The following is a 56,891-nucleotide window of genomic DNA, read 5'->3' as shown; positions in this document are numbered from 1 at the left end:
CACCCGGATCGAGTGGATCATCACCGACCTCGGCGTGATGTGCGCCGGTGGCGCCACCACCACCATCTACCCGACCACCGAGCCGCAGGACGCCGTCTTCATCCTCGCCGACTCGGGCTCCCGGGTGCTGGTCGCGGAGAACCCCACCCAGGCCGGGAAGATCGCCGACGCCGAGCTGCCCGCGCTCACCCACGTCGTGCTCATCGACGGCCCGGTCGACCCGGACGCGGCCGTACCTCAGCTCACCCTCGCCGAGCTGGAGGAGCGCGGTACGCGGGCGCTGGCGGCCGATCCGGAGCTGGTCGACCGGATCGCGGCCGAGGTACGCCCCGACCAGCTCGCCACGCTGATCTACACCTCCGGCACCACCGGCCGGCCCAAGGGCGTCGAGCTGCTGCACGCCGGCTGGTGCTGGGAGGGGGTGGCCCAGGAGGACCTCGACATCCTGCGCCCCGACGACCTCCAGTACCTCTGGCTGCCCCTGTCGCACTCGTTCGGCAAGTCGCTGCTCTGCGGTGTCCTCCACGTCGGGCTCCCCACCTACGTCGACGGGCGCCTGGACCGGCTGGTGGACCTGCTGGGCGTGGTCCGGCCGACGCTGATGTGCGGCGCGCCCCGGATCTACGAGAAGGTCTACAACCGCGCCGTCACCACGGCCCAGTCCGGCGGCGGGGCGAAGGCGAAGATCTTCGCCTGGGCGGTGCGTACCGGCAAGGCGAAGGTCGCTCTGGAGCAGGCCGGCCAGCCCGTGCCGGGCGGGCTCGCGCTGCGGTACCGGCTGGCCGAGAAGCTGGTCTTCGCCAAGTTGCAGGCCCGGCTGGGCGGGCGCATCCGGATCCTGGTCTCCGGCTCGGCGCCGCTCAGCGAGGAGATCAGCGCCTTCTTCGCCGCGGCCAACCTGCCGATCCTGGAGGGCTACGGCCTGACCGAGTCGAGCGCCGCCAACTTCTGCAACCGCCCGGAGCGGCTCCGGATCGGTACCGTCGGCCAAGCCCTCGGCGACCTCGAATGCCGGATCGACACCGACGGCGAGGTGCTGCTCCGCGGCGCGCCGATCATGCGCGGCTACCACAACCTGCCCGAGGAGACCGCCGCCGCGCTCACCCCGGACGGCTACCTGCGCACCGGCGACATCGGCGAGCTCGACGCCGACGGGTTCCTGCGCATCACCGACCGGAAGAAGGACCTGGTCAAGACCTCCGGCGGCAAGTACATCGCGCCGTCGATGATCGAGGGCATGTTCAAGGCGATCTGCCCGTACACCTCGCAGGCCGTGGTGGTGGGCCAGTCCCGCAACTACTGCACGATGCTGGTCACCCTGGACGCCGAGGCGATCGGCGCGTGGGCCGCGAACGGCCCGCTCGCCGGCCGCGACTACGCCTCGATCGTCACGGCGCCGGAGACCCGCGCGCTGGTCGACGGGTACGTGAAGGAGCTGAACGCCCGGCTCAACCGCTGGGAGACCATCAAGAAGGTGACCATCCTGCCGCGCGACCTGACGATCGCCGACGGCGAGATGACGCCGTCGCTGAAGATCAAGCGTCGGGTGGTGGAGGCCAACTTCGCCGCCGAGATCGAGAAGATGTACGAGGGGACGCTCGCCTCGATCTGACCGCCCGCCCGTCGGCGCCCGCCGGCGTACCGCCACCGGTACGCCGGCTCAGGCGCCGCCGCGCAGGTCGGTGAGGCGCTCCGGTACGAAGGCGACGTCGTCGAACGAGACCCGGCAGCCCTCGCCCGTCGGGGACTGCGCCTCGAAGCCGACCCGGACCGGCGCGGCCGGATCGCCGAGGCGGAAGTAGCGCACCAGCGACCAGCGCGAGCCGTCGACACCCGCGTGGAACGCCCACGCCGGGCCGAGCCGGGAGACGCGCAGGCGGATCGGCTCTCCGTCCGGAACCTCGACACCATTGGCGTCGTCGGAGACGTCCCGCGTCACCACCGACACCACCATCGGCACCCCCTGCGGCGAGCGCTCGTAACAGAGCTTCGCCCAGCTGCGCTCGCCGGCCCAGACCAGCAGCGTGCCGGCGTCGTAGGCGGCCGCGAAGCGGACGCCGATCCGGGCCCGCAGCTGGAAGTCGCCGTCGGGCGGGGTGCCGAGCAGGCGCGGGGCGCCGAGCGAGGGCTCGCCGCCGGCCGGGTCGACGAAGAGATCGGTACGGGCCGGCGCGTCGACGAGGAGCGAGCCGGCCCCGTCGGAGCGGCAACCGGCGGGCGGGACGTCCCAGCTCAGTGACATGGGCAGCGCGGAGAGTGGGATCTGCATCCCGGTCACTGTGCCACAGCCCGCCAACCGGTGGGGTACCCGAACCGGGGCGCCGGCTGCCGGCCGGCGGGCTTCAAAGCGGGAACGACCGGGTAAACGATGGGCAGGGCGCGGCTGGCCGGCGGCGCCAGCGGGACGAGGGGGCGAGCGACGATGGTGGCCTGGGTGGCAGCCCATGTGGAGACCGGCGCCCTGGTGATCGCGCTGACCGGCCGATGGGGCATCGGGCGGGCGAGGGCGCTGCGTCGGGCGGTGCTCCGCTACACCGCGAACCGCCCGTCGTCCGTCGTCGTGGTCGACCGCGCGGGACCCGGGCGCGGCGCGTCGGGGCGTACGGTCTCGGCGCTGCTCCCCGCCGTGGTGGTGCGCCGGGGCGACCGCTGGCCCGGCGTCCCGGTCCTGATCTCGGCCCCCGCCGGCGTCCTGACCGGCCTGCTGCGCCGGCTGCCGGGCGGTTCGGCGGCGCTGCGCGCGAGCCTCGGCGAGACCCTGGGACGTATCCGCCCGCACCACCCCTTCCCCGGCGTGCGCCGGGCGCACCTGCGGCTCGCGCCCACGCCCGGGGCGGCTGCCTCGGCCCGCCGGCTGGTCCGGGAGTCCTGCGACCGCTGGCGGCTGCCCGCGGCGGTGGAGGCGGGCCAGCTGATCGTCTCCGAGCTGGTGGCGAACGCGGTGGAGCACGCCGGTACCGAGATCGACGTGACGGTCTGCCGGCACCGCCGCCAGCTGCGGATCGCGGTGGCCGACCGCTCGCCCGTGCTGCCGGATCTCGGCCAGCGGCGCACCGCCGGAGACGCGCTCGCCGGGCGGAACGACGGCCCGGACGGGGTCGGCCCGAACGGGGTCGGCTCCGTCGGCGAGCACACCGGACTGGCGGTACGCGGGCGCGGGTTGGCGCTGGTCGCCCGGTACATGGTTCGCGGCGGAGTGCTGCGCGGACCGGACGGCAAGGTCGTCTGGGCCGCCGTGGCGCTGCCCCGGGTGCGCCGGGCACCCCGGCCGGACCGCGCGCTCCGCCCGTTGCGGGGCCGGCTGCGGCTGCCGGACCTGCCCGTCGATCTAGGGCAAATCCTCGTGAGTTAACCTCCAATCACCACGATTTGCCCTAGATCGACGAGTGCGGCGGGTGCCCGAACATCTCCCGGCAGGCGGCCAGGCCCTCGACCCGCACCGCCGGGCGCTCCCGCCGCGCCCACGCCACGCGGGTCAGTCGCAGCCGGTCCGAGACGACGGCCTCGCCGTCGCGCACGTCGACCGAGATGCCGTCGGGTTCGTAGCCGAGCCTGCGGGACACCCCCTGCGAGGCGTGGTTGTCGCGGAAGACGTCGGTGCGCGCGGACTCGGCGCCGAGGTGGTCGAAGGCCAGGGTGAGCAGGCCGATCCGGGCTTCCGTCCCGACTCCCCTGCCGTGGTGCGCGATTCCCAGCCACGAGAATGTCGTGACCTCGCGCGCGACCAGGAAGTCTCGGGCGCGCAGCGTGACCATCCCGAGCGGCTCGCCGCGGTGGAACACCCCCAGCCCGAGCCGCCAGTCGGCGACGCTCCACGCGCCGAGCTGCGCCCAGTGGGCGCGCAACACGTACCGCGCGCGGTCCATCGGGCCGCCATCCGTCCACGGCGTCAGGAACGGCCGTTCGTCCGGGGGATGTACGCCCCGGCCCGCGAGGCGGGCCAGGTCGGCCAACTCCTCCTCGCGGGGCAGGCGCAGCTCCAGTCGCGGAGTGACGATGGTGAGGCCGTACTGGGGCCACAGCTCGGCAAGCACGGGTGCGATCATGACGACCGGCACGACGCCCGCGCCATCGACTTATCGCGCGGTCGGCGGAGCCCTCCGGTCGCCGGTCCGGGCCGACTCAGGGAATCTCTGCCGGCTCGGGCCACCTCGCCTGCCGGGTCGGGCCTCCCCCGCGCCCGGCTCGGGTCGCCTCGGCTGTCGGCTCAGGCCACCTCGTCGAGTTCGACGGTGAAGGCCCAGAGCAGCACGCCCGGCACCGGCGAGAAGTCCCGCTCGGGCGCCCGGACGAAACCGAGCCGGGCGTAGAGCCGCTGCGCCGTCAGCATGTTCTGCTGGGTCACCAGCGCCACGCGGTGCAGGCCCAGTTCACGGGTCCGGTCCAGGCAGGCGCGGACCAGGGCCTCGGCGACGCCGCGGCGCTGCGCGGCGGGGGCGACGGCGAGCATCCGGAACTCGGCCTCCCCCGGGCCGGTGATCTGCGCGTACGGGTTGCCGAACGGCGCGAAGGCGACGGCGCCGACGACGTTCCCGCTCCCGGTGTCGGCCGCGACCAGCAGCTCCGCGTGCTCGGCCCGGGCCGGCACGTCGCCGAGCGTACGCAGGTAGTCCTCGCCTCCGGGCGGCAGCAGCTCGCGGTAGACCTCGACGGTGATCTCCGCGATGGCCGGGTGGTCCGCCGGTACCGCGCGCCGAATCAGGATGTCCACGCCGGGAGCGTACGCCCGCCGGAAGCGGGCCGGCGCGCGTGAGTGCGCCGGAGGCACCGGCCCCCTGCCTCGCGCGCCGGTACCGCCCGGACGACGGCCGCCGCCGCGGGGACGGGTCGCGGGCCGGGTCAGGCGATGACCGGTTCGCGCCAGCGGGGTCGCTCCGCCCGGTCGAGGTCGTAGCGGACCGCGGCGATCCGCTGCACCGCCTCGGTCAACTCGGGTGCGGGCAGGGTGAAGGGCAGCCGCAGGAAGCGTTCGAGCGTACCGTCGGCGCCGAACCGGGGGCCGGCGGCGAGGCGTACCCCGACCTCTCCGGCGGCCCGGGTGAGGGCGCTGGAGATCGGGCCGTCCAGCTCCGCCCAGAGCCCGACCCCGCCGCGCGGAACGGTGACCCGCCACTCGGGCAGCGTCCGGCGCAGCGCGTCGAGCAGCGCGTCCCGCTGCGCCGCCAGCAGGGCCCGGCGGGCCGGGACGATGGTGGCGGCGTCCGCGAGCAGGTGGACGGCGACGAGCTGGTCGAGCACGGGGCTGGCCATGTCCACCCCGACCCGGGCGGCGGCGAGACGCTGCACCTGCGGTACGGAGGCACGCACCCAGCCGATGCGCAGGCCACCCCAGTAGGGCTTGCTCATGCCGCCGATGCTGATGACCCGGGAGTGCCGGTCGAAGGCCGCGACGGGCGGCGGCACGACCGTGCCGTCCAGCGGCACGTCGACGAAGGACTCGTCGACGATGAGGTCGGTGCCGGTGGCGTGCGCGGTGGCGACGAGGCGCTCGCGCAGCTCGACCGGCATCAGGTGACCGGTCGGGTTCTGGAACTCGGGGATCAGGTAGGCCAGTTGCGGGCGGGTCTGCCGCAGGCTGCCGAGCAGCAGCTCGGCGTCCCAGCCGACGCCGTCGGCGGCGAGTCCGTGGGTGCCGATCCGGGCCCGGCGCGCGGTGAGGGCGGCCAGCGCGTTGGGATAGGTCGGGGACTCGACCAGCACGCTCGCGCCGGGCGGCAGGGCCGCGCGCAGCGCCAGGTCCAGCGCGTGCTGCGTACCGTTGGTGATCATGATCTGGTCGGGGCTGGTGGGCAGCCCTCGCGCCTCGTAGCCGCGGGCCACCGCCTCGCGCAGCTCGATGATCCCGGTGTGGTGGTACCCGGCGTCGCCGAGGTAGCAGGCGAGGTCGTTGGCGGCGGCCCGGGCCGCGCCGAGCAGCTCGACCGGGGCCGCCAGCGCCGCGCAGGCCAGGTCGATCATGTCGAGGTCGTCCGACGGGCCCCACACGCCGGAGCTGACGAAGCGGTGTCCGGTCGGCAGGGTGGTCCAGCTGCCGGCGCCGCGGCGGCTGGTCAGGTGCCCACTCTCGCGCAGTTCGCGGTACGCGGCGGTGACCGTGGTACGGCTGACCCGCAGCGCCTCGGCCAGCTCCCGCTCGGCCGGCAGCCGTACGCCCAGCGGCAGCCGGCCGTCGGAGAGCAGGCCGCGTACCGAACCGGCCAGGGCCAGATAGTCGGGGCTGCGGCGGCGACCCGGCAGGGGGTGCCACTGTCCGAGCAAGCGGGCCAATTGGGGCCCACGTACCGACCCGGTCATGGCCACCTCCGGCAGATTGGCTCTTCAACGGCTCCTTATTGGCCCTCAGAGTGGCACGCATGACCAAGATAGGCAACCGGCGGGATCACCTGGTCCGGCGTCTCGTCCAGCTCTACGTCGGATTGGCGCTCTACGGCTTCAGCATGGCGCTGATGATCGAAGCCACCCTCGGCCTCGATCCGTGGGACGTCTTCCACCAGGGACTCACCAGGCTGACCGGGCTCTCCATGGGGACGGTCACCATCGTGGTCGGCGCGCTCGTCCTGCTGCTCTGGATCCCGCTGCGGCAGCGCCCGGGGCTCGGTACGGTCAGCAACGTCGTGGTCATCGGCCTCGTCGTCGACGCCGCGCTCGCGCTCCTGCCCACCCCGCAGCCGCTGCCCGTCCGGGTCGGCTTCCTCGCCGCCGGCATCGTGCTCAACGGCATGGCCACCGGGCTCTACCTCGGCGCCCGACTCGGCCCCGGTCCCCGGGACGGGTTGATGACCGGCTTCGTGGCACGGCGTCCGGGCCGCTCCATCCGGCTGACCCGTACCGTCATCGAGGTCACCGTACTGGCGGTGGGCTGGCTGCTCGGCGGCACCGTCGGGGTCGGCACCGTGGCGTACGCGCTGCTCATCGGCCCGCTCGCGCACGTGTTCATCCCGTTGTTCCGGGTACCGCCGCCCGCCGCGCTACCGCCCGCCGCGACCCCGGACGCCCACCCGGCCTGACCACCGCCGCACCGCGCCACCACCGCACCGCGCCACCACCGCACCGCGCCGCCGCCCGCCTGACCGCGCCGTTCTCCGCTCGTCCATCCTCAGTGGACGGAAGGCGGCCGGTCTGGCAGGAAATCCCTTGCCTCAACGGTTCCCTCGGCGCCGCCGGCACGGCATCATCTTTGCCATGGGGGAAGAGGGATGGCGGTGGGCGGACGCGTGGATCTTCGTATCGCTGGTGATCGCCGGCGGCGCCGGTCGGCACCGGCGGGCGGCGACCACCAGACGTCCGGAGGGGGTACGCCTCGCCGACGTGCTCTCCACCGCTGACCACCTGAACCGGTCCCTGCCCGCCCGGCACGAGGTCGAGGCCGCCGTTCGCCGGCTGGCCGGCGCGGGACTGATCACCGTCTCGGACGGCTGGTTCCGGGTGACCCCGGCCGGCGAGCACCTGTGGCGCACCCGGCCGAACGGCGGCTTCGGCACGACCGTGGAGGCCGTGCACGGCGTGCTCAGCCGCCGGCACACCCCGGGCACCTCGGACTGGACGCTCGGCGACGACGAGCATGCCGCCGCCGTGCAGGAGTTCGCGGTACGGACGGGGCAGCCGGTCCGCCGCCGTCCGGCCCAGGAGTCCTCGTCCGGCTGACCCGGTCCCGGCGCGCCCGTGGTCGGGGCGGCGTCAGCGCACCACGTGCCCGGCGCCGCGCAGCTCGTCCTTGACCTCGCCGATGGTCAGCTCGCCGAAGTGGAAGACGCTGGCCGCGAGCACCGCGTCCGCGCCCGCCGCCACGGCGGGCGGGAAGTCGGCCACCGCGCCGGCCCCGCCGCTGGCGATCACCGGTACGTCCACGGCCCGGCGGACCGCCCCGATCAGCTCCAGGTCGAAGCCGGACTTCGTGCCGTCGGCGTCCATCGAGTTGAGCAGGATCTCCCCCGCCCCCAGCTCGGCGCCGCGGCGGGCCCAGGCCACCGCGTCCAGCCCGGTGCCGCGCCGCCCACCGTGGGTGGTGACCTCGAAGCCGCTCTCCGTGACCGTGCCCGCCGGTGCCCGCCGTACGTCCAGCGAGAGCACCAGCACCTGCCGGCCGAACCGCTCGGCGATCTCGGCGATCAGCTCCGGGCGGGCGATGGCGGCGGTGTTCACGCCCACCTTGTCGGCCCCGGCCCGCAGCAACGTGTCGACGTCGGCGACCCGGCGCACGCCGCCGCCCACGGTCAACGGGATGAAGACGGACTCGGCGGTGCGGCGCACCACGTCCAGCATCGTGCCCCGGTCGTCGGACGAGGCCGTGACGTCGAGGAAGGTCAGCTCGTCCGCCCCGGCCGCGTCGTACGCCGCCGCCAGCTCGACCGGGTCGCCCGCGTCCCGCAGGTCGAGGAAGTTGACCCCCTTGACCACCCGCCCGGCGTCCACGTCCAGACAGGGGATCACCCGTACCGCCACCGTCATGCCCCCGAGCCTAGCCGCCCCCGTCGATCATGGATTTGTGGTCGGCATTACGTGGACCTATGCGGCTTTTGCGAGCGCCACGACTCCATGATCGGCGGGGACGGGGGCCGGGCGGGGACGGGGGCAGGGCGGGGGCAGGGCCGGGCGGGGGCGGGTCAGACGCGGACCAGCATCTTGCCGAGGTTCTCGCCGCGCAGGACGCCGAGGAAGGCGTCGGGCGTGTTCTCCAGCCCGTCGACGAAGGTCTCGTCGTACCGCAGCTCGCCCGCGCGCAGCCAGCCGGACATCTCGCGCAGGAACTGGCCGCTCAGCGCGGCGTGGTCGGTGACGATGAATCCGCGCAGGGTGAGCCGCTTGGTGATCACCGCGGCCAGGTTGCGCGGCGCCGGGGTGGGCTCGGTCGCGTTGTACTGGGCGATCGCGCCGCAGAGCGCGGCCCGGCCGAACGTCCGGAGGGCGCCGATCGCGGCCTCCAGGTGGTCGCCGCCCACGTTGTCGAAGTAGACGTCGATCCCGTCCGGCGCGGCCGTCCGCAGCGACTCGCGGATCGGCCCGTCGTGGTAGTCGAACGCGGCGTCGAAACCGAGCGCCAGCAGCCGCTCGACCTTGGCGGCGGAGCCGGCGCTGCCGACCACCCGGGCCGCGCCCTTGAGCTTGGCGATCTGGCCGGCGAGGCTCCCCACCGAGCCGGCCGCGGCGGAGACGAAGACCGTCTCGCCGGGCTTCATCGCGGCCACCTCCAGCAGCCCGGCGTACGCGGTGAGCCCGTTGCCGCCCAGCGGACCGAGGTACGCCGAGACGGGCGCCAGCTCCGGGTCGAGCACCCGGGCCGAGGCGGCGTCGACGACGGCGTACTCCCGCCAGCCCTTGCCGTGCAGGACCAGGTCGCCCGGGGCGATCCCGTCGGCCTCGGAGGCGACGACCGCACCGATCGCCCCGCCCTCCAGCACCGCGCCGACCTCGAACGGCGGCACGTACGACTTCGCGTCGTTCATCCGGCCGCGCATGTACGGGTCGACGGAGATCAGCTGGTTGCGGACCAGCACCTGCCCCGGTCCGGGGGTCGGCACCGGCACCCGGACCAGCGCGAAGTTCTCCGCCGTCGGCCAGCCGACGGGACGGCTGGCCAGGTGGATCTCCAGGCTCTCCGCCGTCACCGCGCCTCCCGTACGGTGAGCGTCACCTCGACGTTGCCCCGGACCGCGTTCGAGTACGGGCAGACCTGGTGCGCCTGCTCCAGCAGCTGCCGGGCGGTCTCCTGGTCGACCCCGGGCAGCTCGACGGCGAGCGCCACGGTCAGGCCGAAGCCGCCGTTGTCGAGCTTGCCGATGCCGACCGATGCCTCGATCGCCGCTTCGGAGACCTCGACCTTGGCGCGCCGGGCCACGCCGCGCAGCGCGGAGTGGAAGCAGGCCGCGTAGCCGGCGGCGAAGAGCTGCTCCGGGTTGGCGGCACCGCCGGGGCCACCCATCTCCTTCGGTAGGGCCAGGTCGAGGTCGACGGTGCCGTCGGAGGTGGCCACGTGGCCCGAGCGTCCCTCGCCGGTGGACCGGGCGTGTGCGGTGTAGAGGACCTGCATGGTTCCGCGCTCCTTCAACTGTCGTGCCGGGTCGGTCGGTGCGGCTGTCCGCACCACCGGTCCGGCTGTCGGGCTTTCACCGCCGGTGCGGCCGTGGGACTTCCATCACCGGTGCGGCTATCGTGCTCTCACCGCCGGTGCGGCTGTCGGGTCGACTCGATGAGCCGGTCCAGCGTGCGGCGGAGCGCGACCAGCTCCGCCTCGGAGAGGCCGGTGCCCCGCTGGATCCGTCCGGGCACGTCCTCGACCCGGTCGCGCAGCGCGCGCCCGGCCTCGGTGAGCCCGACCTCCACCGAACGCTCGTCCCGGGGCGACCGGCTGCGGGTGACCAGTCCGCCCCGCTCCAGCCGCTTGAGCAGCGGCGAGAGGGTGCCCGAGTCGAGGTGGAGGCACTCGCCGATCCGCTTGACGGTCTGCGGCTCGTCGGGGTGCTCCCAGAGGACGAGCAGCACCAGGTACTGCGGGTAGGTCAGCCCGAACTCGTCCAGGATCGGCCGGTAGAGGTCGGTGACGGCCCGGGACGCCGCGTAGAGCGGAAAGCACACCTGCCGGCGCAGCGTCAGAACGTCGACCACGCCCGAACGCTAGTCCGCGATTGAATTGCGCGCAACAGATACGACCCGGAGGAGACCCACGCGACGTCCACACGCGGGCCCGGTCGGGGGTGGTCCGGCCGGACCCGGGCGGGACGCGAACCGTCAGGCCGCCGCCAGCACCTCCAGCGCCTCGGCGACCGTGAACGCCTCGGCGTAGAGCGCCTTCCCGGCGATGACGCCCTCGACGCCGAGCGGCTCCAGTGTGGCGAGCGCCCGCAGGTCGTCGAGGGTCGAGACGCCGCCGGAGGCGATCACCGGGGCGTCGGTACGGGCGCAGACCTCGCGCAGCAGCTCCAGGTTCGGCCCGCGCATCGTGCCGTCCTTGGTGATGTCGGTCACCACGTACCGCGCGGCGCCCGCCTTGTCCAGGCGTTCGAGCACCTCGAAGAGGTCGCCGCCGTCACGGGTCCAGCCCCGGGCGGAGAGGGTACGACCCCGCACGTCCAGCCCGATCGCCACCCGGTCGCCGTACTCGCCGACGACCCGGTCGCACCAGCTCGGGTTCTCCAGCGCGGCGGTACCGATGTTGACCCGGGCCGCGCCGGTGCCGAGCGCCGCCCGCAGCGACTCGTCGTCGCGGATGCCGCCCGACAGCTCCACCGCCACGTCGAGCTGCCGCACCACCTCCGCGAGCAGGTGCGCGTTCGAGCCCCGCCCGAAGGCGGCGTCGAGGTCGACCAGGTGGATCCAGGTGGCGCCGTCGCGCTGCCAGGCCAGCGCCGCCTCCAGCGGGTCGCCGTAGCTCGTCTCGCTGCCGGCGGCCCCCTGGACGAGGCGTACCGCCCGGCCGTCGGCCACGTCGACGGCGGGAAGCAGGGTGAGGCTCAACTCGATCTCCTGTCTGTGGTCCAGCGGATCAATCCTCGCGGGCCGGTCCGACCGGTCAGGTACGGCGACCCAGCGCGATCACCACGAACGCCGGCAGCCCCAGCACCAGCAGGGCCGTCAGCGCCAGCCGCAGCGCCAGGCTCGGCACGAGCAGCCAGATCACGGCCAGCAGTGCCAGCGAGACTACCGCGATGGCCGCCCGCTCGCCCCGGCTCCGGCGGGCGAGCCGGCCGGTGCGCCGGTTCGGCAGCCGCGGCGTGAGCCGGCGTACCAGGGCCCGGCGACGCTGGCGGCGGGCCACCCGGCGGGCCCGGACGCGGCGCTCCCGCTCCGCGACGGCGAGCCGCTCGGCCCGGCGCCGCGCCCGCTCCTTACTCAAAGGCCGGCCAGCCAGTTGCGCAGCAGCGTCGCGCCGGCGTCGCCGGACTTCTCCGGGTGGAACTGCGCCGCCGAGAGCACGCCCCGCTCCACCCCCGCGACGAAGCTCGCCTCGTGGGTGGCCGTGGTGGCCAGTGCGCCCGCGGCGCTCAGCCCGGCCGCGTCGGTCGCGGCGTACGAGTGGACGAAGTAGAAGCGTGCGCCGTCGGTCAGGCCCGCGAAGAGCCGGGTGCCGGCCGGCGTGGTGACCGTGTTCCAGCCCATGTGCGGCAGCCGCCGGGCGGCCAGCCGGGTCACCCCGCCGGGCAGCAGGCCCAGGCCCTTGGTGACCACACCGTGCTCCTCGCCGTACTCGAAGAGCACCTGCATGCCGACGCAGATGCCGAGCACCGGGCGGCCGGCGGCGACCCGCTCGGCGATGACCGGCCCCGCGCCGAGCGCGTCGATCCCGGCCATGCAGGCCGCGAACGCGCCGACCCCGGGCACCACCAGCCCGTCGGCCTCCGCGGCCGCGGCGAGATCGGCCGTGACGGTCACCCGGGCACCGGCCCGGGCGACGGCCCGCTCCGCCGAGCGCAGGTTGCCGGAGCCGTAGTCGAGCACCACCACGTCGGGCATCAGCCGTCTCCCGGTACGAGCCAGAGGACCCCGCCGGCCGTGGCGAGCAGGGCGAGCAGGGCGACGAAGCCGACCACTCCCCGCGCCGCGCCCTGGCGGTACATCGAGAAGGCGCCGCCGACCAGCACCCCGGCCAGGGCGAAGAGCAGGATCGGCAGCAGCGTCCCCATCAGAGGGTCCCCTTCGTGCTGGGGATCGCGCCGGCCGCGCGGGGGTCGATCGAGACCGCCTCGCGCAGCGCCCGGGAAACCGCCTTGAACTGGCACTCCACCACGTGGTGCGCGTCGGGGTGGCCACCCGGGCGGGCCGCCCGCAGCACCGAGACGTGCAGGGTCATCCGGGCGGCCTGCCCGAACGACTCCCAGATGTGCCGGGTCATGCTGGTCGGGTAGACCGGCCCGATGTACGGGGCCAGCAGCGGCTCGTCGTGCACCACGTACGGCCGGCCGGAGAGGTCGACGGCGGCCTGCACCAGCACCTCGTCCATCGGTACCGTGGCCGAGCCGTACCGCCGGATGCCGGCCTTGTCCCCCAGCGCCTGGGCGAACGCGGCGCCGAGCGCCAGCGCCGTGTCCTCCATCGTGTGATGCGCGTCGATCTCCAGGTCGCCGACGGTCTGCACGGTGAGGTCGAAGCCGCCGTGCCGGGCGATCTGGTTGAGCATGTGATCGTAGAAGCCGACGCCGGTGCTGATCTCGCCCCGGCCGCCGCCGTCGAGATCCAGCTCCACCAGCACCTTCGTCTCGGCCGTGGTCCGCTCGATCCGGGCCGTACGGCTCATCGCCCCGCCTTCCTCTCCACCGGTACCGCGTCCAGCGCGGCCAGGAACGAATCGGTCTCGGCCGGGGTACCCGCGGTGACCCGCAGCCAGCCGGGCAGCCCGACGTCGCGGACCAGCACGCCGCGGTCGAGCAGCGCGCGCCAGGCCACCGTCTGGTCCCCGCCGACCTCGAAGAGTACGAAGTTCGCGTCGCTGTCGGCCACGGTCAGTCCCCGGCCGCGCAGCTCGGCCACGATCCGGTCCCGCTGCTCCTTGATCGCCTCGACGGTGGCGAGCAGCGCGTCCCGGTGGGCCAGCGCCGCCCGGGCCGCCGCCTGGGTCAGCGCGGAGAGGTGGTACGGCAGCCGGACCAGCTGCACCGCGTCCACCACCGCGGGGTCGGCGGCCAGGTAGCCGAGCCGCCCGCCGGCGAAGCCGAACGCCTTGCTCATGGTGCGGGTGACCACCAGCCGGGGGTGGCCGGGCAGCGCCTCCAGCGCGCTCGGCGTGCCCGGGCGGGCGAACTCGGCGTACGCCTCGTCGACCACCACCATGCCCGGCGCCTCGGCGAGCACGGCCGCCACCACCTCGGGCGCCAGCGCCGTGCCGGTCGGGTTGTTCGGCGAACAGAGGAAGACCAGGTCCGGCCGGTGCGCGCGGACCTGCTCCACGGCCTGGATCGCGGTCAGCGCGAAGCCCGGCCCGCGCCGCCCGTCCACCCAGGAGGTACCGGTGCCGAGCGCCAGCAGCGGGTGCATCGAGTACGCCGGGGTGAAGCCCAGGGCGGTGCGCCCCGGACCGCCGAACGCCTGCAGCAGTTGCTGCTGGACCTCGTTCGAGCCGTTGGCGGCCCAGACGTTGGCCGCGGCGAGCCCGTGTCCCAGGTAGTCGGCGAGGTCGGCGCGCAGCGCCACCGCGTCCCGGTCCGGGTAGCGGTTCAGGTCGCGCAGCTCGGCCGCGAGCGCCTTGCCGATGGCCTCCGCCACCGCCTCCGGCACCGGGTACGAGTTCTCGTTCGTGTTCAGCCGCACCGCCACGTCCAGCTGCGGCGCCCCGTACGGGCTGCGGCCGCGCAGGTCGTCGCGGAGCGGCAGGTCGTCCATCGTGGTCATGCCGGACCCGCCGTCGCGTCCCGGTCGGCGCGGGCGGCGAAGCGCGCCTGCACGGCCTGCCCGTGCGCGGGCAGGTCCTCCACGTTGGCCAGGGTCACCACGTGCGGGGCCACGGCGCGCAGCGCCGCCTCGTCGTACTCGACGATGTGGATGCCGCGCAGGAACGACTGGACCGAGAGCCCCGAGGAGTGGCGCGCGCAGCCGCCGGTGGGGAGCACGTGGTTGGAGCCGGCGCAGTAGTCGCCGAGCGACACCGGCGCGTACGGCCCCACGAAGATCGCCCCGGCGTTGCGTACCCGAAGCGCCCACGCCCGGGCGTCCCGGGTCTGGATCTCCAGGTGCTCCGCGGCGTACGCGTCGACCACCCGCAGCCCGGCCTCCAGGTCCGCGACCAGCACCGCCCCGCTCTGGTCGCCGCCGAGCGCCGTGCTCACCCGCTCGCTGTGCTTGGTGGCCGCCACCTGCCGGGTCAGCTCCCGCTCGACCGCGTCGAGCAGCGCGACCGAGGGGGTGACCAGGACGCTCGCGGCGAGCGGGTCGTGCTCGGCCTGGCTGATCAGGTCGGCGGCGACGTGTGCCGGGTCGGCGGTCTCGTCGGCGAGGATCGCGATCTCGGTCGGGCCCGCCTCGGCGTCGATGCCGACCACGCCGCGCAACAGCCGCTTGGCGGCGGTCACCCAGATGTTCCCCGGTCCGGTGATCATGTCGACCGGCGCGCAGTGGTCGCCGCCCTCGGCGTCGGTCGCGGCGCCGTAGGCCAGCATCGCGACGGCCTGGGCACCGCCCACCGCGTAGACCTCGTCCACGCCGAGCAGCGCGCAGGCCGCGAGCACCCGGGCGTCGGGCAGGCCGTCGTTGTCGCGCTGCGGCGGGCTCGCCACCACCAGCGAGCGGACCCCGGCCACCTGGGCGGGGACCACGTTCATCACCACGGTCGACGGGTACATGGCCAGGCCGCCCGGGACGTAGAGGCCGACCCGGTCGACCGGGACCCACCGCTCGGTGACCGTGCCGCCCGGCACCACGTCGGTGGTGACGTCGGCCCGCCGCTGGTCGGCGTGGACCCGGCGGGCGCGCGCGATCGACTCGTGCAGCGCGGCCCGTACGTCGGGGTCGAGCGTGCGCTCGGCCGCCTCGATCGCCTCGGCCGGCACCCGCAGCCGGTTCAGCGTGACGCCGTCGAACTCCTGGGTGGCGGTACGGATCGCCGGGAAACCATGCTCGCGCACCGCCTCGACGATCGGGCGGATCCGGTCCACCGCCACGGAGACGTCGAGCTGGGCCCGGGGCAGTAGCCCTCGCGGGTCCCGGGTGCTATCGCGCAGGTCGATCCGTTTCAACACCCGTACGAGTTTAGGCGTCCGGCCGCCCGGGGCCGGCCACCGCCCAACGACCGGGACGGTGAACCCGGCCACGCCCACGCCGTGGACAACGACGGCCACGGCGGGGCTAGGCTCGACCGGTGCGCGCGCGGCTACCGATCTTTCCGCTCGGGACGGTGCTCTTCCCGGGACTCGTGTTACCGCTGCACATCTTCGAGGAGCGGTACCGGGAACTCGTCCGGCACCTGGTCGGGCTCCCCGACGGCAGCGGCCCCCGGGAGTTCGGCGTGGTCGCGATTCGCAGCGGTTGGTCGGGCCCGACGGCGCCGGCCGGGCCGACCGGCCCGGTGACGGAGATCGACCTGTCCAGGCCGCCGGCCGCCGCCGACCTGGAGCTGCGTCCGGCCTCGACGTCGCCGGGCGGCGTACCGGCCGGGCAGGAGGTCACCCTCTACGAGGTGGGCTGCACGGCCGAGCTGCGGCAGGTGACCGAGCTGGAGGACGGGCGGTTCGACCTGGTCACGGTCGGGCGGCGGCGGTTCCGGCTGCTCGACGTCGACCAGAGCTCCGCGCCGTACCTGACCGCCGAGGTCGAGTGGCTGCCGGAGCCGGCCGGCCAGGAGGAGGTCGCCGACCTGCTCGCCCCCCGGGTGCTCGCGGTCTTCCGGCAGTACCTCGGCCTGATCCGGGACGATCCGGACGAACTCTCCGAACAGCTGCCGGACGACCCGACCGTGATCTCGCACCTGGTGGCCGCCACGGCGGCGCTCACCCTCGCCGACCGGCAGCGCCTGCTGGCCATGCCCGACACCGCCGAGCGGCTCCGGGCCGAGCTGCGGCTGCTCAGTCGCGAGGCGACGCTGCTGCGTCAGGTCCGGGCGGTGCCGGTGCCGCTGACGGAGCTGGCCGTTCCGCCGAGCCCGAACTAGCCGGGCCCGAACTAGCCGGGCCCGAACCAGCCGGGCCCGAACCAGCCGGGCCCGAACCGGCCGGGCCGGGTGTGGCCGGCTCTCCCGCGCCCGCCCCGGCGTCGCCGCCGTCGGCCGTCGCCGGCCCGTCCGGCCCCGCGGTCCCCGCGACCGGCCTCGCCGTCGCCGGCCCGTCCGGGTCTGCCGCCCGCCCGTCCGGTTCTGCCGCCGGCCCGTCCGGTCCCGCGGCCTCCACGGCAGGACCCGCCGGCGCCGGCCCGTCCGGTCCCGCCGTGGGCGGGCCGGGATCCGCCTGCACCGGGCCGGAATCCGTCGTCACCGGGCCGGGATTCGTCGTCACCGGGCCGGAATCCGTCGTCACCGCGGCGGGGGCCGCCGTCGCGGGGCCGGCGGCTCCGACCGGGAGGCCGCCGCCCGGTGTCGGCAGCGCCATCACCCAGTCGGCGTCCGGCGCGGGCTCCGGACGCAGCGACGGCCAGCGGGACCAGCCGGCCAGCAGCGTGTACGTCACGATCGCGCCGAACGCGGGCAGCAGCAGATCGCCCTGGAGCGTGGGGATGAAGCCGTACAGCCACTCGAAGCGGCCGGCGCGCAGGTCCGGCGGCTTGGTGAAGGCGGTGTCGACCGGCGCGGAGGCCAGCAGGTGCCGGTAGGTGTCGAGGCCGACCAACCGGCCGACCCGCCACGCCACGACGGCCGCGCCGAGCCCACCGAGACCGACCGCGATCAGCCCGATCGGGCCACGGTACCGGCGCACCACCAGCCAGACCACGATCGCGGCGAGCACCCCGAACCCGAGGCCGAGCAGGCTGAACCAGCCGTCGGCCGCGATCAGCTCCTCGGGCTGCGGCTGGACGGGCTGCACCCCGCCATCGACCTTGATCACCGGTACCGCCGGCGCGAGCGCGGTCCAGAGCAGCCCGAGCGGCGCCCCGAGCACGACGAGCGCGAGCACCACGGCGGCCCCGGTGAGCAGGGCGCGGCCGGGCCGTCGCCGCGCGGCCGGGGTGGCCGGGTACCCGGGATAGGGCGGCGGCCACGTCTGTGCGGGGTACTGCGGCTGCGGCTCGGGGCGGGACGGGGCGGAGGCCGCCGGCCGACCGGCGTCGCCGTCGCCGGTCTCGCCCTCGTCGCCGTGCGGCTGGGAATCGGGGTTTGCCGGACTCACCCGCTGATCCTCTCAGGCGCGGCGGTCGCCGTGAGCGCCGGATCGGTCGAACCGCTCCCTGCCTCCGGTGGCCACGCGGCGGGGCCGGCAACCGACGGACGGGGCCGCGCCGGCGCCCACAGCGCGTCCGGCCCCGAGTCCGCAGCACGCCCGACCCCGCCGCGCCAGTGCTGCCCAGAGTCGCCTATACGACGCTCTTCGTGGCGCCATGCCGACACCGGAACCTCCAGAATTGGCAGGGGCGGGAGCCGGGCGGCGCCGGGGCCTCCTGCTGCGCCGCGCCCGGCCGCCCGGTCGCGCCCAGCCGCGGGCCGACCGGATGTCCACGAGAAAGGGAAGGGAGGGACGGGAGGTATGAGCGTTCCACCGCCCGACGTGCCGGCCGGCACGATCGTGCAACTGTCGAAGGAGCAGTGGCGCAACGGCGTCTGCGCCCTCTTCGTCCGGGTCGAGTCCGTCCTTCCCGACCACACCGAGCCGTGCGACGGCGAGTGGGTGTGGGTCCGGGGGCAGCAGCTCGGCCGCGACGGCATGCCGCTCGGCCGGATCGAGACCCTGGTACGGGCCGCCGCCCTGCGCGCACCGTAAGCCCGGGCCGCCCGCCGAGGGTCACCTCGACCGACCACCCGCGTTAACCGCCGACCGTCCGCAGCCCCGGCCCGACGCGGCCCGGACCGACCGCAGCCCCGGCCCGACGCGGCCCGGACCGACCGCCGCCGGTTGCGCGGCGGGTCAGTCGAGTGGGATCACCGGCCGCAGCAGCAGGCCCGACGCGTCACCGTCGCGCTCGTGCGCCCAGCGCCCGTGCTCGACGTCCCGGTAGGCCGTGGCCAGGGTGAGCCAGCTCAGGAAGCCGCCGGCACCGCCGCAGAGCATGCCGCCGCCGTCGCCACCGCAGACCACCTCGGGGTCGGCGGTCCGTTCGTCCCGGTACGGATCCTGGCCGATCTCCAGCCCGAACGCGTTGGGCAGCCGGTGCGGGCCGGTGGCGGACGAGTACGGGTCGTCCGGCGGCGAGTCGTCGCCCCAGCGGAAGAGCGTGGCGGCGCCCGCACCGCAGGCGTACTCCCACTCGTCCGGGGTGAGCAGCCGCTGGCCGGCCGCCGCGAGGCGCTCCACCGCCGCCCCGTACGTGGGCACCTCGATCAGCCAGGCGGCGCGTACCGTCCAGTCGTGGCCGAGCACCACCCGGGCCTGCTGGTACCAGGTGATCTCCGGCGGCTGCGGATGGTCGCGCAGGGTGCCGCGCATCTTCGCGAGCAGCTCGGTGATGTGCGGGTGGTCCGGCGGCACCGGCGTCTCGGCGGCGTCCACCGCCTCCACCGAGACGAGCATCGGCGGGACCTCGGCGGTGCGCGGCGGCGAGGTCATCGAGTCGACGAACTCCTGGAGACCGGACTGGAGGCCGTACTCGTCGGCGGCGACGGCGAAGCTCTCCCGCTGTTCCGGCGTGGGGACGAACCGGGTCCCGTCGTAGCCGAGGCCGGCCTCGGCGCCCGGCACGAACGCGTACCGCCGTCCCCGCAGCTCGAAGAGCGCCGTGCGGCCGGGCCGGCCCGCGTACTCGTGCGGCGCGACGCCGACCAGGGTCGCGCCCACGCGCTCGGCGATCGAGGCGGCCAGGGCTCCGGCCTCGACGTCGTCCAGCGTCCACCACCGTCGCAGCTGTACCGTCACCCCGGCAGTATGCGAGACCCGGACATCCACCCGCGTCCCCGCCCCCGCCGCGGCCACCCCACCCATGGCGAAAGTTTCCCCAATAGACATAGATATTGAAGGAAGTTGACATGCTCGGTTAACGTGCTCCATACCGCGCCCACCAGCGGGGACGGGCGCACCACGGGGAGGCCACGTGAAGCTGAGAAGATTCGTCCACGCCGCCACGGCCGGGGTACTGGCCCTCGCCGCCACCGCCGTCGCGCCGGCCGGCCCGGCGCTCGCCGCCTACGCCGACCCGCTCACCGCCCTCGACGCCTCGCGGTACGGGCTGGTCTGGCACCCGACCCCGAGCGCCGCCATCAGCGCGCTCGACGCCGCGCTGCCGAACGTGGGGGTGGCGACGATCCTCGGCGACGCCAACCACACGATGAAGACCTGCGACGCCACCGAGAACGCGGCGCTGCCGATCGCGCCGGCCGCCACCACCAAGCTCTGCTGGGACGACAGCGACACCGCCGTCGCGAGCTGGAACCCGCAGGGCATCACCAGCTCGGGCGACGCCGACGACGACGGCGCCTGGGGCGCGAACCAGCTGCTCATCTCCGGGTGGCAGTACACGGTGGACGACGGCCGGCACAACGACGCCCGAATCGCCTTCATCGACTACAACAACCCGTCCGCCGCCCGCTACCGGTGGGCGTACCTGGTGGCGCCGAACTCGACCGGCAGCACCTTCTCGGCCGCGAAGGCGCACCTCGGCGGCATGATCTGGTACGGCGACAAGCTGCTGGTCACCGCCGTCGGCAACACGAGCACGGCGATCCGGGTCTTCAGCATGTCCCACATCCTCGAAACCACCGACAACGCGGCGACGATCGGCCGGACGAGCAAGGGCTGGGCCGCCTACGGCTACCAGTACGTGCTGCCGCAGATCGGTTACTACAGCTACGCCGCCGGTACGTGCAGCATGGCGACCAACACCGGCACGCCCTGCTTCTCCTCGATCTCGCTGGACCGCAGCACCAGCCCGGACAGCCTCGTCGCGTCCGAGTACTTCGCCGACGGGCAGGGCAGCCGGCTGTTCCGGTACCCGTTCGCCGCGGACTACCTGCCCGCCACGGCCGCGAACGAGGCGTACGCCAGCGGGGTCGCCAACGCCCAGGGCGTGCTGTCGTACAACGGCCGCTGGTACGTGGCGCACAGCTCGGCCAGCTATCCCGGGCAGCTCTGGCGGTTGACCCCGGGCGCGGCCGGGGTGTCGGCGACCTGCACGAACCCCGGCACCTCGCCGAACATGTGCTGGGCGCTGCACCCGGAGGCGCTCACCTACTGGTACAGCACCGGGCTGGTCTGGTCGCAGACCGAGTGGCCCAACCAACGCACCATCTTCGCCCTCCCGCTCTCCACCCTCCCCTGACCGAGCGCCCCTGAGCCGCCCGCAGACCGGCCCGGCGACGGCGGCGACCGACGGACGGGTCCGGCACCCCGAGGGGTGGGGCCCTCCGTACCCCGCGAAGACATCAAGCCTGACGGGCTTCGCGGGGTACGGCGGGCCCCACCCAGAACCGCAACCCGCGACGGCCGATAGAGACGACGTCAGCGCGCGAACGGCTCCACCATCATCGACACCGCCCGCAGCCACGCCTGCCGCGTCTCGTCCTGGAGCAGGCCGTACTCGATCGACGACCCGGTCTCCAGCGCCGGGTCGTACGGGACCACGGCGACGGCCCGCGTCCGGGTGGCGAAGTGCTTCTCCAGGTCGCCCAGGAGCGGCGAGCGTCCCGGGGTGGGGCAGGAGAGCAGGGTGACCGCGTTCTCGGCCAGCTCGCTCATGCCGATGTCGTGCAGCAGGTCGAGCATCCAGTCGGCGGTGAACGCGGCGTCCTCGCGCGGCACCGTGGTGATCACGAGCTGGTCGGCCGCCCGTAGCACGGTCTGCCAGTTGACGCTCTCCACGTTGTTGCCGGTGTCCACGCAGATGACGTCGTGGGTCCGACGGAGCAGTTCGAGCACGCGGCGCACGGTCTGCTCGTCGAGGCGCTGGGCGAAGCGGGGGCTCTCCTCCCCGGCCAGCACGTCGTACGACCCGTCGGAGGCGTGCCGCAGGTAGTCGTCGAGCCGGCCGGTCAGGTCCGCGCCGTGGCGCGCCTCGATGTCGTCCAGGTCGGCGATGAGGTGCTTGATCGTACGGGCGTGCCGGGCGCTGCCGGCGCGCAGGCCGAGCGTGCCGCGCAGTTCGTTGTCGTCCCAGGCCAGCACCCCCCGGCCGCGCACGCTGCCGATGGTGGCCGCGCCGAGCACCGTCGCGGTGGTCTTGTGCACGCCACCCTTCGGGTTCGCGAAGGCGACCACCCGTGAGGTGCCGAGGTCGCGGCGGAGCACGTTGACGGCCCGTTCGATCTCCGGGTCCGGCCGGTTCGGCCGCCAGCCGCGCCCACGCCGGCCGCCCTCCAGCGGGTTGCGCGGCGGCGGCACGTAGGCCGCCGGCTCGGGCCGGTAGCCGGGATCCAGCGCGGCGTACCGGGACTCGCCCGCGGCCGGGGCCACCGGAGGAACGGCCGCGGCGGCGTAGCGGGCGTCCGCCGCACCGGCCGGCGCGGTCGCGGGCGGGGCGGCCGGCGGGGCCGCGGCGGCGTAGCGGGCGTCGGGCGTCCCGGGCGTGGCCGGATAGCGCGGGTCGGCCGCCGGCCCGGGGTAGCGCGGGTCGGCCGGCGCGACGGGCGTCGCGGGCGGGCCCGGGTAGCGCGGATCCGCCGGGGCGGCCGGTTGCTGGGCGCCGTAGCGCGGATCGGCCGGCGCGGCGTAGCGCGGGTCGGCCGGTCGGGTGGGGTACTGCGGCTGCTCGGGCGAGACCGGCGCGGCCGGCGCCGGCGGGACGTACCGCGACTCGGCGGGCGGGGTCGGCTCCGTCGGCCAGGCGTAGCGGGGCGTGCCGGGCGCGGCGTACCGGGGCGCGGGCGGGCGTCCGGGATCGGGCTGGTAGCCGGTCTCCAGCGCGGCCCAGCGCGACTGGACGGGCGGCCCGCCCTCCGGCTCCGCGCCGTTCGGTCCGGGCTGGCCGCCGTAACCCGACTCGCCGCCGTAACCCGGCTCCCCCGGCTGGCCGCCGCGGACCGGGAAGCCGTTGCCGCCCGGCTGCCGGTGCGGTGGCTCACCGCCGGAGCCGGGCCGCCGCTCCTCCAGATCCTCCTGATCGGTGGTACGGCCGCCGAGCCGCGCCCGGTCGAGCAGCGCGCGCCAGCGCGGTGCTGGTTCCGCCGGCCGGCCCCAGCCGGTCTCGGTGCCGTCCACGGCTCGCCCTCCCCAGCGCCATCGATCCCCGCCTGACAGGCTACGAAGCAAACCCTATTCGGGCCACACCGGAGCGCGCACGCCGCGGTACGGATGCCCGCTCATCGGGATCCGTCCGGCCGCCACCCGGCCGGCCCACCGCAGCCGATCATGATACCGCCGTCTCCGGGCTCTGCGTGGGATCCGCGCCGATGGATTCGGGCCGGGGCGCCGCCTCGCTCGGCGTCTCCTGCGGCGGGTCGGCGGTCGGCTGGTCCTGCCCGGCCGAGGGCTCGGGCGTGCCGGGCCCGCCCGGCGGTCCGGGCGTGCTCGCGGTCGGCGCGACCGGGGGGGACGGCTCGTCGGTCCCGGGCTGGGGCTGCTCGCCGGGGGCGAGGCTCTTTCCGTCCTCCTGCCCGGAGAGCCCGCCGTCGGCCGGCGGGCGCACCACGTCGTCCTGCTCCGGCAGGGGCGGCGAGAAGACGGCCCGGTCCAGCCGCTGCACCTCGGGCGCCGGGTCGACCGCGCGTACCTCGGGGCGGCCGGCCACCCGCTGCAGGTCCGCCGGCGCGGCGCGCACCACGGCCGCGTAGAGGCAGGAGCAGCGCGACCGGTACGCGGTCGCCTCGGCCTCGGCCACCCGGGCCCCGCTGTCGTAGAGCGCGCGCAGCCGGTCCACCTCGTCGCCGTCGCCGGTCAGGGCGGCGCCGCGCTCCTGGTAGTCGCGCGCCTCCCGGTCCTTGCGCTCGGCGACCTGGAGCATGTTGGCGACCACGTCGTCAGGTAGCCGGAAGGCGGGAATACGCACGATCTGCGTCTGCGTGTCGGGCAGCGGCACCCGGCTGAACACCTCCGAGACGCTGACCCCGGTCAGCACCGGTGCCAGCCGGTCCGGCGCCAGGTACGCGGAGAGCGTGACCAGCGCGTAGGTCTCCCCGTCGGTCCCGAGCGGCGGCGCGGCCACCATCGCGGCCAGTTCGCTGCGGCTGGACTGCACGTAGCCGGGGATGGACTCGCCCTCGAGCACGCCGACCCGGGTCACGTCCCCCACCGTGAGGTCGCCCTGCGGCCGGCGGTCGGCCGCCCAGACGGCGGTCACCAGTACGGCCACCGAGGAGACCAGCGCGGCGCCGGTCAGCACCCGCAACCGCACCGGCCCGTGTCCCAGCCGGGTCAACGCCCGGGCCAACGGCGGCAGAAGTCGTTGGTCCAACTGTTGCAACAGCTCGCCGGCGCGCACGTACGGCACTCCCCTGCTCGGGCGGTCGGTAGGTCGTCGCTCAGTCAGTCACGCAGGACGGTGAGCGCATGTTCCAAATCGTCAGGGTAGTCGCTGACGAAGCGAACCTCTTCCGCCGTACGGGGGTGTAGGAAACTGAGCGCACGGGCATGCAGCCACTGGCGATCCAGTCCGAGCCGGGCGGCGAGCGTCGGGTCGGCGCCGTACGTCAGGTCGCCCACGCAGGGGTGGCGCAGGGCGGAGAAGTGCACCCGGATCTGGTGCGTACGCCCGGTCTCCAGCCGGACGTCGACGAGGCTCGCCGCCGGGAAGGCCTCCACCGTGTCGTAGTGGGTGACGCTCGGCTTGCCGCCGGAGACGACGGCCCACCGGTAGTCGTGGCTCGGATGCCGGTCGATCGGCGCGTCGATGGTCCCGCGCAGTGGGTCGAGGTGTCCCTGGACCACCGCGTGGTAGCGCTTGTCCACCTCGCGGGCCTTGAACGCGCGCTTGAGGACGCTGTACGCCTGCTCGCTCTTGGCCACCACCATCAGGCCCGTCGTACCGACGTCGAGCCGGTGCACCACGCCCTGCCGTTCGGCGGCGCCGCTGGTGGCGATGGTGTGGCCCATGGCCGCGAGCCCGCCGATCACGGTCGGGCCGGTCCAGCCGGGGCTCGGGTGGGCCGCCACGCCCACCGGCTTGTCGACCACCACGATGTCGTCGTCGGCGTAGACCACCCGCAGGCCGGGCACCGCCTGCGGCACCACGGCCGGCGCGGCGACCGGTGCCGGCAGCGTGACCTCCAGCCAGGAGCCCGCTGAGACCTTGTCCGACTTCGGCCGGGGCAGCCCGTCGACGAGCGCGTCCCCGGCCTCGACCAGCGTCGCCGCGGCGGTGCGGGAGAGCCCGAAGAGGCGGGACACGGCCTGGTCGAGCCGCATGCCGTCGAGACCGTCGGGTACCGGCAGCGAGCGCCGGTCGCCGGCCGGACGCTGCGGCCCGGCGTCGTGGAGGTAGGTCACGCCGACTCCCGCCGTCCCGCCTCGGCCGCGCCCGCGCGGACCCCGGTCCCGGCCGCGCCGGGTTCCGCGGTCGCGGCGTCGGCCCGCGCGCCGTCCCCGCCCGCGGCGCTCGCGCCGCCATCGGCCGGGGCCGGCCCGCGGTCGCGCGGGGCCCGGCTGCCGTCGCGCTGCCGCCCGGTCAGTTCGAGCAGGATCGCCAGCAGTACGCCGGTGACCAGCGAGCTGTCGGCCAGGTTGAAGATCGGCCAGGCCTGGCCGTACGGGTCGAAGAGGCTGACCATGTCGACCACGTGCCCGAGGAAGACGCCCGGGGCCCGGAAGATCCGGTCGGTGAGGTTGCCGAGCGCGCCGCCGAGCACCAGGCCCAGCGAGATCGCCCAGGGCACCGAGCGCAGCCGCAGCGCCATCCAGCAGATCCAGCCGACCACCGCCGCGGTGATGAGCGGGAAGACCCAGGTGTAGTCGGAGCCGAGGCTGAACGCCGCGCCGCTGTTACGGGTGAGGGTGAGGTACACCGCGCCGCCGAGGAGCCGGACCGGGTCGCGCCCCTCCAGGGAGCTCAGCGCGAGCTGCTTGGTGCCCGAGTCGGCGAGCAGCACCAGCACCCCGGTCACCGCGAGGATCGCAACGGCCCGTCGCCGGGTCCGGCCGCCGCCGGGTTCGTCGGTACGGGACCCGTCGGGCCGTGTCGCGGTCATCTGCTCCCCATCGGTGCTCAGCAGTCGTACCTTCCGTCGTCCTCAATCATGGCGCGCGACGCGCCGGAGCGCCGCACCGGGGACCGTCGCCGCGGCTAGCGCCGCTCCTCGAGCTGCTTGCAGGCGACGCAGAGGGTCGCCGACGGGAACGCCGCGAGCCGCTCCACCGGGATCGGGTTGCCGCACCGCTCGCACCAGCCGTAGCCGCCCTCGTCGAGCCGCTCCAGGGCCCGTTCCACCTGGTTGATCCGCTCCAGGATGCTGTTGGCGAGGGAGATCTCCTGCTCGCGCTCGAAGGTCTTGGTACCGGTGTCGGCCTGGTCGTCCCCGGCCGAGTCGGTGAGCCGGTCCCGCTGCAGCTCGGTGATCTCGCTCAGCGTCTGATCGTACTCGCCGCGCAGCTCGGCCCGCCGGGCCTCCAGTGCCGCCCTGATCTTCTCGGTCTCCGCGGCACTGCGGGTGGCCTTCGCCGCCGGCTTGCGGCTGGCGGTCTTCGTGTCGGCTGGCTTCGCCATCGTCGCTCCCTTGGCCGCGGATTCCGCGGCGATCGGCGGTGCCTGGACAGGATGCCCCGGCCCCTGGTCAGTGGACCGGCGAACCCCTTGGGAAGCGGCCGCGCCGGCAGACGTGGCCGCTGTCGTGGTGCCGGCGGCGGTACGGACGGACGAGCCTCGCTCCCCCGATCGGACGGCCCGGCCACCGGGGTCGGTCCTCCGGCGCGCCGGCGCGGCCCGGTCACCGCTGGCGGCGGTGGTCCGCGTCCCGGATGCCCGGGCCGCCGGGCCGGCGGTACGCACCCGCTCGGCCATGGCGTCCCCCACTTGCAAAACGGGCGCGCGGCAGGACGCCGCGCACTCCGGAGGTTGGCAAGAATACGGAACGTACAGAGGAGCGACAACATGGCGCACCGCTCTGACGCATATCAGGCACGAATATTCCGCAAATACGACAAACCGCGCCGGCCAGGACGCGGCCTAGTCCCGGGCGCCGTCCTCCCCGTACCAGCGGGCCAGCCGGCCCCGGCGGCTCACCGCCCGCAGCCGGCGCTCGGCCCCGTCGCGCACCTGGAGGGTGGCGACGATCAACAGGTCGTCACCGACCTTCAGTCGGGTGTCCGGCGAGGGTACGAACCCGGTGCCGTCCCGCAGCACGAGCGTCACCGACGCGCCGACGGGCAGCCGCAGCTCGTCCACGTGCACCCCGGCGAGCCGGGAGCCGGGCGGTACCTGCAACTGCAGCAGGTCGGCCTGCATCTGCTCCAGCGGCGCGGTCTCCACCCGCAGCTCGGTCGCCTCGGCCGGGGCGGTCACCCCGAGCCGGCGCGCCGCCGGGGCGAGGGTGCCGGTCTGCAACAGCGTGAAGATCACCACGAGCACGAAGACCGCGTCGAAGAGCTGCTCCGCCCCGGGCAGCCGCTGCGACAGCGGGATGGTGGCGAGCACGATCGGTACCGCCCCACGCAGCCCGGCCCAGGAGAGGAACGCCTGGTCCCGGGCGCGCAGCCGGAACGGCGACACCGCCGCCAGCACCGACAGGGGGCGGGCCAGCAGCACCAGCGCGAGCCCCGCGACGATCGCGGGCAGCACCGCGTGGTGCAGCCGGCCCGGCGAGACCAGCAGCCCGAGGAGCACGAAGAGGCCGATCTGCGCCAGCCAGGCGAGTCCGTCGGCGAAACCGAGGATCGCCTGCCGGTGCGGCAGCCGCGCGTTGCCGAGCACCACGCCGGCCACGTAGACGGCGAGGAAGCCGGAGGCGTGCAGCACCGCGCCGGCCGCGTACGCCAGCACGGTGAGCCCGACCGCGGCGATCGGGTACAGGCCGGCGGAGGGGAGCGCGGCGCGCCGCAGCGTCCACCGGCCGGCCATCCCCACCAGGAAGCCGACCGCCGCGCCGACCGCCAGCTCGTAGCAGACCACCAACACCTCCCACCACCACGCGTGGGTGCCGAAGGACGGTCCGGAGAGCAGGATGACCAGCAGGACGACCGGAGCGTCGTTCATGCCCGACTCGGCCTCCAGCAGCGCCACCAGCCGGGGCGGCAGGCGCAGCCGGCGCAGGGTGGCGAAGACCGCCGCCGCGTCGGTCGAGGAGAGTACGGCGCCGTAGAGCAGGGCGAGCCGCCAGTCGAGCCCGAGCAGGAGGTGCACCACCAGCCCGACCACGGCGATGCTCACCCCCACGCCGATGGTCGAGAGCGTCGCCGCCGCCCCGAGGATCGGCCGCAGCGTGCTCCAGCGGGCGGTCAGGCCGCCCTCGGCGATGATCACGATGAGCGCGCAGAACCCGAGGGCGCGCGTGAGCGTCGCGTCGTCGAAGCGGATGCCGAGCCCGGACTCGCCGATCGCCATGCCGAGCGCGAGGTACGTCAGCAGGCTCGGCAGCCCGAGGCGGGTGGAGAACCGGATCGCCGCGACGGCGACCAGGAGCACCACGGCGCCGATCAGCAGCGCGAGATCGAGCCGGCCGGTCACGATCGTCGGTCGGTCGAGCCGCCCCGCCGGACCGGCGCCGCGGCGGCGGTCCTCATCGGGCGGGCCCGTCGCGCAGGAGCCGCAGCCGCGCGTCGAGCGTCGCCGCCGGCGCCGCCACGTCGAAGAGCTTGTCCCGGCTCGCCGCGCCGGAGCGCAGCGCCACCGCGGCCGGCCGGACCGCGAGCGCCTCCGCGAGGGCCCGGCGGGCCGCCTCGGTGGCCCGACCGTCGACCGCCGGGGCGGTCACCGAGATCACCAGAGCGGGCCCGTACGGGCCGTCGTACCGGCCGCCGACGCGGTCCCGGGACGAACCCGGCTTGACCCGCACCGGTACGGCCAACCGCTGGGCCGTACCGTCGTCGCGCGCCGCGCTCCGCTCGGAGGTCGGGGCGGACGCGCCCGGTGCGCGGGCGGGAGTCCGATGAGTCCGGTTCGTCCGGTCGGCGCGCCCGGTCGGGCGCGGTCCGCCGGCCACCGGCGCGGGCTCAGCCGTGGCGCGCGTCGGCGAGCAACGCGCTGTCCGGCTCGCAGCTGGCACAGGGGGTGAAGCCCAGCTCGACCGCCTCGCGCACCGGCAGCGGCTCGCTCTCCCGATCGCGCAGGTGCGGGCAGCTCGCCAGGTGGTAGCGGGGACGGCCGTCGACGACCAGTACGTCGGCCTCCAGCCGGGCGACCCGGGCCGCGTCGTCCGCGGGCACCTGCTGGGCCGCCGGCTCGTCGGCCGGTGGCTCGTCGTCGCCCGCGCCGTCGCTGCTCCCGGGAGCGGAGCCGGGCCCGCGTCCCGGCGAGCCGACCGGTTGCCGCCGGTCGGTGTCGCCGGTACGGGTGGCCTCGGCGTCGAGCCGGTCCTCCGCGTCGAGCCGGTCTTCAGGGTCGTACCGGTCCTCGGGGACCTCCCGCGCCGCCGGGCCCGGGCGCGCCCCCGGACCGTACGGCGCCTCGGGGCCGTACTGGGTCGGTACCGTCGGCCCGGACGGCTCGGCACGCCCCGCGCGCCGCGACTCGTCCGGGTCGGTGGTGGCCCAGCGGAACCGGGGTTCGCCGGCCCCGTCGTCCGAGGCTGGTCCCCGCGGGTCGTCGCCGGCTCCGGCGCGGGCGGCAGCCGCCTGGCGGGCACCCACCACCAGCGCGACCGCGGCCAGCAGGCTGGCCGCGATGGAGCCGATCAGCAGCATGCTCGAACCGTCCGCCAGGCCGAGCACGAGCAGCGCGACGGCGACGAGGATGAGCAGCAGACTTCCGACTATCACGGCTCACCCCCGCCGCATCGTTGGCCAGCAGTACAGGACAGGGAGTCCGACGGTTCGGTCAGCGACCGGCCTCGAGCGCGCCGGAGCGGCTCCCGCCGTAGGAGTTGGCGAGGCCCGCGGTGGCGAGGCCGCCGGATCCGCCCACGGACCGATTGCCGTCGGTCCGGGTCATCTCCGCCTCCAGCCCCTGACCGCGCCCGTCCAGGTCGCGCAGCTGGCTCTCCAGGTAGGCCTTGAGCCGGGTGCGGTACTCCCGCTCGAACTGCTTGAGCTCCTCGATGTGCTTCTGCAGCGCGGTGCGCTTGGCGTCCAGGCCGCCCATGGCCTCCTGGTGCCGCTGCCGCGCGTCCCGCTCCAGCGCGTCGGCCTTGGCGCGCGCCTCGCGGGTGACCTCCTCGGCCTTGGACCTGGCGTCGGAGAGCAGCTTGTCGGCCTCGCGGCGGGCGTCCGAGACGTGGTCGTCGGCCGTGCGCTGGGCCATCATCAGCACCCGCAGCGCCTGCTGCTCGCCGTCGCCGCCGACGGCCGGGCCGCCCTGGGCGCGTACCTGCTCCAGCTCGGCCTGCATCGCCCGGGCCGCCTGGTCGGCCGCCGCCTTGTCGCGCTGCACCCGCTCGAGCTGGGCCTTGACCTCGTTGAGCTCGGCGGCCAGTCGCGGGTCGGCGCCCGGGCCGGCTGGCGCGCCGCCTCGGCCGCCGCGCTCCACCTGGGCGCGCAGCTCGTTGTTCTCCTCGATCAGACGGGCGAGTTCGCGCTCGACCTCGTCCAGGAAGGCGTCGACCTCCTCCTCGTCGTAGCCCCGCTTGCCGATCGGTGGCTTCTTGAATGCGACGTTATGCACGTCAGCCGGGGTCAGCGGCATCGAAACTCCTCGGGTCAGTTGCGGCCGCGTAGCGCGCTGGTCAGGTCGTTAACTGATCAGCGGCTCTACCACATACCTCATCAGCACGAACAGGATAACCAGGAGCACAAGGGAGGCCAGGTCGATGCTCACGGTACCAATTCGCAGTGGTGGGATCACACGCCTCAACGCTTTGAGGGGCGGATCAGTGACGCTCCACACCGACTCGAGACCCGCCGCGGCCCCCCGGCCCGGTTGCCAGCGACGCCCGTACTGCAGCACGGCCCCTAGGACAAACCTGGCCAAAAGCACCAGGAAAAAGACGTAGAGGAGCAGGTACAGGACTTGGAACAGGATCGACAACACGGCAGGCGAGATCCCTCGGTATCCAGAGCTAACCCAGGCTGAAAAAGCCGCCCTCGGCGATCTTGGCCTTGTCCTCCGCGGTGACCTGGACATTGGCCGGCGAGAGCAGGAACACCCGGTTGGTCACGCGCTCGATCGTACCCCGCAGTCCGAAAGCCAGACCGGCGGCGAAGTCGACCAGACGGCGGGCATCCGCCTCGTCCATCTCGGTGAGGTTGATGATCACGGGCACCCCGTCCCGGAAGTGCTCTCCGATGGTGCGGGCCTCACGGTACGTGGTCGGGTGCAGCGTCGTGATCTGGTAGCGCTGCTCCTCCTCGGCCGGCACGGCCCGCTCCCGCAGCTGTACCTGCGGCGCGAGCGCCAGGTTCTCGCGGGTGTGGTAGGTCAGCGCCGAGGAGTTCTCCTGGGCACCGGGCCGGGTGATGGAGCGCACACTGGCGCGCTCGCCCCGGTCGCCGCGGTCGCCGCGCTCCGTCCGATCTGTCCGGTCGGCCCGCTCCACCCGATCGCTGTCGGTACGGTCGAGATCCGCCGAACGGGCGCTGCTACGCTCTGCGAGCCGGCTCCGTTCCGCCCGCGCCCGCGGCACCGCCGGCGGCTCGTCCTGCTCGTCCTCGTCGTCGTCGGCGAACTCCTCCGCGTACCGGCTCTGCCGGTAGCGCGAATCGCGGTAGCTGCTCTTCTCGTAGCCACCGTCGTCGTAGCCCCGCTCGTCGTCCTCCTCGACCAGCCCGAGCCAGACCCCCGCCTTGCGCAGTGCACCCATCCGCGCCCCTCCGTCCGCCGTGCGGCACGCGCCCCCGTGCCGTGTCACTGTCACGCGCGTGAACACTGCAGTGCCCACCGGCCTGAGTCCGCAATCCCCGGGCACCGTACGGAGTGGACCGCGCGGTGCCGTCGACCCCCGCCAACGGGGACCCGGCCTCAAACAACACTGATGTAATTTGTTATCAGCGGTCAGGCTACCCCAGCGTGGGACGCATTCCGAGCAACGCGCTACCGATCCGGACATGTGTCGCGCCGTACGTGATGGCCGCCTCCAGGTCCCCGCTCATCCCGGCCGACAGCGCGGTGGCCCCCGGATGCTCCGCCCGCAGCCGCGCGGCGATCCCGGCCAGCCGCTCGAACGCCCGCTCTGGCTCCCAGCCGAGCGGCGCCACCGCCATCAGCCCGGCCAGCCGCAGCGAGCCGGCCGCGGCGACCCGGGCGGCCACCGCCGGCAGCGCCCGGTCGTCGTCGGCCCCGTCCGAGGCGAAGGCGCCGCCGCGCGCCGGATCGCCGTCGATGCTGACCTGCACCAGCACCTCCAGCGGGCGCTCCCGCCGGCGTTCGGCCGCCCGGGCCAGCGCCTCCGCCAGCCGCACCCCGTCCACGGAGTGCACGACGTCGGCGTAGCCGACCACCGAGCGGCACTTGTTGCGCTGCAACTGGCCGACGAAGTGCCAGCGCACGTCCGCCCCGGCGGCCGCCACCGCCGCCGCCTTGCCCGCCGCCTCCTGGTCGCGGTTCTCGCCCATCTCGGTGACGCCGAGCCCGGCCAGCGCCAGGACGTCGCCGGCCGGGTACGTCTTGGTCACCGCGACCATGGTGACCTCGCCGCGGTCCCGGCCGGCCGCGGCGCACGCCTCGGCGATGCGGGTCCGCACCTGGGCCAACCGCCCCGCGAGCTCCGCGCGGCGTTCGCTGTCCGCCGCGACGGCCCGGTCGGTCACGGTGCGCCCGGGGGTCGGTCCGACCACCCGGTCACGAGCCGTTCTTCAGGAAGTCCGGCACGTCGACGTCGTCGAAGAGGACCCGGCGCGGTTGCTGGGTGGGAGTGGGGTGCGTCGGGGGCAGGCCACCCGACGGGCCGTGGGCGGCACCGCCGGACCCGCCGGCGCTCGCGGGCTGGCCCGGCTTGCGCTGCGACTCGGCGGACTTGTACGCCGGCGCGCCGCCGTCGAAGCCGGCCGCGATCACGGTCACCCGCACCTCGTCGCCGAGCGCGTCGTCGATGACCGCCCCGAAGATGATGTTGGCGTCCGGGTGGGCGGCGTCCGTGACCAGCTGCGCCGCGTCATTGATCTCGAAGAGCCCGAGGTCGGATCCGCCGGCGATGGAGAGCAGCACCCCGCGGGCGCCGTCCATGCTCTGCTCCAGCAGCGGGCTCGAGATGGCGGCCTCGGCCGCCTCGACCGCGCGGTTCTCCCCGCGCGCGCTGCCGATGCCCATCAGCGCGCTGCCGGCGCCGCTCATCACGCTCTTCACGTCCGCGAAGTCCAGGTTGATCAGACCCGGGGTGGTGATCAGGTCGGTGATGCCCTGGACACCGGAGAGCAGCACCTGGTCGGCCTGGCGGAAGGCGTCCATCATGCTGATGCCCCGGTCGCCGAGCGCGAGCAGCCGGTCGTTCGGGATCACGATCAGCGTGTCGCACTGGTTGCGCAGCTCGTCGATGCCGGCCTCGGCCTGCACCTGCCGGCGCTTGCCCTCGAACGAGAACGGCCGGGTCACCACGCCGATGGTCAGCGCGCCCAGCTTGCGGGCGATGTTGGCCACCACGGGCGCCCCACCGGTACCGGTGCCGCCGCCCTCGCCGCAGGTCACGAAGACCATGTCGGCGCCCTTGAGCACCTCCTCGATCTCGTCCCGGTGGTCCTCGGCGGCGTTCTTGCCGACGTCGGGGTTGGCCCCGGCACCGAGCCCGCGGGTCAACTCGCGGCCCACGTCGAGCTTGACGTCGGCGTCGCTCATCAGCAGCGCCTGGGCGTCGGTGTTGATCGCGATGAACTCGACGCCCTTGAGCCCAACCTCGATCATTCGGTTGACGGCGTTGACGCCGCCGCCACCGATGCCGACGACCTTGATGACCGCCAGGTAGTTGTGCGGAGGTGTCATCGGGGTCCTTTCCCTTCGAGATTGGCGGGCGCCGACCGTCGTACGACCCGGCCAGTTCGGCGGTCGACATCCCCTCGGTACCGACGAGGGCGAAGGGTTTAACCCTCACCCTCTACTAGAGGCTTACGGTTATGTCAACCACTGATCCTCTCCGGGCAACGTAAGCGCCCCCACGTCAAGAGCCAAGCAACCGCACGGCGTGTCGCCACACCGAGCATTTTCCACGCGAGAACCGCCCGCGTACCGATCATTTTCCCGACATGACCGGCGCCGGGCCGGGGTGAGGCGGGAACGGCCGACGCCGGGCCGGGGTGAGGCGGGAACGACCGGCGCCGGGCCGGCGCGAGGGCCGGGGTGGGCGTCCTCAGCGGACGCTCACCACCTCCGGCGCGCTCACGTCGATGGTGTTGCCCCGGCGGGAGAGCAACGACGTCGCCGCCCGGGCCTTGGTCTCCCCCGCGGTCGCGTCGCCCCAGATCACCGTGCGGCCGCCGCGCAGCTGCACCCGGATCCGGGCCGGCCCGTCCACCACCACCTCGGCGAGCTGCTCGCGCAGCTGGGGGGTGAGCACGCCGAGCACCTGCAGGGCCGCCCGGGTCGCCGGGTCGTTCCGGCCCGGGTTCGCGACCCGTACCAGCGGCAGCCCGTCCGGTCGCCGGGGCGCGGTGGAGAAGACCACGCCCTCGGCGTCCACCACGGCGAAGTGCTCGCCCTGCGGCACCGCAGCGGCCGGCGTACGCTCGACCACCTCGATCCGCAGCGTCCTCGGCCACTCCCGGGAGACCTCCGCGCGGGCCACCGGCGCCAGCGCCGCCACCCGCCCGCCCACCGCCGCCAGGTCCACCGTGGCCAGTGGCTCGCCGTCCGGCACCGCCGCCGCGGCCCGCACCTCGGCCGGGGTGACCAGCGCGGCGCCGACCACCCGCACCTCGCGTACGCCGAAGATCCCGGTACCGGTGAGGACCCAGGCGGCCAGCCCGGCGAGCGCCAGCACCCCGCCGATCAGCGCCCAGGGCAGGGCCGCCCGCAGCCGCCGCTGCCGGGCCCGGCGCATGAACCGGCGCGCCGACGCCGGTACCGCGTCGCTGTTGGCGCGTACCAGCCGCCACCGGCGCACCGCCGGGCGACCGCCCCGACCGCCGGGTCCGGTGGGTCCGTCCGTCGAGCCCGGCGCCCGGCCGCCCCGCGCCGAGCCGGGCGTCATCCGGCGCCGAGTGCCGTGGCGTCCGGGCCGGCCGGGGCGACGCCGGTGACGGGGGCCGGCGTCTCGGCCGTCGCGGTGCCACCGGCGCGGCCGACCAGGGCGTCCAGCAGCTCGTCGCCGAGCAACGAGATCGGCGGCGCGCCCATGGTCACCACCACGTCGCCCTCGCGGACCCGGCGGGCCACCTCGGCCGGCACGTCGTCCCAGGAGTCCAGGAAGATCTTCCGCTCCGCCGGCAGGTCGATCGCCGCGGTCAGCGCGGCGCCGCCCTCGCCCGGCTGGCGTACCTCGCCAGGGCCGAAGACCTCCAGCATCACCACCTCGTCGGCGATGGCCAGCGCGGTGGCCAGCTCGGCCTGCAGGTCCCGGGTGCGGTAGACCCGGTACGGCTGGAACACCACGATCAGCCGCCCGCCCGCGGCCACCTCGCGCAGCGTCTCCAGCGCCAGCGTCATGGAGGTCGGGTGGTAGGCGTACTCGTCGTAGACCTGCACCCCGGCCGCGACGCCCTTGCGCTCGAAGCGCCGGCGTACGCCCGGGAAGGCGGCGAGCGCCTCGCGCGCCGCGGTCACCCCGAGCCCGAGCCGGGCCGCGGTCAGCACCGCCGCGGCGCTGTTGAGCCCGAGGTGCCGGCCGGGGGTGGAGAGCCGGAACTCGCCCAGCGGCTCACCGTCCAGACCGGCCAGGTAGCGCACCCCCTGCGCCGACGAGGCGATCTCCGACATCCGCAGGTCGGCGTCGTCCGCCACGCCGTAGGTGAAGACCGTCCGCCCCTCGGCGCGCAGCACGTCGGCCAGCCGCCGGGTGCCCGGGTCGTCCGCGCAGGTCACCACGAACCCCTCCGGGTCGGTGAGCCGGGCGAAGTCGGCGAACGCGGCCTCCAGGCCGGCCAGGTCCCCGTACGTGTTCAGGTGGTCCGCCTCGATGTTCGTGATGATCGAGACGTACGGCCGGTAGCGCAGGAACGAGCGGTCGCTCTCGTCCGCCTCGACCACGAAGTACTCGCCGCTGCCGTGATGGCCGTTCGAGCCCACCTCGGAGATCTCCCCGCCGATGACGAAGGAGGGGTCCTGCCCGGCCTGCTGGAGCACCAGGGTCACCATCGAGGTGGTGGTGGTCTTGCCGTGGGTACCGGCGACCGCGATGCTGCGCCGCCCGGTCATCGTCGCCGCCAGCGCCTCGGAGCGGTGCAGCACCCGCAGCCCGCGCCGGCGCGCCTCGACCAGCTCCACGTGGTCGGCCGGGATCGCGGTCGAGTAGACCACGGTGTCGACACCGTCCAGGTTGGCCGGCTCGTGGGTCATGTGGATGGTGCCGCCCAGGGCCCGCAGCCCCGCCAGCGCCGGCCACTGGCGCAGCTCGCTGCCGGTCACCGGGATGCCCCGGGTCAGCAGCAGCCGCGCCAGCCCGCTCATCCCGACCCCGCCGATCCCGATCAGGTGGACGGTGCCCAGGTCTTCGGCGGCCAGGACGCCGGCCGGGCTGGACTGCGCCGTGTTCATAGGGTCAACCTTCCGCTCGCGGTACGGTCCCTCACCGGGTCACCGCCTCGTAGACGAAGTCGAGCAGCGCCTCGTCCCCGTCGCGCCGGCCGTACGCGGCCGCGGCGGCGCCCATCGCCGCCAGCCGCTGCGGGTCGCGGATCAACGGGATCACGTTCTGCTCCACCCAACCCGGGGTCATCTCGGCGTCGTCGACGAGCAGCCCGCCGCCCGCCTGGACCACCGGCAGGGCGTTGCGCTTCTGCTCCTGGTTGCTGTGCGGGTACGGCACGTAGATCGTCGGCAGCCCGATCGCGGCGACCTCGGCGCAGGTCATCGCCCCGCCCCGGCCCAGCATCAGGTCGGCGGCGGCGTAGCCCAGCTCCATCTCGGACAGGTACGGCAGCGTCACGTACGGCACCGGCAGGTCGGTCGGTACGGGGACCGGCTCGTTGCGCGCGCCGATCACGTGCAGCACCTGGATGCCGTGCCGGGCCAGCTCCTTGGCGGCGCCGGAGACGGCCAGGTTGATCGTCCGGGCGCCCTGCGAGCCGCCGGCCACGAAGAGGGTCGGCAGGTCCGGGCGCAGCCCGAAGTAGGCGCGGGCCGAGGCGCGCTGGGCGGCCCGGTCCAGCCCGGCGATCGCGCGCCGCAGCGGCACGCCGACCACCCGGGCGTCGCGCAGCGCCTCGGCCTGGGCGGGCTGGTGCGGGAAGCCGACCGCCACGTGCTTGGTGAACTTCATGCCGAGCTTGTTCGCCACGCCCGGCGGCACGTTCACCTCGTGGATGACGATCGGCAGCTCACGGCGCCACGCCGCGAGGTACCCGGGCACCGAGACGTACCCGCCGAAGCCGACCACGACGTCCGCGTGTACCTCGTCCAGCACCTTGCCGGCGGCGCGGGCCGCCTTCCACATCCGGTCCGGAGTACGCATCAGGTCCATGTTTACCGACCGGGGCAGCTGATAGGCGGGAATCTGCCGCAGGTCGTAGCCGTGCGGGGGAATGAGTTCGTTCTCCAGCCCCTTCGGCGTGCCCAGAGCGGTGATCCGGACACCCGGGTCATGCCGGCGTAGGCAGTCGGCGAAGGCCAGCAACGGGTAGATATGGCCACCCGTGCCGCCTCCCGCAAGCACCACCGAACGCAGCGGACCCATCAGCGTCTCCTCTCACTCGCCGTTCCGGCGCGCACCCGGGTCGCCCCGCCGCCGACCGGCCGGGCCGTCCCCGTCGCGCCGCCTCCCGGACCGCGGTGCGGGTCTGCGGGCGGCCGGCGCGGGGACCGGACCCCGGCGGCGCCCCGCGGGAAGCGGCGGCAACGGGGCCCAGAGTAGCCGTACCCATCGGGCGGGCGGACGGGCGTTCAGGGCTCGCGCCGCGTCGGGTTCCGCGCGGGCGAGCGAGGCGAGCATGCCGACCGCCGCCATGGTCACCACCAGCGCGCTACCGCCGTCGGAGATGAACGGCAGCGGCAGGCCGGTGATCGGCAGGAGTCCGACCACGCCACCCACGTTGATCACCACCTGGCAGACCAGCCAGGTGGTGATGGCGGCGGCGGCGAGACGACGGAACGGGTCCTCCACCCGGCGGGCGATGCGCAGACCGCTGTAGGCCAGCACCGCGAAGAGGGCGAGCACCACCACGCAGCCCACCACGCCCAGCTCCTCGGCGATGACCGCGAAGATGAAGTCGTTGTGCGCGGCGGGCAGCCAGTCCCACTTGCTGCTGGCCTTGCCGAGGCCGACGCCGAACCAGCCGCCGTGGTCGATCGCGTACCGGGCCTGGGCGAGCTGGTAGCAGAGGTCCTGCTTGCAGTCCTCCGGGTCCTTGAGGAAGACGGTGAGCCGGGCCAGCCGGTAGTTCGGCGCCTCGGTGCTGCCCGAGCCGGCACCGACCGAGGCGGCCGCGATCAGCAGCCCCACCCCGGCCAGCCCGGCCACCCCGAGCACGCCGAAGGTGCGCAGCCGCACCCCGGCCACCCAGAGCAGCCCGACCACGATGCCGAGCAGGCAGAGCATGGTGCCCAGGTCGTTGTAGCCGACCAGGACGAAGAGCAGGCCGAGCACGGGGAAGAGCGGGGTGGCCAGCTCGCGCCACCAGCCCAGGGCCGCGCCCTTGCGGGCGATCAGGTCGGCGCCCCAGAGCACCAGGCCGAACTTGGCCAGCTCGGAGGGCTGCACCTGGATCGGGCCGAGGTAGAGCCAGAGCAGCTCGGCGTGGATCGGCCCGATCCGGGGCACCTCCAGGTCGCGCAGCTTGGCCCAGGCCAGCAGCGCGTCGAGCAGCACCAGCAGCGCCAGGGCGAGGCCGAGCACCGGCCGGCCCAGCGACCGGAAGGTGCTGGCGGGCAGCCGCTGACAGGCCCAGAACGCGACGAGGCCGACGAAGGCGAAGAGCGCCTGCTTGATGACGTAGCTGAAGGCGTTGCCGTCCTCGGCGTACGCGGTGACGCTGGTCGCCGAGAAGACCATGGTCAACCCGATCACCAGCAGCAGTCCGGCGCTGGAGACGAGCAGGTAGTACGAGGCGAGCGGGCGGGCGAGCAGGCCGCGCAGGGCGGCCAGTCCGCTGGCCGCGTCCCAGCCCCGGCCGGCCCCGTTCGCCGCCTCGGCGGTACGCGCGCCCACCGCGCCGGACGGCGCTGCCGCCGTACGCTCGGCGGTCGCCTCGCGCCGCAGATGTTCGCCCGTCATGCCGCCGCCCCCTCGCCCCTTACCATGGGGCCATCATGGGCGCTGGACACGCCGTGACCGCGCACCTGACCGGCCGGCGTGTCGGCCGGCCGGTCGGGTGGCCAGGGCGGTCAGGCGATGGCGCCGGTCAGGTGATGGCGGCGAGGAAGTCGCCGTAGAAGAGGCCGAGCGCGATGGCGACCCCGATCCCGGCGATGATCCAGAACCGGACCACGATGTTGACCTCGCTCCAGCCGGCCAGCTCGAAGTGGTGCTGCAGCGGCGACATCCGGAAGACGCGCTTGCCGGTGGTGCGGAACGAGATGATCTGGATCACCACGGACATCGTGATGATCACGAAGAGGCCACCGATGATCGGCAGGAGCAGCAGCGTACGGGTGGACATCGCCATGCCGGCGATCAGGCCGCCCAGGCCGAGCGCGCCGGTGTCGCCCATGAAGATCCGGGCCGGCGAGGTGTTCCACCAGAGGAAGCCGATACAGGCCCCGGCCGCGGCGCCGGCGATCAGCGCGATCTCCAGGGGATCCCGGACCGTGTAGCAGTAGTCCCGGGTGTAGGCCGGGTCCGCGCACCAGTGCCGGTACTGCCAGAACGCGATCAGGGTGTACGCCCCGAGCACCATCACCGAGGCGCCGGTGGCGAGACCGTCCAGCCCGTCGGTGAGGTTCACGCCGTTCGTCGAGGCCATCACCACGAAGATGAAGATGATCACCGAGGCGATCTTGCCGACGTCCAGCGCGTCGATGTCGCGGACGAACGACAGCGTGGTGCTGCCGACCGTCTCGACGTTGGTCGGCGAACCGGACTGGTCCACCATGCTGCTCGGGAAGTAGAGCGCGATCACGCCGAAGCCCGCGCCGACCAGGATCTGCCCGAAGAGCTTGCCGCGCTTGTTCAGCCCGGCGCTGTTGCGCTTGCGCACCTTCAGGAAGTCGTCGATGAAGCCGACCGCGCCCGAGAAGACCATCAGGCCGAGCAGCACCAACGCCGTGATGGTCGGCTGGACCTGCGCGATCTGCGCCCCGGGCAGGGTGGTCAGCGCGAGGTGGCCGGCCACGTACGCGATGACCGTGGCGACGATGAAGACCACCCCGCCCATCGTGGGCGTGCCCTTCTTGCCCTGGTGCATCACCGGGCCCTCGGCCCGGATCGGCTGACCCGCCTTCAGCCGGGTGAAGACCTTGATCGCGATCGGGGTGGTGAAGAGCGAGATGAGGAAGGCGACGAAAACCGCGACGATGACGGCCCTCACGCGGTCGCCTCCCCCGTACCGTCACCGGCGGCGGCCTCGGCGCGCAGCGCGTCGGCCACCTCCCAGGTGCGGTAACGCGAGCCCTTCACCAGGACGACGTCGCCCGGGCGCAACTCGCCCGACAGCGCCTCGACCGCCGCCGCCTGATCGGTCACCAGCACCGACATTCCTCCCCATGTCTGGACCGACGACGCGCCGTCATGGATCGGCGCGGCCGGTTCTCCGACCACAAACAGCCGGTCGACGCCCAATTCGGCCGCGAGCCGGCCGACTTCCTCGTGCCCGTCCCGTTCGAACTCGCCCAGCTCGGCCATGTAGCCGAGCACCGCGAGCGTCCGGCGGCCGCGCCCCACCTCGGCCAGCGCCCGCAGGGCGACCGCGGTGGAGGCGGGATTCGCGTTGTACGAGTCGTCGATGACCGTCACCCCGTCGGCGCGGTCGAAGACGTCCATCCGGCGCGTGGAGACCAGCCTCAGCTCGCCGAGGGCGGCGGGCAGGTCGGCCGGGGACATGCCGAGTTCGAGCGCGACGGCCGCCGCGGCGAGCGAGTTGCCCACCTGGTGGGCGCCGCTCAGCCCGAGCCGCACCGGCGCGGTGAAGTCCGCCCCGGCCGACGACCCGCGCACCACCAGCGTGTACGACGGACGCCCCCGCTCGTCGAGCGTGACGTCGACGGCCCGCACGTCGGCGTAGTCGGCCTCGCCGTAGCGCACCACCCGGGCCCGGGTACGCGTCGCCATCGCCCGTACCCGCGGGTCGTCGGCGTTGAGCACCGCCACCCCGTCCTCGGGCAGCGCCTCCACCAGCTCGCCCTTGGCGATCGCGATCGCGTCCTGCGAGCCGAACTCGCCGATGTGGGAGACCCCGACGTTGAGCACCACGCCGATGCGCGGCGGGGCGATCTCGCAGAGGTACCGCACGTGCCCGATGCCGCGCGCGCCCTTCTCCAGCACCAGGTACCGGGTCCGCGGGCCGGCCTGCAACGCCGTGTACGGATGCCCCAGCTCGTTGTTGAACGACCCGGGCGGCGCCACCGTGGGCCCGAGCCGGGCGGCGAGCTGCGCGATCAGGTCCTTGGTGGTGGTCTTGCCGGACGAGCCGGTCAGCCCGACCACGGTGAGCGCCGGCAGCCGGTCGAGCACCGCCCGGGCCAGCGCGCCCAGCGCGGTCAGCGCGTCCTCGACGAGGACCATCGGCACGCCCGCGACCTCCCGGGTGCCGAGCACCGCGACCGCGCCGGCGGCGACCGCCCCGGACGCGTAGTCGTGTCCGTCGACCTTCTCACCCGGAAAGGCCACGAAGAGGCCGCCCGGGGCCACCTTGCGCGAGTCGAACTCCACCGTCCCGGTGATCCGGGTGTCCGGGTCGCCGACGACCAGCCGGCCGTCGACCACGGCGGCGAGCTCGCCGAGGGTCAGCTCGATCATCGTTGCCCCACCAGGTTGTCGAACCGGGCGGCGAGCGCGGCCGCCAGCTCCACCCGGTCATCGAAGGGCTGCACCGTTCCGGCGATCTCCTGCCCGCGCTCGTGCCCCTTGCCGAGCAGGGCGATCACGTCGCCCGCCGCGGCGAGCCGTACCGCCTCGTCGATGGCGGCGCGCCGGCCGGCCACCTCCAGCACCCGGGCGGACGTGCCGGCCCGGCGGACCCCCGCGAGCACCTCCGCGCGGATCGCCGCCGCGTCCTCGGTACGGGGGTTGTCGTCGGTGACCAGCACCAGGTCGGCGCCGCGCGCGGCGGCCTCCCCCATCACCGGGCGCTTGGCCCGGTCCCGGTCCCCGCCCGCGCCGATCACGCAGATCAGCCGCCCGGCGTCGCCGGTCAGCTCGCGGAGCGCGGCCAGCGCGGCGACGACCGCGTCGGGCTTGTGCGCGTAGTCGACGACGCCGCGCACCGGGCCGGGCGCGTCGACCAGCTCCAGCCGCCCCGGTACGCCGGAGCAGGCGGCCACCCCGGCCGCCCCGGTCGTCGGCTCCACCCCGGCGGCGGTCAGCGCGGCGATGGCGAGCAGCGCGTTGGCGACGTTGTGCCGGCCGGGCAGCGCCACCCCCGTCGGGATCTCGACGCCGTCCGGGCCGAGGGCGGTGAAGCGCTGGGCGTAGCCGGAGCCGCCGATCCCGGTCGCCCGCCAGCTGGCCGCGGGGTCGCCGGCCGCGGAGTAGCTCACCGTCGCGGGCTTGAAGAGCGGACGCAGCGCCGGGTCGTCGTGGTTGAGCACCTCGACCTCGCAGCGCCCGTCGAAGAGCTTGGCCTTCGCGGCGAAGTAGTCGGCCGCGTCCGCGTGGAAGTCCAGGTGGTCGGAGCCGAAGTTGGTGTACCCGCCGACGGTGAAGCGGACGCCGCCCACCCGTCCCATCGCCAGGGCGTGGCTGGAGACCTCCATCACCACCGCGGTGACGCCCCGCTCGCGGGCGGCGGCGAGCATGGCGTGCAGGTCGGTCGCCTCGGGCGTGGTCCGGACGCTGTCCAGCGCGAGGTCGCCGAGGCGGGTCTCCACGGTGCCGATCAGCCCGGTGACGTGGCCGGCGGCCCGCAGCCCCGACTCGATCAGGTAGGCCGTCGAGGTCTTGCCGGCGGTGCCGGTGATCCCGATCACCGTGAGCCCCGCGGTCGGGTCGCCGTAGACCGCCGAGGCGACCGTGCCGAGCACCGCCCGGGGATCCGGTACGACCAGCGCGGGCAGGCCGGCCTCGGCCGCCGCCGCGGCGCCCGCCGGGTCGGTCAGTACGGCCACCGCCCCGGCCGCCGCCACGGCCGGCGCGAACTCGGCCCCGTGCCGGCGCGAACCGGGCAGGGCCGCATAAAGGTCACCGGGACGCACCTCACCGCTGGCATGGGTGACCCCGGTCACCGCCAGATCGGCGGCGTCCTGCGGCGGCTCGATCTCCAGCCGCCTGGCGAGGTCGCCCAGCCGCGATGCGATCACGGTGCGGGGACGCGGATTGCCGGGCACGGCGTCAGACCCTACCCGGTCCGGCAACCCGGATCACACCGCCGCCCCGGTGGTTCGCCCACACCCACCGATGATGGCGTCCCGTGCCTGGTCAGCGCGGAAAGACCACGAACTTGGGCGGCTTCGTACCGGTCGGTGGCACCCGGAAGTGGGTAAGGGTGAAGCTCATCATCTGCTTGAAGGCCGGAGCCGCCACGTCGCCGCCCCCGCCCTTCGGCGTGTACCCGAAGACCGCGACCACGTACCGCGGGTTGTCCGCGGGCGCCATGCCGATGAACGAGGCCACCTCGCCGGGGGCGTACTTGCCGTCGACCACCCGGGAGCCGGTACCGGTCTTGCCGGCGACCCGGTAGCCGGGGATGGCGGCCTTGAGCCCGGTCGCGTCCGGCACCGTCACCACCGCCTCCAGCATGGTGCGCAGCTCGGCGGCGACCTCGGGGCTGACCACCTCGTGGCTCCTGGGTGCCGGCGCGTCGGTGCGCTTGCCGTCCGGGCCGATGGTGGCCCGGATCAGGTGCGGCTGCACCCAGGTCCCGTTGTTGGCGATGGCGGCGTAGGCCGCGGCCATCTGCAGCGGGGTGGCCGCCACGCTGTGCCCGATCGGCACCGACCCGTACGACGAGCCGCTCCACCCGTCCGGCGCCAGCAGCTGCCCGCTCGCCTCGCCCGGCAGCCCCTCGCCGGTCGCCTGTCCCAGCCCGAACTTCCGCTGGTACTCGTAGAGCTTCTCCTTGCCGAGCGCGTCGCCGATCTTGATCGTGCCGACGTTGGATGAGTAGGCGAGGATGCCGGGCAGGCTCATCCGGGCGCCGGCCGGGGCCGAGTGCGTGTCGGTGAAGGTCTGGTCGCCCTTGCGTACCGTCGGCAGCGCGTACCCGCCCCCGCCGGGCGGCCGGACCGGCACGGTCGTGTCGGGCCGGACCACGCCCTCCTGGAGGGCGGCGGCGAAGGTGATCGCCTTGTGCACCGAGCCGGGGTCGACCACGAAGCTGGTCGCCGCGTCCTCGCGGTCGGTCGGCGCGCTGTCGCCCGGGTCGGCGGCGTTGTAGGTCGGGTGGCTCGCCTGGGCCAGCACCTCGCCGTTGCGCACGTCGATCACGACGGCGGCGCCGACGCTGCCGGTGTCCTTGCGCATGGTCTGGGAGAGGATCCGCTGCACCTCGTACTGGAGATCGCGGTCGATGGTCAGCTCCAGCGAGCTGCCCGGCTGGGCCTCGGTGACCTTGTTGTAGCCCCCGGGGATGGCCGTGTCGAGGTCGCCCTGGCCGGCCTCGAAGCGGCGCTGGCCGTCGACGCCGCGCAGCAGGTCGTCGTAGCGCGCCTCGATCCCCTCCAGCCCGTTCATGTCCTCGCCGGTGAAGCCGATCAGGTTGGCGGCGAGGTCGCCGCCGGGCACCTCGCGCCGCTCGTCCCGGTTGATCCCGATGCCGGGCAGGTCGAGCGCCTCGACCCTCTTCGCGGCCTCCACGTCGACCCCGCGGGCCAGGTACTGGAACCGGGACGGCCGGCCGTCCGGCGTCTTCTGCGGCGCCATCCCCTTCAGCAGCTTGGACTTCGGGATGCCGAGCAGCGGGGAGAGGGCGGTCGCGGCGGCGCCGGCGTCCTTGATCTCCGTCGGGTCGGCGTAGACGTACCGCGCCTCGACGCTGTGTGCCAGCGCCGCGCCGGAGCGGTCCAGGATCGCGCCCCGGGGCGCCGGCAGGTCCACCGTACGGATCCGGTTCTCGCTGACCTCGGCCGCGTACGCCGACGTGTCCGTGAGCTGCAGCGCGACCAGCCGGATACCGATCACGGTGAAGATGACCAGCGCGAGCACGGTGCCGAGCCGCAGCCGGCGCCGCGGGTCGGCGAGCCGGGGCGGGCGGGGCGGCTTGCGCACCGGCCGCCGCCCGGCCGGTGGCCGGCGGGGCGGGTCCGCCGCGGCCCCGGTGCGTCGGCGCGGCCGGGGCAGCGGGTTGTCGGCGTCGACGGTGCGGATCGGGCGCTGGCTGACGGTGCGCCCGGTGCCGGCGGCCGTGGTGCCGGCCGGGTTGCGCCGGGCGGCGCGCGAGCCGCCCGTCCGACCGCCGTCGAGCACCTGAAGGGCGGGGCGGAACGGGTCACCCGAGCGGATGGAGCGCGGGGTACGGCGCAGCTCGGCCGCCTCCCGCACGGTCCGGCCGCGCGGCGTGTACGCCCGCGCGTCGGAGATGCCGCCGAGCCCCGGCTCGCCGCTCCGGCCGCCGCCCCCGCGCGACCCGGCGTCCTCGCCGGGCGAGCCGCGCCGGCCGCCGTCGCGCGGCCCGCCGGGGTTGCCCCGGCCACCGTCGCGCTGCCCGCCGGGGTTACCCGAGTTGCCCGAGCCGCCCCGGCCACCGTCGCGCTGGCCGCCCGACTCGGCCCGACCGCCGGAACCCTCCCGCGACGACGCGCGCCGGGACCGCGAGGGGTCCCGGCGCGGCTCGTCCGCCCGTGGCGCCATCCGTTATCGTCCCGCGCCCTGCTGACCCGTGCCCTGCTGGCTGGTGATCGCCGGCTCCCCGCCGGCCGGCTGCGGGATGCCGATCACCTTGCCGTCCGGTAGCCGGATGAAGGCCGGCGGACCGGACTCGACCAGGCCCAGCGCCCGCGCCCGGGCGGCCAGGTTGCCCGGCGCCTCCGACTCGGCGATCTGCTTTTCCAGCTGCTGCTGCTGGATGTCGAGCGAGGCCTGCTGCTTCTGGAGCTTGTCGAGGCGGAAGGCGTTCTCGTTGATCTTCGTGTTGACCAGCAGGATGCCAAGCACCCCGCCGACCACCACGGCCAGGATGAGCCCGACGAAGGGCGCGCCCGGTACCGCCACCGGCGGCGGTGGCGCCACCTTGAGCCGGGGCGCTCCCGCCCCGCTGCCCGCCGGGTGCGCGGCCCGGGCGTTCTCCCGGGCCACCGCGGCACCACCGGCCGGGTGTGCGGCGCGGGCACTCTCCCGCGCGCGGTCCCGCTCCGCCGGCGCCACCCAGTCCTGCGGGCGCAGCGCGGTGCTGCCCTGCGTCGGAAACTCGCGCGCCCCCCGCGCACGAGCCTGGTTGGCGCGCCCGCCGCGCACCGGTACCGATTCGACGACCCCGGCCCGCGTGGCCCGCGCCCCCGCGATCCGGCCCCCCGACCGCGGTGTACGCTGCCCTGCGTCGCGCTCCCCGCCGGTGCGATCCCAGCGGTCGCGCTTGCTGACGTTCATAATCCCTCCCCCTCTACGTGCCGTCCCCGTGCCGTCCCCCGGCAAGTCACTCTTCGTGTTCGTCCATTGTGGAGCTGTCCGGTGCCGCGGCACCGGGCTGGTGCAATGCCCTGACACCCCGGCGGGGCCGTTCGCGGGCGGCCCGCCTGGTGCGTCCGGTGGTGCTGGTCCCCTCGGTGGCCTCGACCCGCTCGGGGTCGATCCGCTCCGCCGCCCGCAGCCGCACCGACGCGGCTCGGGGGTTCGCGGCGACCTCCGCCTCGCTCGGCAGCTCGGCGCCGCGGCTGAGCAACCGCAGCGTCGGGCCGGTGCCGGGCAGTTCGACCGGTAGGTCGACCGGACCCGTGCTCCGGGCCCGGGCACCGAGCGACTGTTTGGTGATCCGGTCCTCCAGCGAGTGGTAGGAGAGGACCACCAGACGACCGCCCGGGGCGAGGGCGTCCAGGGCGGCCGGCAACGCCGTCTCCAGCGCCGCCAGCTCCCTATTTACCTCGATCCGTAAAGCCTGAAACGTTCTCTTTGCCGGGTGTCCACCGGTTCTTCGGGCCGGTGCCGGAATGGCCTCCCGGACCAGCTCGGCCAGGCGCGCCGAGGAGGTGATCCGGGCCCGTTCCCGCTCCCGGACGATCGCCGAGGCGATCCGGCCGGCGAACTTCTCCTCGCCGTAGACCCGGAGCACCCGGGCCAACTCCCCGTGCGAGTAGCCGTTCACGACCTCCTCGGCCGGCACCCCCGTGGTCTGATCCATCCGCATGTCCAGCGGCGCGTCCTGCGCATAGGCGAACCCTCGGTCGGGCGCGTCCAGTTGCAGGGACGAGACCCCCAGGTCGAACAGCACCCCGTCGACCCGGGCGAAGCCGAGCCGGTCGAGCACCTCGGGAAGCTCGTCGTAGACCGCGTGCACCAGATGGATCCGACCGGCGTACGGGGCCAGCCTGGCCCTGGCGTGCGCCAGCGCCTCGGGATCCCGGTCCAGTCCGATCAGGGTGGTCTGTGGGTGAGCGGCGAGTACCGCCTCCGCGTGCCCGGCCAGGCCGAGCGTGGCGTCGACGTGCACCGTCCGATCACCGCGGCTCAGGGCGGGGGCGAGCAACTCGAGACAGCGCCCGAGCAGCACGGGCACGTGCGTGCCTCGAAGCTCCCCCATGTCGACCCCCACTGAACCACCAAAGTTTTGTCTCGTGTACGTCCTGCAGCCACGCACTGCGCCGTCGTACCGCCAGATCCCCATCCGCTCCGGGTCCACACCGACCGACCGGCTGATGATCACGCCGACCGGTCTGGATCGCGTGCCTGGCGCCGGGGAAGGGACGCCAGGAACGTGAGCGGCTGGAGATCTCGCAGTACGTCGGGCTTGCGACGCCCTACAGTCCGCCCGGCAACACCCCCTCCTCGATGTCGGCGAAGTCGTCTTCGCTCTCCGCGAGGTAGGTTTCCCAGGCCTGCTTGTCCCAGATCTCCACCCGGCTACTGGCGCCGATGACGACCAGGTCGCGGTCGAGTCCGGCGTAGGTGCGCAGGTGGGCCGGTATCGTCACCCGGCCCTGCTTGTCCGGCACCTCGTCGTGGGCGCTGGCGAAAAAGACCCGGCTGTACGCCCGAGCGGCCTTGTGTGTCATCGGCTGCTCGCGCAACTGGTCCGCGATGCGCTGGAACTCGGGTGTCGGGAAGACGTACAGGCAGCGCTCCTGCCCCTTGGTGATCACGACACCTCCCGCCAGCTCGTCCCGGAACTTCGCCGGAAGGATCAACCGGCCCTTGTCGTCGAGACGCGGAGTGTGAGTGCCGAGAAACATCGGCCCAACCCCCTCGCGCCCCCGTAAGCGGTGTTCGCGGCACCGCTGACCCCCCGGGCCGGGTGGGCCCTCCCGGCCCCACCAGTGGGCCCCACTTTACTCCACTTCCCTCCACCCGCAACCAGAATCGCCGGCGCGTCGGGCCGGTTCCGTCCACAAAACCGCACGTCAGAAGGGGTGGGGTGGAGTGGAGGGGCCCAGCCCGCTCCCGCGCGCGTCCGCTATCCGACATAGATCGACTACCGCGACGCGCGGAACCGCCGGTCGACGCAGACATGATCGGGCGGTCACTCGTCGTACCGACTGTGCGTCCGGGCACATCCTGCGTTCGGGAGGGGTCCGGTAACCTCGCTCGCGTGACGGACGCGAACATGCCTCTGCGGGCGAAGGTGGCCAGCTCCGTGTCGCGGACCGCCGCGGCGCTGTCCCGGGCCGCCGGCCGCGGTGACGGCTCGGTCATCGGCGGCTGGCTCGGCCTCAAGATCGACCCAGATCTCCTCGCGCACCTGGCCGCCGGCCGGGACATCGCGCTCATCTCCGGCACCAACGGCAAGACCACCACCACCCGTTTCACGGCCGCCACCGTCGGCGTGCTCGGACCGGTCGCCACCAACTCCTTCGGCGCCAACATGCCGACCGGCCACACCTCCGCGCTGGCCCGCGCCGGCCGCACCCCGTACGCGGTGCTGGAGGTCGACGAGCACTACCTGGCCCAGGTCCTGGAGGCCACCGAGCCGCGCGTGGTGGCGCTGCTCAACCTCTCCCGGGACCAGCTCGACCGGGCCAAGGAGGTGGCGATGATGGCCCAGCTGTGGCGCGCCGCCCTGGTCCGGCACCCGAACGTACGGGTGGTCGCCAACGCCGACGACCCGATGGTGGTCTGGGCCGTGACCCCGCCGCCGGCCCGCAACGGCCAGTTGATCGCGCCGCACGTCACCTGGTTCAGCGCCGGGCAGCGCTGGCACGACGACTCGTGGGTCTGCCCCGAGTGCGGCTCCCCCATCGAGCGCGCGGCGGACCAGTGGTGGTGCACCGGCTGCACCCTGCTGCGGCCGAAGCCGCAGTGGGTGGTGGAGGACGACGGCGTGGTCGACCCGACCGGCGCCTGGCACAAGGTGTCGCTGCAGCTGCCCGGGCGGGTCAACGTCGGCAACGCGGCCACCGCGCTGGCCGTCGCCGCCGAGTTCGGCGTACGCCCCGTCGACGCGGTCTCCCGGCTCTCCTCGGTCACCTCGATCGCCGGCCGGTACGCCCAGGTCAGCCGCGACGGGCGCAACATCCGCCTGCTGCTGGCGAAGAACCCGGCCAGCTGGCTGGAGGCGTTCGACATGGCCGACGTCGCGCCGACACTGCTCTCCATCAACGCCCGCGACCCCGACGGGCTGGACACCTCCTGGCTCTTCGACGTGGACTTCGCGCCGCTGCGCGGCCGACAGGTGCTGATCACCGGCGACCGGGCCTACGACCTCGCGGTGCGGCTCACCGTCAACGACGTGCCGTTCCAGCACGTGCGCAGCTTTGCCGAGGCGATCGCCTCGGTTCCCCCGGGGCGGCTTGAGGTGATCGCCAACTACACGGCGTTCCAGGACATCCGAGCGGAGTTGGACCGTGTCAATTGAAAGCCTGCACATCGTCTGGATCTATCCGGACCTGCTCTCCACCTACGGGGACCGGGGCAACCTGCTGATCCTCACCCGGCGGGCGCAGCAGCGCGGCCTGCCCGTCGAGGTCAGCGAGATCCGTTCGGACCAGCCGCTGCCGAACTCGGCGGACATCTACCTCATCGGCGGCGGCGAGGACGGGCCGCAGGCGCTGGGCGCACAGCGCCTGCTCGCCGACGGCGGCCTGCACCGGGCGGTCGCGCAGGGCTCGGTCGTCTTCGCGGTCTGCGCCGGCTACCAGATGCTCGGCCACTCGTTCTTCGCCAAGGGCACCAAGTGCGCCGGCCTGGGCCTGCTAGACCTCTACTCCGACCGGGGCCCCTCCCGGGCCGTCGGGGAACTCGCCGGCGAGATCGACCCGCGGCTCGGCCTGCCCGCGCTGAGCGGCTTCGAGAACCACGGCGGCCGTACCCACCTCGGACCCGAGGTCGCTCCGCTGGCCCGGGTCAGCACCGGCGTCGGCAACGACGGCAACACCGAGGGCGCCTGGCGCGGCAAGCTGCTCGGCACGTACTCCCACGGTCCGGCCCTGGCCCGCAACCCGGCCCTGGCCGACCTGCTGCTGCGCTGGGCGCTCGGGATCAACGCGCTGCCGCCGCTCGACGACACCTGGTCCGACCGGCTCCGCGCCGAGCGGGCCGAAGCCATCGCCGTCCGCTCGTGATCGCGCGTGCGCTGCGGCCGTTCCGGCAACGGTCGGTCGCCCGGTTCGTCCTGCTGCTGCTCGTGCTGGCCCTGTTCGGGCTGGCCCTGCTGTTCGTACCGCAGCCCGGACTGGCCGACGCGCCGCGGCTGGTCGCCCGGCTCGGGCCGGTCGCCCCGTTCGCGGCCGTCGTCGTCGGGGCGCTGCTGATGGTCGCGCTGGTTCCGCGTACGTTGATCACGGTCCTCTGGGGCGCGCTCTTCGGCTCGCTGGAGGGGGCGGTCTACACCCTGGCCGCCGCGCTGCTCGCCGCGACCCTGGGCTTCGCAGTCGGGCGCCTGCTCGGCCGGGAGTTCGTGGCCGAGCGGGTCCGGGGCCGGCTCGCCCGCCTCGACGGCTGGTTCGCCCGGCAGAGCCTGCTCGGCGTGATCAGCGTACGGCTGCTGCCGATCGGCGGCTACGGCCTGGTCAGCTACGGGTACGGGACCACCGGCGCCCGGCTCGCCCCGTTCCTGCTCGGCAGCGTGCTCGCCTCGGTACCGTCGGCCTTCGGCTACGCGGCGATCGGCGCCGCGGTCGCCTCTCCCGGCCACGTCAACTGGCTCGCGGTCACCCCGGCGGGGCTCGGGCTCGTCGCCACCGCCTTCCTGGTGACCCGCTGGGTACGCGCCGAGCGCGGCGACCGGTCGCGCCGCCGCTCCGCGGTCCAGCCCGGCTGAGGTCCGCCGCAGGCGGAGACGGCCCGCCGCCCGGCGGGGGACCTCCCGCCGGGCGGAGGTGGTCCGTCGGTACGGCGCGGGTCAGCCGCTCACGCCGGGGATGCTGTAGACCCGGGTCCAGTCGACCTCGTAGATTGCGCTCTGCATGTTGCCGCCGAAGAAGTTGTCGAGCTGGATCGTCTGGTGCATCGACGGCGCGCACTGGATGCACCGGCGGACGGAGTTGGCCCCGCCGCTGAAGCTGAACCACTGGACCCCGTCGACGAAGCCCCGTACGTGGTCGGGCGTCCACTCGACGGCGATGTTGTGCCACTGCGACAGGTCCACGCCGCACCTCTGCGCGAACTCCTGCTGCACCGGCGCGTCGGCGTTGTGCGGGTAGTGGATGAAGGCCTCCGCGCACTGCTCGCCGGGGGCGCTGTTCTCCAGGTAGTCGTACTCGCCGTCCTCGGGCCACCGGTTCGAGTCCGGCCAGAGGATCAGCAGCGGGTGGTACTGGCGGCCGTTGTTCGCGCTCGTGGCCTGTGACCGTACCCGTGCCTCCCAACGGCCGTACCGCTGGCCGAACTTGGCGGCGACCCAGCCCGAGTCGCCACCGGCCTCGCCGGTCTGGCGCAGCACGCCGCCGAAGACCCGGGTGTTCTTGTCGCACCGGCGCCCGTTGTCGGCGTGTCCCGGCCAACACGCGTTGACCCCGCCGCCGGCCAGGTCCCACTTGGTTTGGTCCGGTACCGCCGGACTGCTCGCCGAGCCGTAGTTGAACTCGTCCGACCCGGCGGCCAACGGCGTGCCCCAGCCGTACCGGCCGGCGGCGGTGTCGCCCTCGCCCGGCGGTGGCTCGGTGCCGCCGTCGCCGGAGAGCAGCCGGTAGTCGCAGCCGCGCCCCGTCCAGGTGCTCGACGACGTGCTGGTCTCCAGGTTCGAGACGACGTTGCCGCGGACCGCGCCCGTGGGAGCGGTGAAGATGTGCTGCACGGTGGTCGTAATCCCGGCGCCGGCCGGAACGGTGATCCACGCGCCGTCGGCGTGACCGAGGTAGCCGGAGTTGTTGCCGGCCGGGGTGGAGTACCAGTCGACCCCGACCCGCGCGCGGGCGGTCGCGCCCGTGCCGGACTGCACGGTGGTGGCGAACTGGAACAGCCACTGCTGCCCGCCGGAGACGACCTGCTGCGGCAGGTACATCCCCTGCGTGGTCCGGCCGCTGACGGACTGCCGGTAGTAGTCCGCCGTACGCGTGGCCGTCTCGCCGCCGAGTGGCCCCCACCGGGTGTAGTCCGTCGGGCAGGTGTTGACCTCGGGGTCGACCGCTGCCGCCGCCTGCGGGCCGTGCCCGACGGCCGCGAGCGTCAGCGCCGCGACGCCCGCGGCCAACCACCGGCCGTGCCAACGTTTGATCATCTCATGTCCCTCCGGACGAGGCGTGACTTTGCTGACGCAGTGTCACCGGGCGTGGACCGGCCGCGACCCACGGTGGCAGGTTCCGGCCATTCCCCGCCCGTCCGCCCGACCGTCCAAGCGGGACGGCGCCGCGCCGACCGGCCCGGATAACCCCTGCTCACCGCCGTCCCGAGGGGACGCGGCCGGCGGCCACGGCGGGGTGGGAGACGGCGCGCGCCGGACGGTCCTGGAAACAATTGCCAGATCGCAACGTATTGACGTCAATAAACGACGCGCCCAACACTGACTGCGCCAACGTTTAGCGCGCCGGCCTGGTCACCCCCTCGACCCGCCGGTGGATCAGAAGGTGGCATCTCTCCCATGCGAAATCACAGGTGGACCCTGCTCGCCCTGCTCACCGCCACGACCCTGCTCCCGTCCGGTACGGCCGGCGCCCCACCGGCACACGCGACCCCCGCCGGTCCGGAGGCCGCCGCTACCGCGACCCCCGCCGCCGGGCGGGCCGCCGCGGCGGCGAACCGGGGCCCGGTCGGCTGGGACGCCTACCGGCGGCTCGACCTGCTCCCGGACCTCGCCTCCGGCTCGCGGACCCGGCAGTTCTCCGGCTTCAGCCGCACCGGCACCAACGACGACGGCTTCAGCGGGCGCAGCTCCTGCCTGCGTACCAACGGACCGGGATGCGTGCTCGCCGAGGAACGCGGGCCGGGCGAGATCTCCTCGATCTGGTTCACCCGCGACGAGGGAAACGTCTCGGCCACCGGGGACATCCGGATCGTGCTCGACGGCGTGACCGTCCTCAACGCCAACCTGCAACGCGTGGTCAACGGCGACCTCGGCGCGCCGTTCGTCTGGCCGCTGGTGACCAACGCCGACCAGACCTCCGGCGGGGTGACCATCAAGGTGCCGATGCCGTACCGGGAGTCGATGCTCGTCACCACCACGAACAACCCGCTCTTCTACCACGTCGGCTACCGGGAGTTCGCCGATGCGACCGGGATCAACCGGTTCGATCCGGCCGACCCGGCGAACGACGTGGTGAGCAAGCTCCGCTCGGCCGGACGGGCCGACCCGAAGCCCGCCGCGCCGGGCGCGACCACCACCGGCGTGACCGCGTCGCCGCCGGCCGGCGGTACCGCCACCCTCGCCACGCTGACCGGACCGGCCGCGATCAACCAGATCCGGCTCCGGGTGCCCGACGCGAGCGCCACCGAGGCGAACCTGAACGGCCTGCGACTGCGGATGAGCTTCGACGGGCGGACCACCGTCGACTCCCCGCTCGGCGAGTTTTTCGGCGCCGGCCTCGGGGAGCGCGAGGTGCGCTCGCTGATGTTCGCGATGGATCCCGCACCGGGCGGCTGGTACACCGCGTGGTGGGCCATGCCGTTCGCCTCCTCGGCGACCGTCGCCCTGGTCAACACCACCGGCGGCACGATCTCCGGCGTCCAGGCCGAGATCATCCACGCCGCGGACGGGAGATGGACCGGCGAACTCGGCCCCACCGGCGGGGCGGGCTACTTCACCACCCAGTCGCGCGCGGGCGCCACCACCGCCGCCCGGGACTGGCCGCTGGTCGACGTGGCCGGCCGGGGCCGCTTCCTGGGCGTGACGCAGGTCGTCCGCAACGACATCCCCGGCCCCAACAACCGGGGCTACCTGGAGGGCGACGAGCGGCTGTACGCCGACGGCGCGCTGAGCCCGCTGTGGCACGGTACGGGCACCGAGGACTACTACGAGTCCGGCTGGTACTTCAACCGGGGCGAGTACACGGGCGTCTTCACCGGCGACACCGGTCACCGGGTCGGCACGGCCAGCTGCGCGGTCGAGTGCGACTCCATGTACCGGTTGCAGATCGGCGACGCGGTCGCCTACACCTCCGGCTTCCGGATGGGCATCGAGCACGGACCACAGAACGACTACCCGGTACGCGAGAGCTCCACCGCCTTCCTCTACACCCGCCCCGAGGTGGTCGGCCGGAGCACCGACACGCTCACGGTCGGCGACGCGGCCAGCCGGGGCGCGCACGGTTACACCGAGTCCGCCGCCGCCAGCGAGTACCGGCTACCGGCCGTGTACGAGGGGGACGACGACCACGACACGGTGACCGACGCCGTCCGCGCCACGACCGGCGCGGTCACCTTCCGGCTCGCCGTCGACCCCGGCAACCAGGGCGTACGGCTGCGCCGCAGCAGCGACCAGAACAGCGCCTACCAGTCCGCCACGGTCACCGTCGACGGCGCGGCGGCGGGCACCTGGCTACAGCCGCTCGGCAACACCGCGCAACGCTGGCTCGACGACGAGTTCCCGCTCCCGGCGACGCTGACCGGTGGAAAGTCGTCGATCACGGTACGGCTGGCCCCGGCCGCCGGCGCCCCGCCGTGGACCGCGGCGCGGTACACCGCGCTGAACCTCGTCGCCCCCTTCGCCGACCAGACCGCCCCGGGTCGCGTCACGGGGCTGGCCGTCGGCCCCGGGAGGACACACGCGGCGCCGCTGACCTGGACACCGGCCGACGACAACGTCGGGGTGAGCAGCTACCGCGTGTACGCCTCCACCGATCCGTCGGTGCCGCTGACCGCCAACAACCTGGTCGGCACCAGCAGCAGCCACGGGTACCGGCACGGGCCGCTGCCCGCCGGCGCCACCCGGTACTACCGGGTGGTCGCGGTGGACCGTGCCGGCAACGCCGGCGCCGCCTCGGACGTGGTCGGCGCCACCACCCGCGCCCGCAACACCAGCGACGTCGACGGGGACCGCCGGGATGACGCGGTGCTCTTCACCCAGGGGGCGGCCGACGACGTCTACACGGCCCTCTCCACCGGTACCGCCTTCGGCGCCAGCACGAAGGCGCACGACTTCTTCGCCATCGACGGCGAGGTGCCGCTCACCGGCGACGTCAACGGCGACGGCCGTGCCGACATCATCACCTTCACCCGGGGCGCCGCCGGTGACGTGTACGTCGCGCTCGGCACCGGGTCCGGGTTCGGCCCCTCGGCGAAGTGGCACGACTTCTTCGCCATCAACGACGAGTACCCGGAGGTCGGCGACGTCAACGGCGACGGCCTGACCGACATCGTCACCTTCACCCGCGGCTCGACGGGCGACGTCTTCGTGGCGCTCTCCACCGGCTCCGGCTTCGGACCCGGCCTGAAGTGGCAGGACAACTTCGGCTACGGCACCGAGCGCCCGGCCGTGGGCGACTTCGACGGCGACGGGCGCGACGACATCGCCGTGATCACCGGTGGCGCCGCCGCGGACGTCTTCGTGTCGCTCTCCAACGGGGTCGCCTTCGTCCAGGAGGGCTGGCTGTGGCACACGAACTTCGCCGTCGGCAACGAGTTGGCGGGCGCCGGCGACGTCGACGGCGACGGGCGTGACGACGTGGTGACCTTTACGCGGGGCAGCGCCGCGGACGTCTTCGTCTCGCTCTCCGACGGCGGTCGTTTCGTACAGAACGCCTGGAAGTGGCATGACTTCTTCGCCGTCGACGCCGAGTCGCCCGGCCTGGCCGACGTCGACGGCGACGGCCTGACCGACATCGTCACGTTCACCCGGGGCGCGCCGGAGCAGTCCGACGTCTGGGTGGCCCGCTCCACCGCCACCGCGTTCGGCCCGTCCGCCAAGTGGCACGACGCGTTCGGCTCGCTGGCCGAGATCCCGCGACCCAGCCTGATCCGCTGACCCGTTCCCTTCCCCAGCCCTCGACCGATCGGAGTCGTCATGCCCGCCCCCAGACGCCGGAGACGTACCGCCCGCCGGCTGCCGAGACAGTTCCTCACCGGACTCGCCGTCCTCGTCGGCGGCGCCCTGCTGGCCACCCCGACCGGAGCCGCGCCAGCCGAAGCCGCGCCAGCCGGGGCCGGGGGCGCCGCCGCCGACGTGGCGCCGCCGGTGGGCGGCGGCGACCTGGCCCGCACGGTGCAGCCCCTGGCGTGCACCAGCATCCCGTCGAACCACGACCCGAACGTGATCCGGACGGTCTACCAGGTCGGTCTGGACCGCGCCGTCTCGGACAAGGTCATGCTCGCCGCGTTCGAGGCGGGTTGGGTGGAGTCCCACATGAACAACCTGCCCTGTGGCGACAAGGACTCCCTCGGCGTTTTCCAGCAGCGCCCGAGCCAGGGCTGGGGCACGCCGGAACAGATCATGAACGTCACGTACGCCACCAACAAGTTCCTCGACCAGGCGATCCCCAACGCGGCCCGCAACCCGGGCTACACCGCCGGCCAGGTGGCGCAGAGCGTGCAGCGCTCGTGCTGCCCGGAGCGCTACGACCAGGCCGAGGCGAAGGCCCGGTCGCTGATCGACGAGGCGCGTGGGATGGTCCGGCCGGTACAGGGCGTCTTCGCGGGTTCGCCGGCGGATTTCAACGGTGACGGCCGGGACGACATCATCACCTTCACCCACGGCGCCCTCGCCGACGTGTACGTCGGCCTCTCCACCGGTTCGGGTTTCCTCGGCGGCGCCAAATGGCACGAC

The 56,891-nt window shown here is 74.2% G+C and carries 52 protein-coding genes and 3 pseudogenes (2 of these 55 only partly in view); 13 read left to right on the top strand and 42 right to left on the bottom strand.

What is annotated here, in order from left to right; genetic code table 11:
• Nucleotides 1-1,612, top strand: the 3' portion of a protein-coding gene (locus AB0J86_RS10620) for a long-chain fatty acid--CoA ligase (RefSeq protein ID WP_363855668.1). Its footprint begins 215 nt before the window's first position; only the last 1,612 of its 1,827 coding nucleotides appear in the window; its start codon lies off the left edge, out of view; its stop codon occupies nt 1,610-1,612.
• 48 nt (nt 1,613-1,660) lie between these two features.
• Here the strand turns inward: AB0J86_RS10620 and AB0J86_RS10615 are convergent, their stop codons facing one another.
• Nucleotides 1,661-2,269 carry a DUF1349 domain-containing protein gene (locus tag AB0J86_RS10615; RefSeq protein WP_363855667.1) on the bottom strand — a complete coding sequence of 203 codons (609 nt, stop codon included), beginning with the start codon at nt 2,267-2,269 and terminating at the stop codon, nt 1,661-1,663.
• Nucleotides 2,270-2,434: 165 nt separating this feature from the next.
• Here AB0J86_RS10615 and AB0J86_RS10610 point away from each other — a divergent pair, with 165 nt between their 5' ends.
• Nucleotides 2,435-3,352, top strand: coding sequence for an ATP-binding protein (locus AB0J86_RS10610; protein WP_363855665.1), 918 nt, complete (start codon nt 2,435-2,437; stop codon nt 3,350-3,352).
• 22 nt (nt 3,353-3,374) lie between these two features.
• On the opposite strand, the gene AB0J86_RS10605 is transcribed toward AB0J86_RS10610, so the two are convergent.
• The 3 genes from AB0J86_RS10605 to AB0J86_RS10595 all read right to left on the bottom strand — a co-directional run bounded on the left by AB0J86_RS10605 (nt 3,375) and on the right by AB0J86_RS10595 (nt 6,294).
• Nucleotides 3,375-4,034, bottom strand: coding sequence for a GNAT family N-acetyltransferase (locus AB0J86_RS10605; protein ID WP_363855664.1), 660 nt, complete (start codon nt 4,032-4,034; stop codon nt 3,375-3,377).
• A 173-nt stretch (nt 4,035-4,207) separates the two neighbouring features.
• Nucleotides 4,208-4,711 (bottom strand): GNAT family N-acetyltransferase, encoded by a 504-nt coding sequence (locus AB0J86_RS10600; RefSeq protein ID WP_363855662.1) that lies wholly within the window; start codon nt 4,709-4,711, stop codon nt 4,208-4,210.
• Nucleotides 4,712-4,839: 128 nt separating this feature from the next.
• On the bottom strand, nt 4,840-6,294 hold the full coding sequence (locus AB0J86_RS10595) for a PLP-dependent aminotransferase family protein (protein ID WP_363855661.1): 1,455 nt from the start codon (nt 6,292-6,294) through the stop codon (nt 4,840-4,842).
• A gap of 59 nt (nt 6,295-6,353) precedes the next feature.
• Between AB0J86_RS10595 and AB0J86_RS10590 the strand changes: the two genes are divergently transcribed.
• Together AB0J86_RS10590 and AB0J86_RS10585 are read left to right on the top strand one after the other, a co-directional pair.
• A complete protein-coding gene (locus AB0J86_RS10590) occupies nt 6,354-7,007 on the top strand; it encodes a hypothetical protein (protein WP_363855659.1) in 654 nt (217 codons plus the stop codon).
• A gap of 175 nt (nt 7,008-7,182) precedes the next feature.
• Nucleotides 7,183-7,644: a hypothetical protein gene (locus tag AB0J86_RS10585; RefSeq protein WP_363855658.1), complete on the top strand. Its 462-nt coding sequence runs from the start codon at nt 7,183-7,185 to the stop codon at nt 7,642-7,644.
• A gap of 33 nt (nt 7,645-7,677) precedes the next feature.
• On the opposite strand, the gene hisF is transcribed toward AB0J86_RS10585, so the two are convergent.
• From hisF to hisD, 11 genes are all read right to left on the bottom strand, one after another.
• Nucleotides 7,678-8,448 (bottom strand): imidazole glycerol phosphate synthase subunit HisF, encoded by a 771-nt coding sequence (hisF, locus tag AB0J86_RS10580; RefSeq protein ID WP_363855656.1) that lies wholly within the window; start codon nt 8,446-8,448, stop codon nt 7,678-7,680.
• Between the two features lie 155 nt (nt 8,449-8,603).
• Nucleotides 8,604-9,605, bottom strand: coding sequence for an NADP-dependent oxidoreductase (locus AB0J86_RS10575; RefSeq protein ID WP_363855654.1), 1,002 nt, complete (start codon nt 9,603-9,605; stop codon nt 8,604-8,606).
• Nucleotides 9,602-10,027, bottom strand: coding sequence for an organic hydroperoxide resistance protein (locus AB0J86_RS10570; protein WP_363855652.1), 426 nt, complete (start codon nt 10,025-10,027; stop codon nt 9,602-9,604). Before AB0J86_RS10570 ends, AB0J86_RS10575 begins: the two co-directional genes overlap by 4 nt.
• Before the next feature lie 128 nt (nt 10,028-10,155).
• Nucleotides 10,156-10,602, bottom strand: a complete 447-nt coding sequence (locus AB0J86_RS10565; RefSeq protein ID WP_363855650.1) for a MarR family transcriptional regulator — start codon at nt 10,600-10,602, stop codon at nt 10,156-10,158.
• Nucleotides 10,603-10,725: 123 nt separating this feature from the next.
• Nucleotides 10,726-11,451: a bifunctional 1-(5-phosphoribosyl)-5-((5-phosphoribosylamino)methylideneamino)imidazole-4-carboxamide isomerase/phosphoribosylanthranilate isomerase PriA gene (gene priA / locus AB0J86_RS10560; RefSeq protein ID WP_363855648.1), complete on the bottom strand. Its 726-nt coding sequence runs from the start codon at nt 11,449-11,451 to the stop codon at nt 10,726-10,728.
• A gap of 55 nt (nt 11,452-11,506) precedes the next feature.
• The gene (locus AB0J86_RS10555) at nt 11,507-11,830 is read right to left on the bottom strand and encodes a hypothetical protein (RefSeq protein WP_363855646.1); all 324 of its coding nucleotides are present in this window, start codon (nt 11,828-11,830) and stop codon (nt 11,507-11,509) included.
• On the bottom strand, nt 11,827-12,447 hold the full coding sequence (gene hisH, locus AB0J86_RS10550) for an imidazole glycerol phosphate synthase subunit HisH (RefSeq protein ID WP_363855644.1): 621 nt from the start codon (nt 12,445-12,447) through the stop codon (nt 11,827-11,829). Before hisH ends, AB0J86_RS10555 begins: the two co-directional genes overlap by 4 nt.
• Complete coding sequence (locus AB0J86_RS10545; RefSeq protein WP_363855642.1) at nt 12,447-12,617, bottom strand: hypothetical protein; 171 nt, start codon at nt 12,615-12,617, stop codon at nt 12,447-12,449. Before AB0J86_RS10545 ends, hisH begins: the two co-directional genes overlap by 1 nt.
• Complete coding sequence (gene hisB, locus AB0J86_RS10540) at nt 12,617-13,228, bottom strand: imidazoleglycerol-phosphate dehydratase HisB (RefSeq protein WP_363855640.1); 612 nt, start codon at nt 13,226-13,228, stop codon at nt 12,617-12,619. Before hisB ends, AB0J86_RS10545 begins: the two co-directional genes overlap by 1 nt.
• Nucleotides 13,225-14,319, bottom strand: a complete 1,095-nt coding sequence (locus AB0J86_RS10535; protein WP_363855639.1) for a histidinol-phosphate transaminase — start codon at nt 14,317-14,319, stop codon at nt 13,225-13,227. The genes hisB and AB0J86_RS10535 overlap by 4 nt, the downstream gene beginning before the upstream one ends.
• Nucleotides 14,316-15,662, bottom strand: a complete 1,347-nt coding sequence (hisD, locus tag AB0J86_RS10530; RefSeq protein ID WP_363855637.1) for a histidinol dehydrogenase — start codon at nt 15,660-15,662, stop codon at nt 14,316-14,318. Before hisD ends, AB0J86_RS10535 begins: the two co-directional genes overlap by 4 nt.
• 119 nt (nt 15,663-15,781) lie before the next feature.
• On the opposite strand from hisD, the gene AB0J86_RS10525 reads away from it, so the two are divergent.
• Nucleotides 15,782-16,570 carry an LON peptidase substrate-binding domain-containing protein gene (locus tag AB0J86_RS10525; protein ID WP_363855636.1) on the top strand — a complete coding sequence of 263 codons (789 nt, stop codon included), beginning with the start codon at nt 15,782-15,784 and terminating at the stop codon, nt 16,568-16,570.
• A gap of 436 nt (nt 16,571-17,006) precedes the next feature.
• Here AB0J86_RS10525 and AB0J86_RS10520 read toward each other — a convergent pair.
• A pseudogene (locus AB0J86_RS10520) lies at nt 17,007-17,738 on the bottom strand (DUF2567 domain-containing protein); the annotation flags it as partial.
• Nucleotides 17,739-18,092: 354 nt separating this feature from the next.
• Between AB0J86_RS10520 and AB0J86_RS10515 the strand changes: the two are divergent.
• Complete coding sequence (locus tag AB0J86_RS10515) at nt 18,093-18,326, top strand: hypothetical protein (protein ID WP_363855635.1); 234 nt, start codon at nt 18,093-18,095, stop codon at nt 18,324-18,326.
• Nucleotides 18,327-18,470: 144 nt separating this feature from the next.
• Here AB0J86_RS10515 and AB0J86_RS10510 read toward each other — a convergent pair whose 3' ends face one another.
• Nucleotides 18,471-19,415, bottom strand: a complete 945-nt coding sequence (locus AB0J86_RS10510; protein WP_363855633.1) for a hypothetical protein — start codon at nt 19,413-19,415, stop codon at nt 18,471-18,473.
• Nucleotides 19,416-19,590: 175 nt separating this feature from the next.
• Here AB0J86_RS10510 and AB0J86_RS10505 point away from each other — a divergent pair, with 175 nt between their 5' ends.
• Nucleotides 19,591-20,814 carry a hypothetical protein gene (locus AB0J86_RS10505; RefSeq protein ID WP_363855631.1) on the top strand — a complete coding sequence of 408 codons (1,224 nt, stop codon included), beginning with the start codon at nt 19,591-19,593 and terminating at the stop codon, nt 20,812-20,814.
• Between the two features lie 179 nt (nt 20,815-20,993).
• Here AB0J86_RS10505 and AB0J86_RS10500 read toward each other — a convergent pair whose 3' ends face one another.
• The 24 genes and pseudogenes from AB0J86_RS10500 to mraZ all read right to left on the bottom strand — a co-directional run bounded on the left by AB0J86_RS10500 (nt 20,994) and on the right by mraZ (nt 47,994).
• A complete protein-coding gene (locus AB0J86_RS10500) occupies nt 20,994-22,688 on the bottom strand; it encodes an AAA family ATPase (RefSeq protein WP_363855629.1) in 1,695 nt (564 codons plus the stop codon).
• A gap of 148 nt (nt 22,689-22,836) precedes the next feature.
• Entirely contained in the window at nt 22,837-23,916 is a 1,080-nt protein-coding gene (locus tag AB0J86_RS10495) for a hypothetical protein (protein WP_363855627.1), read from the bottom strand.
• A gap of 35 nt (nt 23,917-23,951) precedes the next feature.
• Complete coding sequence (locus AB0J86_RS10490) at nt 23,952-24,830, bottom strand: RluA family pseudouridine synthase (RefSeq protein ID WP_363855803.1); 879 nt, start codon at nt 24,828-24,830, stop codon at nt 23,952-23,954.
• 77 nt (nt 24,831-24,907) lie between these two features.
• Nucleotides 24,908-25,609: a signal peptidase II gene (lspA, locus tag AB0J86_RS10485; protein WP_363855625.1), complete on the bottom strand. Its 702-nt coding sequence runs from the start codon at nt 25,607-25,609 to the stop codon at nt 24,908-24,910.
• Nucleotides 25,610-25,704: 95 nt separating this feature from the next.
• Nucleotides 25,705-26,124 (bottom strand): TraR/DksA family transcriptional regulator, encoded by a 420-nt coding sequence (locus AB0J86_RS10480; RefSeq protein WP_363855623.1) that lies wholly within the window; start codon nt 26,122-26,124, stop codon nt 25,705-25,707.
• 459 nt (nt 26,125-26,583) lie between these two features.
• Nucleotides 26,584-28,080: a potassium/proton antiporter gene (locus AB0J86_RS10475; RefSeq protein ID WP_363855621.1), complete on the bottom strand. Its 1,497-nt coding sequence runs from the start codon at nt 28,078-28,080 to the stop codon at nt 26,584-26,586.
• A 52-nt stretch (nt 28,081-28,132) separates the two neighbouring features.
• Nucleotides 28,133-28,420, bottom strand: a complete 288-nt coding sequence (locus AB0J86_RS10470; protein WP_363855619.1) for a DUF167 domain-containing protein — start codon at nt 28,418-28,420, stop codon at nt 28,133-28,135.
• A 145-nt stretch (nt 28,421-28,565) separates the two neighbouring features.
• The gene (locus AB0J86_RS10465) at nt 28,566-29,330 is read right to left on the bottom strand and encodes a hypothetical protein (RefSeq protein ID WP_363855617.1); all 765 of its coding nucleotides are present in this window, start codon (nt 29,328-29,330) and stop codon (nt 28,566-28,568) included.
• A 58-nt stretch (nt 29,331-29,388) separates the two neighbouring features.
• Entirely contained in the window at nt 29,389-30,192 is an 804-nt protein-coding gene (locus tag AB0J86_RS10460) for a DivIVA domain-containing protein (RefSeq protein ID WP_363855615.1), read from the bottom strand.
• A gap of 48 nt (nt 30,193-30,240) precedes the next feature.
• Nucleotides 30,241-30,537 carry a YggT family protein gene (locus tag AB0J86_RS10455; RefSeq protein ID WP_363855613.1) on the bottom strand — a complete coding sequence of 99 codons (297 nt, stop codon included), beginning with the start codon at nt 30,535-30,537 and terminating at the stop codon, nt 30,241-30,243.
• Nucleotides 30,538-30,565: 28 nt separating this feature from the next.
• Complete coding sequence (locus AB0J86_RS10450) at nt 30,566-31,306, bottom strand: cell division protein SepF (RefSeq protein ID WP_363855611.1); 741 nt, start codon at nt 31,304-31,306, stop codon at nt 30,566-30,568.
• 196 nt (nt 31,307-31,502) lie between these two features.
• On the bottom strand, nt 31,503-32,252 hold the full coding sequence (locus AB0J86_RS10445) for a YggS family pyridoxal phosphate-dependent enzyme (RefSeq protein WP_363855801.1): 750 nt from the start codon (nt 32,250-32,252) through the stop codon (nt 31,503-31,505).
• Between the two features lie 31 nt (nt 32,253-32,283).
• A complete protein-coding gene (gene ftsZ / locus AB0J86_RS10440) occupies nt 32,284-33,417 on the bottom strand; it encodes a cell division protein FtsZ (RefSeq protein ID WP_363855610.1) in 1,134 nt (377 codons plus the stop codon).
• Nucleotides 33,418-33,781: 364 nt separating this feature from the next.
• Nucleotides 33,782-34,621, bottom strand: a complete 840-nt coding sequence (locus AB0J86_RS10435) for an FtsQ-type POTRA domain-containing protein (protein ID WP_363855607.1) — start codon at nt 34,619-34,621, stop codon at nt 33,782-33,784.
• Nucleotides 34,618-36,123 carry a UDP-N-acetylmuramate--L-alanine ligase gene (murC, locus tag AB0J86_RS10430; RefSeq protein ID WP_363855604.1) on the bottom strand — a complete coding sequence of 502 codons (1,506 nt, stop codon included), beginning with the start codon at nt 36,121-36,123 and terminating at the stop codon, nt 34,618-34,620. Before murC ends, AB0J86_RS10435 begins: the two co-directional genes overlap by 4 nt.
• A gap of 31 nt (nt 36,124-36,154) precedes the next feature.
• A complete protein-coding gene (murG, locus tag AB0J86_RS10425; protein ID WP_363855601.1) occupies nt 36,155-37,261 on the bottom strand; it encodes an undecaprenyldiphospho-muramoylpentapeptide beta-N-acetylglucosaminyltransferase in 1,107 nt (368 codons plus the stop codon).
• Nucleotides 37,261-38,731 (bottom strand): annotated as a pseudogene (locus AB0J86_RS10420) (putative peptidoglycan glycosyltransferase FtsW). The gene murG and the pseudogene AB0J86_RS10420 overlap by 1 nt, the downstream one beginning before the upstream one ends.
• Before the next feature lie 193 nt (nt 38,732-38,924).
• Nucleotides 38,925-40,049: a phospho-N-acetylmuramoyl-pentapeptide-transferase gene (gene mraY / locus AB0J86_RS10415; protein ID WP_363855599.1), complete on the bottom strand. Its 1,125-nt coding sequence runs from the start codon at nt 40,047-40,049 to the stop codon at nt 38,925-38,927.
• Complete coding sequence (gene murF / locus AB0J86_RS10410; RefSeq protein ID WP_363855596.1) at nt 40,046-41,476, bottom strand: UDP-N-acetylmuramoyl-tripeptide--D-alanyl-D-alanine ligase; 1,431 nt, start codon at nt 41,474-41,476, stop codon at nt 40,046-40,048. The genes mraY and murF overlap by 4 nt, the downstream gene beginning before the upstream one ends.
• Entirely contained in the window at nt 41,473-43,002 is a 1,530-nt protein-coding gene (locus AB0J86_RS10405; RefSeq protein ID WP_363855594.1) for a UDP-N-acetylmuramoyl-L-alanyl-D-glutamate--2,6-diaminopimelate ligase, read from the bottom strand. Before AB0J86_RS10405 ends, murF begins: the two co-directional genes overlap by 4 nt.
• 91 nt (nt 43,003-43,093) lie before the next feature.
• Nucleotides 43,094-45,079 (bottom strand): penicillin-binding protein 2, encoded by a 1,986-nt coding sequence (locus AB0J86_RS10400; RefSeq protein WP_363855799.1) that lies wholly within the window; start codon nt 45,077-45,079, stop codon nt 43,094-43,096.
• Between the two features lie 387 nt (nt 45,080-45,466).
• Nucleotides 45,467-46,198, bottom strand: coding sequence for a hypothetical protein (locus AB0J86_RS10395; protein WP_363855591.1), 732 nt, complete (start codon nt 46,196-46,198; stop codon nt 45,467-45,469).
• Nucleotides 46,199-46,244: 46 nt separating this feature from the next.
• Nucleotides 46,245-47,345, bottom strand: coding sequence for a 16S rRNA (cytosine(1402)-N(4))-methyltransferase RsmH (gene rsmH, locus AB0J86_RS10390; RefSeq protein WP_363855589.1), 1,101 nt, complete (start codon nt 47,343-47,345; stop codon nt 46,245-46,247).
• Between the two features lie 217 nt (nt 47,346-47,562).
• Nucleotides 47,563-47,994, bottom strand: coding sequence for a division/cell wall cluster transcriptional repressor MraZ (mraZ, locus tag AB0J86_RS10385; protein ID WP_363855586.1), 432 nt, complete (start codon nt 47,992-47,994; stop codon nt 47,563-47,565).
• A 371-nt stretch (nt 47,995-48,365) separates the two neighbouring features.
• Between mraZ and AB0J86_RS10380 the strand changes: the two genes are divergently transcribed.
• From AB0J86_RS10380 to AB0J86_RS10370, 3 genes are read left to right on the top strand one after another with little or no spacing between them, the layout of a single operon-like run.
• Nucleotides 48,366-49,613, top strand: a complete 1,248-nt coding sequence (locus tag AB0J86_RS10380; protein WP_363855798.1) for a MurT ligase domain-containing protein — start codon at nt 48,366-48,368, stop codon at nt 49,611-49,613.
• Nucleotides 49,603-50,319: a glutamine amidotransferase gene (locus AB0J86_RS10375; protein ID WP_363855583.1), complete on the top strand. Its 717-nt coding sequence runs from the start codon at nt 49,603-49,605 to the stop codon at nt 50,317-50,319. Before AB0J86_RS10380 ends, AB0J86_RS10375 begins: the two co-directional genes overlap by 11 nt.
• On the top strand, nt 50,316-51,017 hold the full coding sequence (locus AB0J86_RS10370) for a VTT domain-containing protein (protein ID WP_363855580.1): 702 nt from the start codon (nt 50,316-50,318) through the stop codon (nt 51,015-51,017). The genes AB0J86_RS10375 and AB0J86_RS10370 overlap by 4 nt, the downstream gene beginning before the upstream one ends.
• A gap of 81 nt (nt 51,018-51,098) precedes the next feature.
• Here AB0J86_RS10370 and AB0J86_RS10365 read toward each other — a convergent pair whose 3' ends face one another.
• Nucleotides 51,099-52,415, bottom strand: coding sequence for a glycoside hydrolase family 16 protein (locus AB0J86_RS10365; RefSeq protein WP_363855577.1), 1,317 nt, complete (start codon nt 52,413-52,415; stop codon nt 51,099-51,101).
• Between the two features lie 360 nt (nt 52,416-52,775).
• On the opposite strand from AB0J86_RS10365, the gene AB0J86_RS10360 reads away from it, so the two are divergent.
• The 3 genes and pseudogenes from AB0J86_RS10360 to AB0J86_RS10350 all read left to right on the top strand — a co-directional run.
• Nucleotides 52,776-56,093, top strand: coding sequence for a DUF2961 domain-containing protein (locus AB0J86_RS10360; protein WP_363855575.1), 3,318 nt, complete (start codon nt 52,776-52,778; stop codon nt 56,091-56,093).
• 285 nt (nt 56,094-56,378) lie between these two features.
• Nucleotides 56,379-56,726, top strand: a pseudogene (locus AB0J86_RS10355) (VCBS repeat-containing protein); the annotation flags it as partial.
• Between the two features lie 6 nt (nt 56,727-56,732).
• A protein-coding gene (locus AB0J86_RS10350; RefSeq protein ID WP_363855796.1) for a VCBS repeat-containing protein crosses the window boundary here: on the top strand, nt 56,733-56,891 show its start. It continues 804 nt past the right edge of the window; 159 of the gene's 963 nt are visible here — the first part of the coding sequence; it begins with the start codon at nt 56,733-56,735; the stop codon falls past the right edge of the window.

The sequence above is a fragment of the Micromonospora sp. NPDC049559 genome, from assembly GCF_040676675.1.
Lineage (GTDB): Bacteria > Actinomycetota > Actinomycetes > Mycobacteriales > Micromonosporaceae > JBFAPK01.
Note: the sequence above shows the minus strand (reverse complement) of the source record. Positions and strands in the feature narration are given on the sequence as shown.

Coding starts and splice junctions, on each gene's coding strand:
- AB0J86_RS10590 (WP_363855659.1), top strand. CDS start 6,354: ATGACCAAGATAGGCAACCGGCGGGATCACCTGGTCCGGCGTCTCGTC.
- AB0J86_RS10585 (WP_363855658.1), top strand. CDS start 7,183: ATGGGGGAAGAGGGATGGCGGTGGGCGGACGCGTGGATCTTCGTATCG.
- AB0J86_RS10365 (WP_363855577.1), bottom strand. CDS start 52,415: ATGATCAAACGTTGGCACGGCCGGTGGTTGGCCGCGGGCGTCGCGGCG.
- AB0J86_RS10480 (WP_363855623.1), bottom strand. CDS start 26,124: ATGGCGAAGCCAGCCGACACGAAGACCGCCAGCCGCAAGCCGGCGGCG.
- murF (WP_363855596.1), bottom strand. CDS start 41,476: ATGATCGAGCTGACCCTCGGCGAGCTCGCCGCCGTGGTCGACGGCCGG.
- AB0J86_RS10460 (WP_363855615.1), bottom strand. CDS start 30,192: ATGCCGCTGACCCCGGCTGACGTGCATAACGTCGCATTCAAGAAGCCA.
- AB0J86_RS10545 (WP_363855642.1), bottom strand. CDS start 12,617: ATGGGGACGCTGCTGCCGATCCTGCTCTTCGCCCTGGCCGGGGTGCTG.
- AB0J86_RS10570 (WP_363855652.1), bottom strand. CDS start 10,027: ATGCAGGTCCTCTACACCGCACACGCCCGGTCCACCGGCGAGGGACGC.
- AB0J86_RS10490 (WP_363855803.1), bottom strand. CDS start 24,830: ATGCGGCTCGACCAGGCCGTGTCCCGCCTCTTCGGGCTCTCCCGCACC.
- AB0J86_RS10360 (WP_363855575.1), top strand. CDS start 52,776: ATGCGAAATCACAGGTGGACCCTGCTCGCCCTGCTCACCGCCACGACC.
- hisF (WP_363855656.1), bottom strand. CDS start 8,448: ATGACGGTGGCGGTACGGGTGATCCCCTGTCTGGACGTGGACGCCGGG.
- AB0J86_RS10615 (WP_363855667.1), bottom strand. CDS start 2,269: ATGCAGATCCCACTCTCCGCGCTGCCCATGTCACTGAGCTGGGACGTC.
- AB0J86_RS10435 (WP_363855607.1), bottom strand. CDS start 34,621: ATGACGCCCGGCTCGGCGCGGGGCGGCCGGGCGCCGGGCTCGACGGAC.
- AB0J86_RS10395 (WP_363855591.1), bottom strand. CDS start 46,198: ATGAACGTCAGCAAGCGCGACCGCTGGGATCGCACCGGCGGGGAGCGC.
- murG (WP_363855601.1), bottom strand. CDS start 37,261: ATGGGTCCGCTGCGTTCGGTGGTGCTTGCGGGAGGCGGCACGGGTGGC.
- lspA (WP_363855625.1), bottom strand. CDS start 25,609: ATGACCGCGACACGGCCCGACGGGTCCCGTACCGACGAACCCGGCGGC.
- AB0J86_RS10595 (WP_363855661.1), bottom strand. CDS start 6,294: ATGACCGGGTCGGTACGTGGGCCCCAATTGGCCCGCTTGCTCGGACAG.
- murC (WP_363855604.1), bottom strand. CDS start 36,123: ATGAACACGGCGCAGTCCAGCCCGGCCGGCGTCCTGGCCGCCGAAGAC.
- AB0J86_RS10380 (WP_363855798.1), top strand. CDS start 48,366: ATGCCTCTGCGGGCGAAGGTGGCCAGCTCCGTGTCGCGGACCGCCGCG.
- AB0J86_RS10515 (WP_363855635.1), top strand. CDS start 18,093: ATGAGCGTTCCACCGCCCGACGTGCCGGCCGGCACGATCGTGCAACTG.
- AB0J86_RS10535 (WP_363855639.1), bottom strand. CDS start 14,319: ATGACCACGATGGACGACCTGCCGCTCCGCGACGACCTGCGCGGCCGC.
- rsmH (WP_363855589.1), bottom strand. CDS start 47,345: ATGGGGGAGCTTCGAGGCACGCACGTGCCCGTGCTGCTCGGGCGCTGT.
- mraZ (WP_363855586.1), bottom strand. CDS start 47,994: ATGTTTCTCGGCACTCACACTCCGCGTCTCGACGACAAGGGCCGGTTG.
- ftsZ (WP_363855610.1), bottom strand. CDS start 33,417: ATGACACCTCCGCACAACTACCTGGCGGTCATCAAGGTCGTCGGCATC.
- hisH (WP_363855644.1), bottom strand. CDS start 12,447: ATGCCCGACGTGGTGGTGCTCGACTACGGCTCCGGCAACCTGCGCTCG.
- hisB (WP_363855640.1), bottom strand. CDS start 13,228: ATGAGCCGTACGGCCCGGATCGAGCGGACCACGGCCGAGACGAAGGTG.
- AB0J86_RS10450 (WP_363855611.1), bottom strand. CDS start 31,306: ATGGGTGCACTGCGCAAGGCGGGGGTCTGGCTCGGGCTGGTCGAGGAG.